This is a genomic window from Longispora albida DSM 44784, from assembly GCF_000379825.1.
Classification (GTDB): Bacteria; Actinomycetota; Actinomycetes; order Mycobacteriales; family Micromonosporaceae; genus Longispora; species Longispora albida.
On the sequence record NZ_KB903833.1, the window covers coordinates 568,312 to 611,029 of the forward strand.

Genomic DNA, 42,718 nt, shown 5'->3' on the forward strand with positions numbered 1-42,718 from the left:
TCGCCCTCGGCCTCTACGACCTGGCCGACGGCAAGCTGCACCGCCGCGAGCGGATCGAGCTGGACATCGCCGGGGCGTCCACTGTGGTCGAGGCGCTCGCCGGGGTACGCCAGCCCGACGTGCTGCTGCTCAACGAGGACGACCTGACCTACGCGAAGATCCGGTTCGACGAGCGGTCGGCGGGATGCGTCCGCGAGCACATCGCCGGGTTCACCGAGTCGCTCCCCCGCGGCCTGGCCTGGGCCTCGGCCTGGGACGCGCTCCGCGACGGCGAGCTGGCCGCCCGCGACTACGTCGCACTGGTCGCCAACGGCCTCCCGGCCGAGGACGACATCAACCTGGTCACCGTGACGGCCAAGCAGGCGCAGCTGGCCCTCAGCCAGTACGCCGACCCGGCCTGGTCGCCGGCCGGCTGGGAGCTGCTCAGCGGCGCGGCCCGTGGTGCGGTGGAGAACGCGGAGCCCGGCTCCGGCCTCCAGCTCGCCTGGGCGCGTACCTTCTCCTCCACCGCACGCTCCGAGGCCGACCTGGCCGTGCTCCAGGGCTGGCTGGAGGGCAAGGACGTGCCGGCAGGCCTGTCGATCGACACCGGCTTCCGCTGGCACCTCGTGCAGAACCTCACCGCGCAGGGCAAGGCAGGCCAGGCGGAGATCGACGCCCAGCTCGCCACCGACCCGACAGCGACCGGCAAGCAGGAGGCGCTGCTCGCACAGGCCCTGATCCCGACCGCCGAGGCCAAGGCCGCGGCGTGGGAGCGGATCACCGGCGAGGGCGACCTGACGAACATGCAGGCCCGGTACCTGCTGCTCGGCTTCCAGCACCCCTCGCAGGTGGAGCTGACCAAGCCGTACGTCGCCGCGTTCTTCGACAAGGCGACGCCGGTGTGGGAGCTGCGCGACGGTGACATCGGCCAGATGTACGCCGTCTGGGGCTTCCCGAAGCTCCAGGTCTCCGAGGACACCATCGCCGCGACCGACGCGTGGCTGGCGCAGGACAGCCACCCGGCTCCGCTGCGCCGGCTGATCGCCGAGGGCCGCGACGACGTGCTGCGTGCCATCAAGGCCCGGGCGGCCGACGCCCGGTAGTGACACGCGAAAGCGGCGGGAGGTGGTCAGCTCCCGCCGCTCTTTCGTACTCGTGGAACGAGAGAACGCCCGGGCCGCTACGGTGCGGCCCGGGCGTTTTCCGTGGTCTGCGAGGGGTGGGTATCGCTGGGGTATGTGCGGTTACTTCGCGGCGTGCGAGGCGAGCTGGCTCAGGCCGGCCACGATGCCGCCCGCCAGGTCGCCGCCCGTGAAGGCCGCGGTCATCGAGAACGCCGCGAGGGCGCAGTCCCGGTCCGGGAGGCGGCGGCGGGCGGCCTCGCCCGTCACGATCTCCAGGATCCGCTGGTTGGGCGACACGGCGATCAGCACGCTGTTGTCCGGGTCGGCGAGCTCGCTGTGCAGCTTCTCGGCCGCGCCGCGTACCGGGGCGTGCAGGTCACCCACGTAGATGCTGAACGTCAGCCGGCTCTCCTGGTCGGCCAGGCGCAGGGCCTCGTCGATCCGGATCAGCTGCCGCGAGGTGAACGGCCCGTCGACGACCTCCGGGTACCACGGGGGGCCCGGGTCCTCGACACGGTCGATGACGGCTACCGCTTTACCACTTGCCACTGGCCCCACCCTTCGTTCCGGCGGCGGCCACGTGCGCCGCGTCAGGTACGGCAGGCAACGCTGCGTGTGCCGCGTGGTGCCCGGCCACCTTCAGCTCCGGGTGCGCCATGAACCACACCGGGGCGAACTCGAAGGCACGGCCCGGCCGGTACCGCTTCGCGCGGCGAGCGCCAACCCCATAGACGACGGCGTATAGGAACAGCACGACGCCGAGGGTGGTGCCGACGACGAACAGCACTGTGTTCATCGGGTATCCAAACATGAGCATCACGGTAGCGGAGCAGGTGCCCGCTCCACTGCCAGGGGCCTACTATTCGTGACGTGACGAACCGCGCTGACGTCGAGAAACTCGACGCATCCGACCCCTTGGCGCCCTTCAGGGAACGTTTCGCGCTCGGGAGTGACGAAAACCTCATCTACCTGGACGGCAATTCGCTCGGCCGCCCGCCGAAGTCGACCTTGGCCCGGCTGCGTGCCGCGGCGGAGGAGGAGTGGGCCGGGCAGCTCATCCGGGGCTGGTCGCACTGGATCGAGCTGGCCCGCAAGGCCGGCGACGTGCTGGCCGGCGGGGTGGTCGGCGCACGGCCCGGCGAGGTCGTGGTGTCCGACTCGACCAGCGTGAACCTGTACAAGCTGGCGGCTGCGGCGCTCGACGCCCGGCCGGGCCGGCGGGTGATCGTCACCGACGACGACAACTTCCCGACCGACCAGTACATCCTCGCGGGGCTCGCCGAGGCGCGCGGGCTGGAACTGCGCCGGATCCCCACCGACATCGACACCGGCGTGACCCTCGCCGGGGTACGCGAGGCCCTCAGCGACGACGTCGCGCTGGTCTCCCTCTCCCACGTCGCGTACCGGTCCGGCGCGATCGCCGACATGCACGGCATCACGGCGGCCGCGCACGAGGCCGGCGCGCTGATGCTCTGGGACCTGTGCCACTCCGCCGGCTCGGTGCCCGTCCCGCTCACCGCCGCGAACGTGGACCTGGCCGTCGGGTGCACGTACAAGCACCTCAACGCCGGCCCGGGCGCTCCGGCGTTCCTGTACGTCCGGTCCGACCTCCAGCCGCAGCTCCGGCAGCCGATCTGGGGCTGGTTCGGGCAGCGCGACCAGTTCGGCATGGCCGGGGACTACGACCCGGTCGACACGATCGAGCGGTTCCTGGTCGGCACCCCGCCGGTCCCCGGCCTGTACGGAGTCCTCGAAGGAGCCTCGCTGTCCGCCGAGGCCGGCATCGACGCGATCTACGCCAAGGCGCAGGGCCTGACCGACCTGATGGTCTCGCTGCACGACGAGTGGCTGGCCCCGCTCGGCTTCACCCTCGCCAGCCCGCGCGACGCCGCCCAGCGCGGCGCGCACGTCACGCTGCACCACCCGCAGGCGTGGCAGATCTGCCAGGCGTGGCAGGCCGAGGGCGTGATCCCGGACTTCCGCACCCCGGAACGGCTCAGGATCGGCCCGGCCCCGCTCTACACCCGTTACGCGGACGTCTTCGAGGCCTTCGAACGCCTCCGCGACCTCGTCCAGGAAGGACGCCACAACGCCTTCCCCGCGGAACGCTCCAGGGTCACGTGATCGGTTCTCATTCAAGAACCATTCCCTGGTACCTGTAAAAATCACCACAATTGCTGGCATGATCCCCTTAGGCCCACCGAAGGGGGAGGCATGCGACGGCTACTGTCCACCCTGTCCGCCGGGACCGTCCTGTTGCTCGGGACGGGTGTGCTGCTCGGGACGAGCGCACCGGCACTGGCGGCAGGGGACAACATCGCGCTCGTGGTCGAGCCACAGCTCGTCCAGACCGGCGGCGTGGTCAAGCTGACCGCGAACAACTGCAAGAACACGACGGCCAGCGCGGTGTTCAGCCCGACGAACCTCGGCTCGGTCACGCTGGCCCAGTCGATCGGCAACAACTCGGTCTGGGGCAACGTGACCATCCCGGCCGGCACGCCCACCGGCGTGTACACGATCACGGCCAACTGCGTGGGCAGCGACGTCAAGGCCTCACAGAGCCTCTACGTGTACCAGGCGCAGCCCACCCCGACCCGCGCGCCCAACACGGGTGGCGTGGCGCTCGGCGGTAGCTCCGGTGCCGCGATGACGGCGGCGGGCGTGGGCCTGGCCGGGCTGGGCGGCCTGGTCGGCGTCCTCGCGTGGCGGCGCCGCCGTGCGTCCCTGGTGGACTAGGGCCTTTCTTCCGGATGCTCGCCGAGGCGCGGCGAGGTCCAGAGGGCGAGATGCAAGCCGGCGGCTCGTCCGGATACCGGTGTTGTATCCGGACGAGCCCCCGGCGCCGCAGGTCGTTCTCTGGACCCGGCGCGGTCGGCGATGATCCGGAAGAGAGGCCCTCACTCCTACCTGCTCGCGGGGCTCGCGGGGCTGCTGGTCCTCGCCGGGGCCGCCGTCGCGGGGATCGGTCTCGGTTCCTGGGCGGCTCCGGCTCCGGCGTCCCCGGCCGCGAGCAGCGCCGTGCGGCCGGCCGCTCCCGTGTTCCGCGTGCCGCCGATCAAGCGGGCCACGCCGACCCGGGTACGGATCCCGTCGATCGGGGTCAACGCGAAGCTGATCCAGGTCGGGCTGGACAAGGGTGACGTGGCGTTGCCGCCGCTGGAGAAGCCCTCGCTGGCCGGCTGGTACAAGCCCGGGCCGGCCCCGGGTGAACTCGGGCCGTCCATCCTGGTCGGTCACGTGTCCGGCAAGAAGGGGCCCGCCGTCTTCTACAAGCTCGGCGAGGTCAAGCCGGGGGCGACGATCGAGGTGACGCGGGCCGACAAGTTGACGGCACTGTTCCGGGTGGACGGCGTGGAACGCTTCCCGAAGGCGAAGTTCCCCACGGCACGGGTGTTCGGCGAGTACACCGGGCCGCACCTGCGGTTGATCACGTGCGGCGGAGCGTATGTCGGCGGAGCGCTGGGCTACGCCGACAACGTCGTGGTGTTCGCTTCTCTGGTAGGGACCCGCTGAGCTTCAGATCAAGAACAAAGATCAAACCCGTTGAGGTGTACCTAGGCGGCTTGGGCTTCTGGGGCTGCGGTGGCCACACCGAGCCAGGGGCTCCAGCGGGGGTCCGGGGAGCGGTGGCCGAGGATGCGCCAGGCCGGGCCGCGCGGGGCCGCTGGTGCCGGGTGCAGGCGCCAGCCGAGCTCGGCGAGCGTGCGGGCGGCCTTGCGGTGGTTGCACCTGGCGCAGGACGCGACCACGTTCTCCCAGGCGTGCGGGCCGCCACGGCTGCGGGGCAGGACGTGGTCGATGGTCTCGGCAGGCCCCCGGCAGTACTGGCAGCGCCAGCCGTCGCGGGCGAACACCGCGCGGCGGCTGAGGCCGACGTGGGCGCGGTAGGGAACCCGGACATGGCGGGTCAGCCGGATCACGGAGGGGACGGCCAGCTCCTGGCGCTCCGAGTGCATCAGGCCGTCGCCGTCGGTGACGCAGACGGCCTTTCCGGTGAGGAGGAGGATCACGGCTCTTCGGATGGAGATGACGCACAGGGGCTCGTATGTCGCGTTGAGCAGTAACGCGACAGAGCGTTGAGCTGGTGGACCGTCTCCCATCTGGCACCTCCGGATTTGAACTGTGTCTATCCTCCCCGACGACGGGGCTGATTGCACGTGTCTTTTCCCCGAACTTGCAGGAAACCCCGCCGCGCCAGCCCGCCGGAGCATGCGGTACGAAAGGGGGATGATCGCCGCCGATGCCGCCACGAAGCCCGAGTGCGCCAAGGACACCTTCTGTTATTGGCTGTACGAGACGACCGGCTGGCCGGCCTGGGTGGCAGAGAGCAGCAACTGGCTGCTGGTCAAGCCGTTCCGGGTGATCGGCATCCTGCTGGGCGCCGTGGTGCTCCGCTGGCTGATCGGCCGGGTGATCAAGCGGGTCACGACCGGCAGCATGCCCGCCATCCTCAAGCCGCTGCGGGAGAAGGCCCCCGGGGCCCTGGTCGAGGCCGGGCTGCTGTCGGAACGCCGTCAGCAGCGCGCGGAGACGATCGGCTCCCTGCTCCGTTCCGCCAGCGGCGCGCTGATCTTCGCGATCGCGTTCATGATGGTGCTGTCCGAGTTCGGGCTGAACCTCGCGCCGGTGCTGGCCAGCGTCAGCATCGTCGGTGTCGCGCTCGGTTTCGGGGCGCAGAGCCTGGTGAAGGACATCCTCTCCGGCGTGTTCATGCTGCTGGAGGACCAGTACGGGGTCGGGGACACCGTCGACGTCGGCGAGGCGAACGGCACCGTCGAGGCGGTCGGCCTGCGGGTCACCACGGTCCGGGATGTGCGTGGTGTGGTGTGGTACGTCCGCAACGGGGAGATTGTCCGGGTCGGCAACAAGAGCCAGGGCTGGGCGGCGATCGTGCTCGACGTGCCGATCGGGTACGCGAACGCCGACGAAGCAATCGACGTGATCAGAACCGCCGTGCACGCCTACTCCACGGCGGAGGAGAACGCCGAGGAGTTCCTGGAGGAGCCGAAGGTACTCGGAGTCGAGCAGCTCACGATCGATGGCGCGGTACTGCGGATCACCGCGAAGACCTCTTCCGACGCCCAGTGGCGGATCGGCCGGGACCTGCGCGGCGTGGTCACCGGGGCCCTGAACGACGCCGGGATCTCCTCTCAGATCAGCGCAAGCCGGACCCGGCCCGCGCCTCCCGCGCAGCCGCAGTGAGCGCTAACATCTGTAGTCGATCAGATATCCCCCTTTCGGGCTACCGTAAACTCGGCCAATCAGGCAAACTCAGGGGCAAGCCAAGCGTGTGAGCGCTTGATAGCCGCCGACGACGCCGCCAGGAAGGACCACACCGCCCGTGTCCGACCAGCCGCGCAGCACCACCTCCGACCAGGAGGAATCGGTCGCGGCCCCGGCGCCAGCCCCGCCACCACCACGACCCGCGACGTACCGGGACGTTTTCAGCAGCCGCGAGTACCGCGGCTTGTTCATGGCCAGCGGGCTGTCCTGGTTCGGTGACTACGCCGCACGGGCCGCCATCACGGCTCTCGTGTACGCGAAGACCGGCTCGGTGCCCGCCTCCGCCGCCGCGTTCGCCCTGTCGTATCTGCCGTGGCTGCTCGGCGGGCCGGTGCTGGCGGCGCTGGCCGACCGGTACCCGTACCGGAAGGTCATGATCATTTGCGACCTGGCCAGGATGGGCCTGGTCGCGGTCGTCGCGGTGCCCGACATGCCGGTGCCGGTGATGTTCGCGCTGCTGATGGCGACGGCGATGCTGAATCCGCCGTTCGAGGCTGCCCGTTCGGCCCTGCTGCCCAAGATGGTCGCCCCCGATCGGTATGTGCTCAGTGTCGGCGCGCTCGGCTCGCTGGGCCAGGCCGCGCAGATCGCCGGTTACGTGGGCGGGGCGGCGCTCAGCCTGGCCAGCCCGCATCTGACCCTCGCGTTCAACGCGGTGACCTTCGGGATCTCGGCGCTGCTGCTCGCGGTGTTCGTGGTGCCGCGCCCGGCCGCGCTGGCCTCGGAGCAGCGGCGGACGATCCTGCGGGAGACCGGCGAGGGCATCTCGATCGTGTTCTCCCGGCCTGTGACCCGCGCGGTCGCGACCATCGTTTTCACCGCGCTGACCTTCGTCGCGGTGCCGGAGGGCCTGGCGGCGGGCTGGGCAGCGGCGCTGAACCGCGGCGAGCTGGCCCAGGGCCTGATCATGGCGGCGGCACCTGCCGGGCTGATCGCCGGCGGCCTGCTGATCCCCCGGCTGGTGCCCCCGGCCGCCCGGCAGAAGCTGATCCGGCCGCTCGTGATCATTGCCCCGGTGGTGCTGGTGCCGGCCCTGCTCGAGCCGCCGCTGCCGGTCGTGCTCGTGATGGTGTTCGTGGTGGGCTTCGCCTTCGGCGCGTTCACCCCGATCCTGAACGGCATGTTCGTCCAGGTGCTGCCGTCCAGCCACCGGGCCAGGGCGTTCGGCGTGATGAACACGGGGACGCAGTTGTCGCAGGGTCTGGGGCTGCTGGCCGCCGCAGGGCTCACCCAGTACTTCCGGGTGCCGTTCGTGATCGGCGGCTGGTGCGCGGCCGGCGCGGTGGCGATGGTCGTCGCGAGTGCCGTCTGGCCCTCGGCCGAGGTGATCGATGCGGAGATCGCCCAGACCCAGGCCGCGAACGATGCGGCGGCCAAGCTGGCAGGATAGCCGGGTGACGTCTTTCTACGAAGCGATCGGCGGCGAGCCGGCCTTCCGGCAGCTGGTGGACGAGTTCTATGCCGGGGTCGCCCAGGACGAGCTGATCCGCCCGATGTATCCGGAGGAGGACCTCGGCCCGGCCGCCGACCGGCTGCGGATGTTCCTCGAGCAGTACTGGGGCGGGCCGCGCACCTACTCCGAGGAGCGCGGGCACCCCCGGCTCCGGATGCGGCACGTGCCCTTCACGATCGGCCCGGCCGAGCGGGACGCCTGGCTCAAGCACATGCGCGCGGCCCTCGACACCCTCGCGCTCCCCGCCGAGCAGGACCACGAGCTCTGGGACTACCTCGTGAAGGCCGCGTACTTCATGGTGAACTCCTTCGACGAGCAGCCGGGCTGAGGCAGCCGCTCAGTCACGAAAGCACGCTCTGTTCGTTATGCCCGGCATGCGACGGCGTCTGCTCACACTCGGCATCATCCTGCTCGCCGGGCTGGTCAGCATCTCACCGGCCAGCGCCGACCGCGCCCACGGCGGCCTGGTCAGCGAGGACCCGGCCGACTGGACCCCGCACGTCCTCGACGGCACCGTGTACGCCTTCGCCGTGCACGGTGACACCGTCGTGGCCGCCGGGGACTTCTCCACTGTGGAGGACTCGCGGGGGCAGCGGTACGGGCGGAGCAACGTGTTCGCCTTCCAGCTCGGTACCGGGAAGGTGCTGCCGGGCTTCGCGCCCAGCGTCGCCGGGCCGGTGCGGGCGGTGGCGATGACGGGGCCGGGCGAGGTCGTGATCGGCGGCGAGTTCACCGAGGTCAACGGGGCCCGCCGCCGGGGGCTGGCGAAGCTGCGCCTGGACGGCACCACCGACCAGGGCTTCAAGGCCACGGTGGACGGCTACGGCATGGTCCGCAGCCTCGCCGCGCGGGGGGCCAGCGTGTACGCGGGCGGGGAGTTCACGAGCATCAGCGGCGTGGACCGCCCGGCTCTGGCCAGGCTCGACAGCCGGACGGGGGTTGTCGATCCCGGATTCGACCTGGAGCTGGAGCGCCGGGAGGGCGGGCGGCTGTGGGTGCAGTCGCTCGCGCTGAGCCAGGACGGCTCGGTGCTCGCCTTCGACGGCACGTTCAGCCGGGTCCAGGGCGCCAGGCGCCCGCAGGTCGCCGTCGCGTACACGGATGGCGGCGGCACGGTCGCCGACTGGTCGACCGGGGCGTACGCCGAATCGGAGTGCGACCCCCGGTACGAGACGTACCTGCGGGGCATCGACCTCTCCCCCGACGGCTCGTACCTGGTGGTGGTGAGCAGCGGGCACCAGTCCGGGCCGGGCGTGATGTGCAACAGCGCCGCCCGGTTCGACGTCGCCGACGGCGAGGACGCGCTCCCGGCCTGGGTCAACCACACCGGCGGCAACACGCTGCTGTCGGTGGCCATCACCGGGGCCGCCGTGTACGTCGGCGGGCACCAGCAGTGGCTCGACAACCCGTACGGCGACAAGTCGGCCGGGCCGGGTGCGGTGAGCCGCCCGGGTATCGGGGCCATCGATCCCGCCTCAGGCCTCGCCCTCGACTGGAACCCGGGCAAGGGCCGTGGCGTCGGCACGGAAGCCCTGGTCGCCTACCCGGGCGGGCTGCTGGTCGGCAGCGACACGGAGCGGCTCGGCGGCGAGTACCACGCCAGGCTCGGAGCGTTCCCGCTGCGGTGACGGTGCCGTGATCTGAGCGCGATGTGGCCGTCGTACGGTCTGGGCATGCGCCGCTCAGCATCCATCGCCATCGTTGCACTGCTCGCCGGGTGCACCGCCACGCAGCCTGCGGCCAGTCCAGCGCCCAGCGCCCCGGTGATCGCCCCGCCGCAGGCCGGCTACCCGGCCGGGAAGTCGGCCCCGGTCGCCGACCCGGTATACCCGGGCTTCGGCAACCCGGCCATCGACGTTCTCCACTATGGATTGTCGCTGGCCTGGGCCCCGGAGACAGGCACGCTGTCGGGCACGGCGACGGTGACGATGCGGGCCGTCAGCGAGCAGCCGCAGATCCGGCTCGACTTCTCCTCCGCGTACCGGATCGAGAACGTGACCGTGGACGGCGCGGTGCACAGCGGCACGGTCGACGGCACCAAGCTCACGGTCCCGTCCAGCCTGACGGCGGGGAAACAGACCGTCCTGGTGGTGAAATACGCCGGCAAACCCCAGCCGGTGACGATGCCCTCTCACCGTCCCGACGGGGGCACGCTAGGGCTTCATCCTGTACCGGGCGGGGCACTGTGGACCATGCAGGAGCCGTACGGCGCGTTCACCTGGTACCCGGTCAACGACCAGCCCTCCGACAAGGCCCTCTACGACATCACGATCTCCGTGCCGGAAGGCTGGTCGGCTGTCGCGAGCGGGACTCCGGTACCAGGTAAGGGATTCACCTACCACTCGGCCGACCCGGTGGCGAGTTACCTGACGACGCTCGCGGTCGGCAAGTACCAGCACGAGGTGGTGGCCGGGCCACGCGGCCTCCCGGTGCACCTGTGGACGCGGGCGAAGGACGGTCACCACCTGCCGGGCCTGCGCCGCTCCCCCGCCCTGCTCACGTGGCTGGAGGAACGGCTCGGCCCGTACCCGTTCCCGACGGCCGGAGTCGTGCTCGTCGACGGCACGTCCGGCATGGAGACGCAGCAGATGGTCACGCTGAGCGGCGGCATCTCCCAGGCCCAGCTCGAACCGGTGCTGCTCCACGAGTACGCCCACCACTGGTTCGGCAACACGGTCACCCCGTCGACATGGAAGGACGTGTGGCTGAACGAGGGCTGGGCCACCTACACCCAGTGGCTGTACCAGGGCGGGCTCAGCGAGCGGATCAAGGAAGCCCGCGCCCAGGACGGCGCGCTCCGGGCCCAGGCCGGCCCGCCCGGCAACCCGAACCCCGGCAACTTCGCCGAGCGGAACGTCTACTACTGCACCGCGCTCCTGCTCCACGAGATCCACCAGGCACTCGGCGACGAGAAGTTCTTCGGGCTCGCGAAGGCCTGGGTACAGGAGCACCGGAACTCGGTGCAGGACCGCGCGGCGTTCACGGCCTTCGTGAACAGGCACACGGGCCGGGACTTCAAGCCACTCATCGACAAGTGGCTGGACTCGCCGACGACGCCCTAGGCTCGTGCCGGTGTCCACACCTGCTGTGTTTCTCGCGGAGTTCCATCGTGCCTTCGGGCTCCGGCACGCCGAGTCACCCGGGCTGCCGCCGGCCGAGCACGTGACCGTGCACCGGCGGCTGGTCGAGGAGGAAGCCGCCGAGGCCGTCGAGGCGATGGCCGGCGAGGACCTGGCGCACATCGCCCAGGAACTCGCCGACGTGGTCTACGTGGCCTACAGCGCGGCCCTGGCCTACGGCATCGACCTCGACGCCGTCCTCGCCGAGATCCACCGGGCCAACATGACGAAACTCGGGCCGGACGGGCTGCCGGTGCGACGCGAGGACGGCAAGGTCCTCAAAGGACCCGATTTTGAACCTGCGGACGTGGCTGCGGTGCTACAGCGCCAGGCAGCGGGTACAAAATGATGGGTTTGATCTAGGGTTTGATCTTCGCTTTTGATCTAACGCGAAGTGGCCCGCTGAGAGTGAATCTGGCAAGCGTTTTGGGTCCCTCGTACCGGTGTTGTATGTGGGACCCGAAAAGGCGCAGTCCAGATTCGCTCTCAGCGGGTCCTCACAAGACCCCAGCGTCGGAGTGGAGCCAGTCTACGTAGGTGGCGGCTACTGCTGTGGCGCAGTCGATGAGCTCGTCGACGAGTTCGTCGTGGGCGCCGGCCAGGAAAGGGACCTGCATCTCGGCGTAGAACGGGAGGCCGCCGTGCTCGGTGGGGTCGCCGACGTAGGCCTTCATGAAGCGGCGGGCGTGGTTCCACTCGTTGGCGGCGGCGTAGGCGCGCTCGGCCCATTCGAGCGGGGCCGTGGCGTGTGCCCTGGCGCGCACGACGAGGATCTCGTCGTCGGGGCCTTCGAGGGTGAACAGGACGGCGTGCCGCTCCCAGAGGGCCAGCAGTGCGCCGTCGGCGTCGGTCAGGTGCCGGATCTCCTGCCGGGTCAGTGAGGCGGCGACCCGCTCCATCGTGACCGGGGTGATGGCACCAGCGCCCCGCCGCTGCCGGGGAAGCTGGAGCCGCAGGCCGCCGTCGGGCTCGGGGTCCTCGTGCCCCCTGCGCCACCACGCCATCGTGCGCTCCTCACCTGGGATGAGATGTGCAGGCCCGGGCCGTGACCCTGGGCCACGCCTGCCGCCTTGCTGCGCGGCTCTGGCGCGACTCGACGTTACCCAGGCAAACCTGCCGCTGTCAGCCCCCGAATCAGCACGAGTTCCTGGCCGATCGGGGGAATCCGGGCATACCACCAGGCCGATCGGGCCCCATCCGGTCATCTTTTCGGATGGTGAACGACTCGGCCGGACAGTGGATCTTGTGTGACCGCGAGTTACCGGGTGAGCAGGGGCAGCGACGGCCGGTACCAGGCTGTGCCGTGCTCGCCGCGCAGGCCCGTCCACGGACCCGAGCGGAGGACGAGGACGGCACCCTCGCCGGCGAAGCCCATCCGGGCCAGGCCGAGCACGAGGCGCAGCGGCACCTCGGCAGCCTCGCCGTCGGCGGCCGTCACCGAGATCGCCACGTGCTCCAGCAGCGCGTCGCGGACCCGGCGCTCGCCGATCGCGGGATTGGCCGAGCGCATGGTGCTCGCCGCGGCCTCCGCGATGCCGCGCAGCTCGGCGGCCGGGATGCTCTCGAGTACGCGGCCGGGACCGCCGGGGAGCGCGCCCCGCCAGTCGTGGTCGCGGCTGGGCGGGAGGGGGGTGCCGTCCAGGCTGGCGAGGAGCTCGCCAGCCTGGTACACGCCGGGGGTGGTCTCGATCTTCCTGGTGACCAGGACGTCGATCGGCAGCCGGGCCCAGGCGTCGCCGCCGGTGAGCCGGACGAGCGTGCCGGGGCCGAAGCGGGCCACCCGGGAGCAGAAGGCACCCAGCTCCGTCAGGATGACTCCTCCAGCCACTTCGACAGCCAGCCCCGCTCCTCCTCCGTGACCCGGCGCGGGCGCTGGGTACCGAGGTTGAACGGGACCAGCACCGTCTTCGCCCTGCTCGCCAGCTTGTCGTTGGCGAACAGCTCGTAGGCGACGACGAAGGAGCTGTTGCGGATCTCCTCGATCCACGTCTCGATCCGCACGGCGTCGTCGTGGCCGACCGGCAGGAGATAGTCGATCTCGTGCCGGGCGACGACCACCCCGTCCTTCAGCTCCGGCAGCGGCACGTCGATGAACATCATCGCCACGCGCGCCTCCTCGTACAGGGTGAGGAAGCGCGCGTTGTTGACATGCCCGTACGCGTCCATGTCGGACCAGCGCAGCGGGCATTCGTACAGGTGCCTGGCCACTAGTCGCGGGTCAGCTTCCGGTGGGTGACGCGGTGCGGGCGGGCAGCCTCGACGCCGAGCCGGTCGACCTTGTTCTTCTCGTAGGCCTCGAAGTTGCCCTCGAACCAGAACCACTTGGCCTCGTTCTCGTCGTCACCCTCCCACGCGAGCATGTGGGTGGCGACCCGGTCGAGGAACATCCGGTCGTGGGAGATGACCACGGCGCAGCCCGGGAAGTCGAGCAGCGCGTTCTCCAGGGAGGACAGGGTCTCGACGTCGAGGTCGTTGGTCGGCTCGTCGAGCAGCAGCACGTTGCCGCCGATCTTCAGGGTCAGTGCCAGGTTCAGCCGGTTGCGCTCACCGCCGGAGAGGACCTTGACCGGCTTCTGCTGGTCCGGGCCCTTGAAGCCGAAGGCCGCGACGTAGGCGCGCGAGGGCATCTCGACCTTGCCGACCATCAGGTGGTCGAGGCCGTCGGAGACGACCTCCCACACCGTCTGGGAGCCGTCGAGGCCCGAGCGGTTCTGGTCGACGTAGGAGATCGAGACGGTCTCGCCGACCTTCACCGAGCCGCTGGTCGGCTCCTCCAGGCCCACGATCGTCTTGAACAGCGTGGTCTTACCGACACCGTTCGGGCCGATGATGCCGACGATGCCGTTACGCGGCAGCGAGAAGCTGAGCCCCTCGATGAGCGTGCGGTCGTCGAAGCCCTTGACCAGGTCCTTGACCTCGATCACCGTGTTGCCCAGGCGCGGGCCCGGCGGGATCTGGATCTCCTCGAAGTCCAGCTTGCGGGTCTTCTCGGCCTCGGTGGCCATCTCCTCGTACCGGTCGAGCCGGGCCTTGGACTTGGTCTGGCGCGCCTTCGCGTTGGAGCGGACCCACTCCAGCTCCTCGGCGAGCCGCTTCTTCATCTTGGCGTCCTTGCGGCCCTCGACGGACAGGCGCAGCGCCTTCTTCTCCAGGTACGTGGAGTAGTTGCCCTCGTAGGGGTAGGTGCGGCCCCGGTCGAGCTCGAGGATCCACTCGGCGACGTGGTCGAGGAAGTACCGGTCGTGGGTGATCGCGATGACCGTGCCCGGGTACTTGGCGAGGTGCTGCTCCAGCCACAGCACGCTCTCGGCGTCGAGGTGGTTGGTGGGCTCGTCGAGCAGCAGCAGGTCCGGCTGCTCGAGCAGCAGCTTGCACAGCGCGACCCGGCGGCGCTCACCACCGGACAGCGGGCCGACCTCGGCCTCCGGCGGCGGGCAGCGCAGCGCGTCCATCGCCTGGTCGAGCTTCGAGTCGATGTCCCAGGCGTCGGCGTGGTCGAGCTCCTCCTGGAGCACGCCCATCTCCGCCATCAGCTCGTCGGAGTAGTCGGTCGCCATCAGCTCGGCGATCTCGTTGAACCGAGCGAGCTTGGCCTTGGTGTCGGCGACCGCCAGCTCGATGTTCTCCAGGACGGTCAGGCTCTCGTCGAGCTTCGGCTCCTGGGCCAGCATGCCGACGGTGTAGCCGGGCATCAGCCGGGCCTCGCCGTTGCTGACGGTCTCCGTCCCAGCCATGATCTTGAGCAGGGTGGACTTACCGGCGCCGTTCGGGCCAACGACACCGATCTTGGCGCCGGGGAGGAAATTGAGCGTCACGTTGTCGAGGACAACCTTGTCGCCGTGCGCCTTGCGCGCCTTCTCCAGCGAGTAGATGAACTGCGCCACGGTGTCAGTAGCCTTCCGGGTCCGATGGGTATCAGGTCAATCTTTCCAGACGCGCGAAGCTCCGCCCGCCCTGGTCCGCCCCGGGCGGCACCCGATGGGGTGACCCTGGTTACCCAGGTTGCGAAAGGGTGACAATGTGATAGATATGTCCGCTTACGTCCTGGACCCAGAGCTACCGTTGCTTGCCATTCACTAGCACAATGGTGGCCGTGGCCACCCCGATGATCCCGGCGCTTCCCGGCTATACCGACCTCCAGCTCATCGCGAATGGCAGCACGGCGCTCGTGTTCCGTGCCACCCAGGAGCGGCTGAACCGGCAGGTCGCGGTCAAAGTGCTGCTCATCGACGACCTGATGACCACGGAAGCCACCGTCGCCCAGGAGCTGGAGACGACGGTCGCGCTGTCCAGCCAGCCACACATCGTGAGCATCATCGACACCGGCAACACGGCCGACGGCAACCCGTACATCGTCATGGAGTACTGCGAGGGCGGGTCCTACGCGCAGATCCTCAAGCAGCGCGGGCCGCTGACGCTGCCGGAGGTGCTGGAGGTCGGTACCAAGATCGGTGAGGCGCTGCACGCCGCGCACCAGGCGGGCATCGTGCACCGGGACGTGAAGCCGCCGAACATCCTGCGGTCACGGTTCGGCCCGGCGCTGGCCGACTTCGGCATCGCCCGTGCGCCCGACCAGCTGGCCGGCACCATGACGATGGGCAAGCTCACCCCGCACCACGCCTCCCCGGAGGCGTTCATGCTGGGTGCCCAGAATGGACTGTCCGATCTCTACAGCCTGGCCTCCACGATGTGGAACCTGCTGGCCGGCCGCCCGCCGTTCGCCGACCCGAACGCCAGCAACGACCCGATGGCCTTCCGCGACCGGGTGCTGAACCAGCCCGTGCCCCGGGTGCCACGCGAGGACGTGCCGGAATGGCTCCAGGAGGAACTGGCCCGGGCGATGGCGAAGCGGCCGGAGGAACGGCACTCGTCCGCGATGGCGTTCGCCGAGGCGCTGCGCCGGCACTCCTACGCGATGAACGCGCTGTCGCCGACCAGTACCAACTCGACGGCTGTCGCCAACCACGCCGCGGCCACCGGGTTCGCACAGCAGCCCTCGCCGTTCGCGCCGCCTTCGCCGTTCACGCAGCCGCAGCACACCGGGTCCCCGCACACCGCCGGGCCCCAGACCGCCTCACCCCACACCGGGTCGCCGCACACGGGCACGCCACAGACCGTGACGCCGCCGATGCCAGGTCCGATCCAGACCGGCGGGGCCACGGAGTGGCCGATGTGGCCCAGCCCGGCGGAGAAGGCCCCTGAGCTGCCCCGCAAGAGCTGGGATCCGGTACCGGAGTGGCAGCAGCAGAACACAGCCCTGGCCGGTGGCGACCTGATCGAGGCGGCCAAGGCACCAGCTCCGGCCGAGCAGCAGCAGCCCGAGACCGAGGGCAAGAAGACCAGCGGCCCGACCGGCTTCACCGCCGCCCCGCTGAACCCGCTGACCCCCGTCCCGCCCGTGTCCGGCGCCCCGATGCCGTTCTCGGCCCCGCCGGCCCCGTACTCCGCACCGCCGGTGTCGGCCGCCCCGTACTCCGCTCCCCCGGCGCCGTTCTCGGCCCCTCCGGCTCCGTTCTCCGCTCCCCCGGCACCGTTCTCCGCACCGCCCGCGCCGTTCTCGGCTCCGCCCGCGCCGTTCTCCGCGCCGCCGGTCCAGTCGGCTCCGCCCGTGCAGTCAGCCCCGCCGGTGCCGGTGAGCCCGATGGTGCTGCCCGCCCACCCCGAGTGGCAGCCGAAGCCGCCGGGCGGGGGCAGCGGCAACGGCAAGACGGTCGTCCTGCTCAGCGTCATCGCGATCCTGCTGGTCGCGGTGATCACCGGCGGCGTGCTGTACCTGGTGAACGGCAAGGGCAGCGAGGACGATCCGCAGGCTGACCGGACCAGCGAGCCCGTCCAGCAGGTGACGAAGAGCGCCGAGGGCGCCCCGACGAACATCACCGTCAAGGACAGCACGGACGGCACCTCGGTCACGCTGACGTGGAAGAACAACCACAACGGCAAGGCCGACTCGAACTTCATCACCATCAACCGCCAGGGCGAGGTCCGGCCGGCCCAGAACCACGGGCAGACCAAGCCCAACGAGACCACCTGGACCTTCAACGGGCTCAGGAAGGACACCAACTACTGCTTCGTGGTCGGCGCTGCGTACCCCGGCCCGTCGATCGCGTACGCCCAGCCGGTCTGCACCACCCGGACCGTGCCCAGCCCGGTCAAGAGCTGAGAGCCTGACCGTGGGTAACCGTCTTCGCGTGTGGTGCCTGCGGCATGGTGAGGCGGAGAGCAACCTCGCCGCCGCGATGGGTACCCAGGACGCGGCTCCCGGGTCGCACTGGCCGGCCACGTCGCCAGCCTGACAGCCGCGCTGGCCGGGCTCTGCGGGCTGCGGCAGCAGGTCTGGGGCAGGCCACTGCCGCACGCCACCCCGTTCCTTGTCGAGCACGACGGCCAGGGCTGGGCCTGCCACGCCTGGCCAGCGCCAGCGCAGGCCTAGCTGGCCGGCTGGCGGTGGCGGGGGGCTGCCTGTTCCGCGGACACCGGCAGGGTGGTCTTCCAGAACAGCGGGCGCGGGTCCAGCGTCCACACCAGACGGCGCCACAGCGGACGGCGGGCGCGCAGTGCCTTGATGTACGCCCGGGCCTCACCCGTCGCCAGGCCGGCGTCGTCAGCCGTGGCCATGCCCGGCGCGAACGCGACCAGGTTCACCATGCTGGCCGCCTGGTCGAGCGATGGCAGTTCCACCCACGCCGCGTACCGGCCACGGCCGTAGACCAGCCCGGCCCACTGCGCCACCTCGCTCGCGGTGAGGTGGGCCGGTGGCGGGTACCCGGCGAGGCGCAGCGCGTCACGGATCTCGACCCACGAGCCGCCGATCCGCTCGGCCGGGCTACCGGAACCGAGGCGGCTGCGGTGGCGTGACCTGCGGAGCAGTACGACGGAGAGCAGCGCGCACAGCACCAGGATCGCCCCGGCGATGGCCAGTGTCCGGCCCAGGTGCGGGTCCTCGGCCGCCTTGCCGATCGGGGTGACCGCGCCCGGCAGCGCGCCGGAGCTGGACGGGATCGGCGAGGAGGTCACAGTGGACGGTGTCACCGAGGGCTTGGTCGTCGGGGGCGGCGTGTAGTCCTCTTCGAGGGGACGGGCCTTCGCGTTCACCGGCATCGGGTCGAAGGAGACCCAGCCGTGGCCGTCGAACCACACCTCCGGCCAGGCCATCGCCTGCCCGGCCAGCACCGGGTGCGCCCCGGCCTTGCCCTTGAAGCCGACGACCACGCGGGTCGGCAGGCCCATCATCCGGCCGAGCAGCGCGAACGACGCGGCGAACTGCTCCGACGTGCCCCGCCTGCCGCCCATCTTCGGCTCGTCGAGCAGGAAGAACTTCAGGTGTACCTGGGAGTGGCCCGTCGGAGCGTCCGTCGCGAACGTGTAGTGCTCGGCGAGGAACGCCTGGAGGGTCAGCGCCTTCGAGTGCGGGCTGATCGCGTCCTTGCCGATCGAGTTGGCTAGGTCGACGAGTTCCTTCTGGATCGACGGGGCGACCGTCAGGTACTTCTCGGCTTCCGGGCCGGTCGGCACGCTCGCCAGGGTCAGCGTGTTCACGTCTGGCTGGGTGCGGAGCGACTCGACCTGGTACTTCTGGCTGGCCGGGAGCCCGCCCGACTTGAAGAGCGTGCCGGTGTTCGTGTCGAAGGCGACCCGGAGGTTGTCGACACGGCGCGGCACGCCGACCGCCGGTACGAGGCTGCCGCCCAGCCCGCTCACCGTGTACGTCTGCTTGACTGTGGTCTGCTTGCCCGTGGCCACCGGGCCCTCGGCGCTGGGCAGCACCCGGCCGGCGTTGCGGTAGTCGGCGGACAGCTTCCACGTCACCCCGTCGTACTCGTTGAGCACGGCCAGCCGGATCGGCGCGTCAGCGGACAGGTCCGCGTCGAACAGGTGCTGCTTCGGGTTCGCGGCCCAGCCGGAGAGCCGGATCAGCGGATTCTCGTCGAGGACGTCCTTACGCGGCGGGGTGACCTCGCTGCGCGGGTCCTTCGGAGTCCGGCCGACGTGGTCGAACACGATCGGACCGGCCGCCACGGCCACCGCCACCATCGCAGCCAGCCCGGCCGCCGCACCGCCGAAGGCGCGCAGCTGGAAAGCACGGTCCCGGGGTTGCGGTGGTGCCTCCACAGTGGATGCGGCACCCTGTCGGGCGCTCAGTGCGAGGCCGACCGCGCACACCGCGGCGAACGTCATCGACAGCCACAGGGCCGGGCGGGCGTTCGGGCCGGCCAGGACGAGGGCTCCGGCGTAGGCCAGGGTCGGCGGGAGCGCGCCGAACAGCAGCCTGCCGCCCCGGCCACCGATCTCCGCGCCGGCCAGGCCAGCCACCCAGATCGCCACGATCGGGGCGAAGATGGTGTCCGGGGTCGCCTCGACCGGTACCGCTGCGGTGAGCAGGCGGGGCAGGGCGTTGCGCGCCGCGTCCGCGTACACCTGGAAGAGCGTGCCCTCGTTCTCGGCGGTGAGGGTCATGTTGACCGCGAGCACCGTGTATCCGGTCAGGCCGAGGACCGAGACGGGTCCGGCGAGCCAGCCCGGCAGCGGCCGGAGCAGCGTGCTGAGCAGCACCGAGCCGGCGGCCGCGCCCATCAGCAGCATCAGCGTCTTGCCCTGGTCGTAGATCCGCGTGTACGCGAAGGCCGCCAGCGCGGTCAGCGTCAGCAGGACGAGCACGCCACCAGCGCCGCGGAGAAAACGCCCTACCACGTGCCCACCCCGTCCCACGCCGCCGCGAACTCGCCGGCGTCGGCGGCCGACAGGACCAGCAGGCCCGGAGCTGCGGTCGGCTGGGCGTCGGCGTCGCCGAGCACACCGGCCACGATCACCGGATAGGCACCCTTGAGCGTGGCGACCTGGCGGATGTCCTCAGCGCCACCCGGGCCGGTCAGGTAGATCAGCGTGTCGCCGAGGCGGCCGATCCGCAGGCCGTCGACCGTCGGCTGCACACCGCCCGGCTGGTCCGGCTGGAGCGACGCCTCGGAGAGCAGGTCGAGGAAGGCGTTACGGCTGTCCTTGCCCGACACCTCCTTGCCGCTGCTCAGCCGGAGCCGGACATACAGCCCGTCGGTCAGCGAGGCGATCACCACAGAGGCCGCGGCCTCACACGCCTCCTCGAAACTCTGCTCGGTGTGGACGGACGACCGGTCGTCGAGGACGACCACCATCACCGGGAGGCTCGTGTCGGTGTGCTCCTTCACCATCAGCTCGCCAATCCGGGCCGACGTGCGCCAGTGCACCCGGCGCAGGTCGTCGCCGACCACGTACTCGCGGAGGGTCTCGAAGCTGACGTGGCCGTGCGGGATCTGGTCGGTGCGGCCGTCGAGGCTGCGGGCGATGCCAGCCGGTACGGCGCGGATCGGGTGGGCGACCGGGTGCACCCAGACCCGGCCGGACTCACCGTAGGACCTGGGTACGGTCGCGAGGCCCAGCGGGTCGGTGCGGGTGATCCGGAGCGGGCCGACCTCGATCACGCCACGGCGGCTGGTCGGCACCGGGTACACCGTGCGGGTCTGCGTGCCCCGGCGCAGCTTCAGGAGCGGCACCGGCACCGTCGTCTCCCCGCAGCGGTCGGAGGCGACCACCGTCATGTTCCGGAACTTGTTGTCGTTGCGGATGCTCAGGTACACCGTGGACGGCTCACCGCGCGTCACCCGGTCGGGGTCGAGGATGCGCTGGACGTCGAGCCGGGCCCGCAGGCTCACGATCGCCACGGCCACGACGAACGCCGCCAGTGCCACCGCGCCGAGCACGGCCAGCTCCGGGTACCCGTAGAGGAAACCGGGGACGAGCAGGGCCGGACCGGCCGCGAGCAGAGCCCAGCCGCGGGCTGTCACCCGCACCGGGAACGCCCCCTCCTAGCCAGCTGACCGCCGGTCATCCCGCGACACCGGCCGGCTGCGGCACCGGCACGGACTCGAGGATCTCCGCGAGCACCGCCGGGGCGGTCGCGCCCTTGAGCTGGGCGTCCGGGCTGAGCAGCAGCCGGTGGGCGAACACGGACTCGGCGAGAGCCTTGATGTCCTCGGGCAGCAGGTACGCGCGGCCGTCGGACAGCGCGTATGCCTGGGCGGCGCGGACCAGGGCGATCACACCACGGGGGCTGACGCCGACCCGGACCTGACCGTGGTTACGGGAGGCCGAGGCGAGCTGGACGGCGTAGGCGTACAGGGCGTCGGCGACGTACACCCGCTGGGCGAGCCGGGCGAGCTGCGCGACGGTGTCGGTGTCGGTGACCGGCTGGAGGTAGTCGGGCGAGCGGCCAGCGGCGCCGCCCCTGACCACCTCAAGCTCGACCTCCGGGCTCGGGTACCCCACGGAGAGCTTCATCAGGAACCGGTCGAGCTGGGCCTCCGGCAGCCGGTACGTGCCGTCCATCTCGACCGGGTTCTGCGTGGCGACCACGAGGAACGGGCGCGGGACGGGATGCCGGACGCCGTCGACCGTGACGTACCGCTCCTCCATCACCTCGAGCAGCGCGGACTGCGTCTTCGGCGAGGCGCGGTTGATCTCGTCGGCGATCACGATGTTCGCGAAGACCGGGCCCGGGTGGAACTCGAACTCCCGGCTGGCCTGGTTGAAAATGGTCACACCGGACACATCGGAGGGCAGCAGGTCCGGAGTGAACTGGATCCGCCGCCACTTACCGCGCACCGAGGCGGCGATCGCCCGGGCCAGCGTCGTCTTCCCTACTCCGGGCACGTCCTCCAGCAGGACGTGGCCCTCGGCGAACAGCGCGGTGAGCGCCAGCCGGACCACCTCGGGCTTGCCGAGCACGACGGAACCGACGTTGTCGGCCAGCCGGGCGAAGACAGTGGCGTAGCCCTGCGTCTCGGCAGGAGTGAGGGGGTGCGGCGCGGTCACTGCGGAACTCCTCGCGGCGGTGCGTTGAACCTAGCTGAACCTGGGTACTTCGAACCTAACGGTGCTGCTCAGCGCCGTAAAGCGCGGCAGCGGGTGATGCTGGTCTGACATGGTCCATCGTGGGGCGCGACATGCGCACCCCACGATGGGTTCCCGCTCGGTAGTGACACAGGTCACCAGGCGCTGGGCCCTCCGGTCAGCAGTTCGGCAGGAGGTTGAGGCCGCCGGTCGAGCCGTCCCCGGTGCCCTCGCCGTTGACCTCGACCCACGACCACGGCACGAAGCCGTTCTTGCCACCCGGCCAGGAGCCCTTCACCCACATGGGGCTGCGGCGGTTGAGGGTCTTGGTCTTCGAGCTGATCGTCCAGCCGCTCTGCTTGCAGGTGAGCTGGCCGGTGTCGCCGCCACGGACGTCACCGATCCACGGGCCCTGCTTGCAGTTCGAGTCGTAGTTGTCGTAGCAGGGGTGGCTGCTGACCTCGATCGGGCACATGTCGTCGCAGATCACCTTGCCGCTGACCGTCTTGGTCGAGACCGACACGGTCACCTCACGCTGCCCCGCCGGGTTCTTCGCGAGGATCTTGTACGTGTGCGAACTGCCCAGCGCCAGGCCGGTGATGTTGTGCTCGAACCGGCCGTTGCAGGCAGCCGGGCCGGTGCGGCCCTCCACCCAGCACTCGGTCGGGCCGCCGTTGTTCTGGACGTTCACCCAGATCTTGGCGGTCGTGTACTGGCCGTCGCCGCCCTGGCCGTTCATCGTCGGGGCGGTCAGCGTCTTCGCGGCGGCCGTGGTGGGCTTGCTCTGCCCGGCCTCGTTCTCGGCGATCACGGTGACGTTGATCTGCTCGCCCTCGCCGAAGCCGCCGATCTCCATGCTCGTGCCCGTCTGGTCCGGCTGCTTCTTGCCGTTGGCCGTGACCACGTACCGCTTGATCGCGCGGCCGTTGGGCACAGCTGCCGTCCACGCCGCCTTGACCGTGCCGGCCTTGCTGGTCACGGTGGTGACGGTGAGGCCGGTGACCGGCTCGGGCGTGAAGAACGGCACGACGGTGTTACTCACCGGCGAGGACTTGCTCTCGACAGCCTTCTCGTTCACGGCCTTGACCGTGAAGGTGTACTGGGTGCCGTAGTCCAGCTTCGTCCCCGGGTCGCCCTTCTTGCCGGCCTTGACGGTCAGCTCGGTGCCCGTGGACTCGCCGACCAGCTCCGGCGCGCCGCCACCGGCACCGCCGGGAGCCGTGCCGCCGCTGCTCGCGTACACCAGGTACTTGGCGATCTTGAGGCCCTGGCCGTTCGCGGCGTCCCACGTGACCTTGACCGTGGCGTCCTTCGCCTCGGCCGCGGTGACCTTGGCCGGGGCGTCGGGGACCTCGCTGGTCGGGACGACCGGGTTCGAGGCCTTCTTCGGGCCTGCCCCCTTCGCGTTCACCGCGTGCACGTTGAACGTGTAGGCAGTGCCGTTGACCAGGTTCGGAATGGTCAGGGTGCGCTGGTTCGCGCCGACCTCGACCGGAGCCGGGCCACCCTCGACCACGTACTTGGTGATCGGCGCCAGGTTGTCCTTCGCCGGGGTCCAGTTGACCGTGGCGGAGGCGTTGCCGGCGATGGCGGTCACCGTGGCCGGGGCGCTCGGCGGAGTGGGCTCCGGCGGCTTCGGCGGCTCCGGCGGCTTGGGCGGGGTCGGGGGCGTCGGCGGCACCGGCGGCGGGTCGCCACCGGGGATGCCGTTCGGGAACTTGTTGACGTCCTTGGTCTTGTGCTTGTCGTCCACCACCCGGGCGTCCTTGCCGGACGGGGCGTTGATGAACAGGTGGTTCTCGCGGACGTCCAGCTCCAGCGCGCCGCCCTCGTTGGCGATCTTGATGCGCTCGACGAAGCTGCCGTTGCCGTCGATCACGTAGACCGAGCCGGCCACGGTGTCGGCGACGTAGAACCAGCCGGCCCACGCGACGGCAGGCTGAAGGCCGCCACCCTGACCCGGGTTGAGCCCCTCGCGGGACACCTCGAAGTCACGGACGGGCTTGTCCGGCTGCACGACGTACACGTGCCGGTCGTCGGCGACCGTAACCGGCACACCGGTGCCGGAGGTGCGGTCGGGGAGCGCGCCGGGCTTGCGGATCGGCAGCGGGATCTTCTTGACCACGTCGTCCCGGATCGTCACCAGCGCGGCGGCGGTCTGGTCAAGCACGGCGATGCCCTTGTCCAGGATGGACAGCGAGATGTCGTGCTGCGGGTCGGTGGCGGGGACGGTCTTCGCCACGGTCGGGTCGACCGTCTTGGAGCCGGCCTTGACCGCGACGACGGTGCCCTCGCTCGGCACGGCGAGCCAGAGCCGGTCCTCGTTGTCGAAGCCGCCGCTGCGCAGGCCGGACGGGAAGCGCAGCGGCTGCCCGGCCGGGCTCAGGTTCAGCGGGTGGATCTGCTGGACGGTGCCCTGCGGGCTGTCGATCAGATACGCCAGGTCGTCCTTGAGCGCGATGGTGATGCCGAAGCCCGGCGTGGTCTCCATCGTGGCCGACACCTGGAGGGTGGTCAGATCGAGCGAGCTGATCTTCCCGGTCACCAGGTCGCGGACGATGAGGAACCTGTCACTCTGCGTGATGACGACGTCGTGGTCCTTGGAGCCGGGCAGCTTCTGCCGGGTGTCGACGGAGCCCTTGACCCCGTTGACCCGGCCCAGCTCGCCGGACTTCTTGCTCCACACCCAGGAGCTGGCGTCGAAGACGGCCACCGCCTTGTCGGCGATGCCCAGGCCCAGCACCGTCAGCGCCACGGCCGCCAGCATGGCCACCGTGACGGTCAGGGTGACCACCACTCCGGATTTGCGCGACTTGCCCGCTATGCGTGTCATCGCCCCCGCGGCCCTCCGTCACTTTCCCTACCCCGAACCGAGGCCATCATATGGCTCCCGTCAAGGCCATCGAACATTCTCGCTGTGCCGGGTTCATACCCGCGCTCCAAATCAGACGTCCGGCGGCTGAGCAGCCAGAACATGTACGGCATTCCCGTCAGGGCGCCGGAAAACTCCTGCGGCCGCCCCCGGGCCGGCCGCTGTGTCGCGGCTCACGCCCCCGGTGAGCCATCCCCCCGGCTGAGCCAGCGCTCGCCTCCGCAGGGCACGGGCGAGCGTAGACGGGCGGGCGTTAACCGAGCGTGAAGCGCCGTGATGATCGTGAGAGCTACCGGTCCCAGACCCAGAGGCCGCCGATCCTGCTGGGTTCACCGTACAGCGCGGAGGCGGTTCTCAGGAGAGCGTCCTCTTTGTCCTCACGGTCGACGACGTTGCTGTGCAGCGGGGCCATCACGACGGCTCCGGCGCGCCAGTACGCGAGGTCGGCGGCGGCGGCTTCGCGGTCGGCGTCAGAGACGTCCGGAGCCTCACCGGTCTTGTACGCGACGGCGAAGAGCTTCGTGCTCGGGCGGGGTGGCGGCCCGAAGAGCGAACGGCCGTCCCCGCCGCCGGGTCCGAGGAAGTAGCCACCGGCGAGGCGGAACTCCAGCCCGGTCGCCGCGCCCCAGCGCATCCCGTCGGCGTAGGCAGAGCCCGCGACGGGGATGGTGACGAGCGATTCGCCACTGTGGACGTACGCGCGCCACGTGCCGTCAGCGATGAATCCGGGGATCGGGCGCTTGGCGACGCGCAGGGGTACGGGGGTGAGCGGGACGAGCGCGATGGCGATGGCGGTGCACGCGAGGCGGCGGGCCGTGGTGCCGGGAGTGGTCCGGGTGAGGGCGAGCTGGACGCCGAGGGCGGTGAGGATGCCGGCTATGGGGAGGACGAAGAGGGCGACGCGGACGGGTACGACGGTGTCGAAGAGCGGGAGCTTGTGGAGGGCTCGCCAGGGGCCGGGGACGCTGGTGTTCTGCCCGTAGGCCATCACCTTCGGCCCGAGGGACAGTGCCGCCAGGGTCAGGCCGGTCACGGTGAGGGCTTTGACCAGAGTGGAGCGCCAGAGGACCACTCCCGTGACCAGGAGCGCCACGAGCAGCGGCCAGCCGTAGAACGTGTTCTCCTCTGCGGGGTTGGCCGACAGCCGGTTCGCTGCGACCGGGTCGCCGAGGAACGAGCCCCGGCCGAAGGCCGGGAAGGAGGCGATGTCGGCCCCGTAGTGCTCGATGCCAGCCGGGACGCCACGGTAGTGGTAGGGGCCGAAGAACTGGTACCACAGTGGATAGGCGAGGACACCGAACGCCAGGGCCGCCGCGATGGCCAGGCCGGTGAGCATCGGCTTCCAGTACTGGCGGGCCTCGTCGCGGCGCAGCACGGCCCAGGTGAGGACGAAGACTCCGAGCCCGAGCGCCGTGAGGAACAGGACTTCCTCGTTGATGAACGCCTGGACGGTCACGAGCGCGCCGAGGATCAGGCCGCGCCGGAGCGGGCGGCCGTGCCGGAGCCGCAGCGCTTGCCACGCGATGAACGGCACGAGGAACTGGGCCACGAGATTCGGGTGGCCGTTGCCCTGCGAGAGCGCGCCGGGACCGAAGCCGCACAGGGCCGCGCCGAGGAAGGCCGCGGCCCGGCTGGCCACGACGTGCCGGGAGAGCAGCCAGTACCAGGCGGCTGCCGTGGCCGCGAAGCCGAGCGTCAGCGCTATTAGGTACGACACTCCGGGGCCTAGCCAGAGGGTGACCGGGGTAAGCGGGATCGCGAAGGCCAGCACGGAGGTGTTGGCCATCAGGTTCACGCCCTCCGGCGCGTTGAGGACCCGGTCGGCGAGCGGGTTCGTGCCCTCGGAGAGCGCCTTGGCCGCGTGGGCGAACGCCCAGTGGAAGAAGGCGTGGTCGCTCTCGTTGGTGGCGTGGACACGCCCGGCGGGATTCAGCCAGAGCAGCCCGGTGACGAAGAGAGCGAGAATGACATAAGAGGCGTATGCGAGCAGGTCACCTGTGCTAGGGCGGCTCCCCCGGCTGCCGCCGTCCCGGCTGGCCGCCGGGGCCGGAATCACCGGAACAGGCATACTTGTCACAGTAAAGGACGGTACCGCTGTCCTGTTTGTGGCGCTGGGTACACACACCGGGGACGGTGGATTCAGTACGCTCGTCTGCGTACGTCCACGTCCGCCTGTCGTGAGGAGGCGTACGCGCCGTGACTGGTAAAAGCTCCTTTGTCGTGGTCGCCAACCGGCTGCCCGTCGACGAGGTATCACCCGGCCAGTGGCGGCGGAGCCCCGGTGGCCTGGTGACGGCACTGCACCCGGTGCTCCAGGCTGCCCGTGGCGGCTGGATCGGCTGGCCGGGCAGCTCCGGGCCGGCCCCGGCCCCCTTCGAGCTGGACGGGATGCAGCTCTACCCGGTGCCGCTGTCCGCCGAGGAGATCGAGCGGTACTACGAGGGCTTCGCGAACAGCACGCTGTGGCCGCTCTACCACGACGCCGTCGAGCCGCCGCTGTTCCGCCGGGCGTGGTGGGCTTCCTACCTGCGGGTCAACGAGCGGTTCGCCCAGGCGGCCGCCGACCTGGCCGCGCCGGGTGGTGTCGTGTGGGTGCAGGACTACCAGCTCCAGCTCGTACCGAGCATCCTGCGTGAGCTGCGGCCGGACCTGAGGATCGGTTTCTTCCTCCACATCCCCTTCCCGCCGGTCGAGCTGTTCATGCAGCTGCCGAGGCGGGTCGAGCTGCTGCGCGGCCTGCTCGGCGCCGACCTGGTGGGATTCCAGCGCCCGCTGGCCGCGCAGAACTTCCTCCGGCTCGCCCGGCACCTGCTGGGGCTGCGGCCCCGGGGCAGCGTCGTGGAGGTCGACGGGCGGCTGGTGCAGGCCGGCGCGTTCCCGATCTCGATCGACACCCCGGCCATCGAGGCCGTGGCGGCGAGCGCCGAGGTGCAGGCCAGGGCGAAGGAGATCCGCCAGGAGCTGGGCGACCCGAAGACGCTGATCCTCGGGGTGGACCGGCTCGACTACACGAAGGGCATCGAGCACCGGCTCAAGGCGTTCCGTGAGCTGCTGGCCGACGGCAGGCTGGCGGTGCCGGAGACGGTGATGGTGCAGGTCGCCACGCCGAGCCGGGAGCGGGTGGAGCACTACCACGAGCTGCGGGTGAAGGTGGAGCGCGAGGTGGGCTGGATCAACGGCGACTTCGGCCGGGTCGGTCTGCCCGCTGTGCACTATTTGCACCAGTCATACTCACTCACGGAACTCGCCGCGCTGTACCGGGCGGCGGATGTGATGATGGTTACACCTCTGCGAGACGGGATGAACCTGGTGGCGAAGGAGTACGTCGCGGCCCGTGTGGACCACGGCGGCGCTCTCGTGCTCTCCGAGTTCGCCGGGGCCGCCGCCGACCTGCGGCAGGCGTACCTGGTGAACCCGCACGACCTCGACGGGCTGAAGGAGGCCGTGCTCAACGCCGCGCACGCCTCGCCAGCCGAGCTGTCCCGCCGGATGCGCGCGCTGCGCCGGCAGGTCCGCACGCACGATGTCCAGCACTGGGCCAGGTCCTTTCTCGCCGCCCTGGGGCTGGACACCCGGCAGCCCCTCTCGTCAGGAGACAGCACCGGCCACGAACATGGCGGCGGTGAACCGGCCGCCAGGGAGCACACCGCATGACTCTGCCCGACACCGCCGCGTCGCTCGGCGCGGAACTCCGTGCCGCACTCGTCCACCTCGCGCGGGTACCGAAGCTGCTGGTCGCCTGCGACTACGACGGCACACTCGCCCCGATCGTCACGGATCCGTCCGCCGCCGTACCGCTGCCTGAGGCTGTCGCCGGGCTGCGGACGCTGGCCACTCTGCCCGACACCAAGGTGGCGGTGATCTCCGGCCGGGCACTGCGTGACCTGGCGGCGCTGTCGCGGCTGCCGAACGAGATACACCTGGTCGGCAGCCACGGTTCCGAGTTCGACGTCGGGTTCGTGCACGCGCTGCCCGCCGAGGCGCTCGACCTGCACACCCGGCTGCACACCAAGCTGGCCGAGCTGACCCGTGGCCGGCCGGGGGTCCGGCTGGAGGTCAAGCCCGCCAGCATCGCCGTGCACACCCGGGCCGCCGACCGCGCGGTCGCCGGTGAGGTGCTCAGCGCGGTGCGCCTGGACCCCTGTACCTGGGACGGCGTGCACGCCACCGAGGGCAAGGAGGTCATCGAGCTGGCGGTGATCCCGACCAGTAAGGGCACTGCCCTCGACCGGCTCCGCGCGCAGCTCGGCGCGACGGCCGTGCTGTTCGTCGGCGACGACGTGACGGACGAGAAGGCCTTCGCGCACCTCCAGGGGCCGGACCTCGGGATCAAGGTCGGGCCTGGCGAGTCGGGCGCGAAGTACAGAGTGGACAGTCCGGAGCAGGTCGCGCTGCTGCTGGCCACCCTCGTGGACATCCGGAAGAACTGGCTGCTCGGCGAGCGCTCCGTGCCGATCGAGCGGCACACCATGCTCGGCAACGGGCGGAACGTGGCACTCCTGACGCCCGACGCCCGCGTGACGTGGCTGTGCCACCCGCGCTCCGACTCGGCGGCGCTGTTCGCCGACCTGCTGGGTGGCGAGCCTGCCGGGCACTGCACGATCGCTCCCGAGCGGCCGGGCAGGCCGCTGCTCGGCCAGCGGTACCGGCCGGCGTCGATGACGGTCGAGACGCGCTGGTCGGGGCTGACCGTGACCGACTGGCTCGACGCGCCGGAGGACGGCTCGGACACGACAGTGCTGGTCCGGCTGCTCACCGGGCACGAGAAGGCGCAGATCACCTTCGCGCCCCGCCCCGAATTCGGGCAGGTGCCGATCAGGCTCCAGCCGATCGGCGACGGCGGGCTGCACGTCCTGGGCTCCAACGAACCCATTTCCCTGTACGCGCCGGGGCTCGACTGGGACATCGTCGACGACGCCGGCCACGACACCGCGCGGGCAGTGGTGGACCTGGCGGCGCACGGAGGCACGTACACCCTCGAAGTGCGGTGCGGGACGGCTGACCTGGAGCCGCCGACGGTCGTCGCGGAGGAACGGCGCGACGCGATCGACGCCGGGCACCGGTCGTGGCTGGCCACCCTGAAGCCCCCGGTGCTGGCCAGGGACGAGGTGCTGCGGTCGGCGCTGACGCTGAAGATGCTGTGCGACGCGCCGACCGGCGCGATCCTGGCGGCGGCGACGACCTCGCTGCCGGAGACGATCGGCGGCATCCGCAACTGGGACTACCGCTACTGCTGGCTGCGCGACGCGGCGATGACGGCCCGCGCGCTGGTCGACCTGGGTTCCGTGCACGAGGCCGAGGCCTACCTGGGCTGGGTGGCCGGCTGTGTCGAGCGGACCGGCGGCCACCCGGAACGCCTGCACCCGCTGTACACACTGGACGGTCTCGACCTCGGCGCCGAGGCGGTGATCGAGAGCCTGCCGGGATATGCGGGTTCCCGGCCGGTGCGCGTCGGGAACGCTGCGAACCGGCAGGTCCAGCTCGACGTGTTCGGGCCGGTCGCTGATCTGGTGGCTGCGGTGGCCGACCACCGGGGCAAGATCACCGAGTACGAGTGGGGCATCGTCGAGGCGATGGTGTCCGCTGTGGAACGCCGCTGGCACGAGCCGGACCACGGGCTCTGGGAGGCCCGCCTGCCACCCCGGCACCACGTCTACTCGAAGGTCATGTGCTGGCAGACGGTCGACCGGGCGCTCGCGACGGCCGAGCGGCACGGCATGCCGCGCGGCGAGGGCTGGCACGAGCTGCGCGACCAGATCGCGGCGAACGTGATCGAGCACGGCTGGAACGAGGACCTCAAGGCGTACCCGGCGGCGTACGGCTCCACGGATCTCGACGCGGCCTCGCTGTGGATCGGGCTGGCCGGGCTGCTGCCCGCCGACGACCCGCGTTTCCTGTCCACGGTGCTGGCCATCGAGGCCGAGCTGCGCAACGGGCCGGCCGTGTACCGCTACAACTCCGACGACGGGCTGCCGGGCGTCGAGGGCGGCTTCATCATCTGCGCGACGTGGATGATCGAGGCGTACCTGCTGACAGGCCGGCGGCACGACGCCCACGAGCTCTTCCAGCAGGTACTCGACTGCGCGGGGCCGACGGGGCTGCTGCCGGAACAGTACGACCCGGTCAGCGAGCGGACCCTGGGGAACCACCCGCAGGCGTACAGCCACCTGGGGCTGATCCGGGCGGCGATGTTGCTGGACCAGTGAGCAACCGGGCAGGGGTGCCCCCGTGGCACCCCTGCCCGGCGCGCCCCATGCGCAGCCGAAGTCAGCGGACGGCGACCGCGATGGCCATCCAGCCCCGGGGCTGGACCCAGTTGTCGGGCAGCGGGGCGAGCAGGTTCTCTGAGTGCACCAGCCGGAGGCTGATCCGTACCGGCTTGCCGACCTCGAGCGCGAACGGGGGATTGGCTGTCTCGTCGATCAGCCGGTATCTCTGCACGTCGCCGATGGTGTGGGGCTGGTGCACGTTGCGGCTGCCACGGGCCGGTTCGTACTCCCCCGGCATCCGCATAGTCGAAGGCGAGTGGAGTCTGCCGTTCACGGTGACCACGCAGAAGAGCGGCCGGGTCACCTCTTCCTGAAGCTCGCAGTACGGGTAGATCTCCGCGTCGAGTGTGGCCGGAGTCCAGGTGAATCCGATCTCGCGTGCGGCGAACGAGTCACTTTCCGATTTCAGGAGCCGGTATCCGTTCCTGACCGCCGGAAAGCCGACGTCGGCGGGCGGGTATTCGTCGGCCGGTGGGAGGCTGACCGAGCGGGTGCCGGGGATGAGCAGGTACGCCGTGATGAGGAGCAGGATCGCCAGGCAGGCGGCGCCGGCCGTGACGAGGCGTGTGGTGCGGCGGCGGCGTACTCGGGACTGGACTCCGGCCAGGCGTTGCGTGCCGGGAGGTGCGTCGGGGATCTCGGGGAGGTCCGGGCGCAGGGTGGGGTCGAGGCGGAGTTTGGCGAGGGCTTTTGAGGCGTAGTTTTTCACCGCGCCGGGTGAGATGCCGAGTGTCTCGGCGATCTGGGCTTCGGTGAGGTCTTCGAGGTAGCGGAGCGCGAGGACGGCGCGCTGCTGGCGGGGTAGCCGGGCGAGCGCGCGCCAGACCTCGTCACGGTCGTCCACTGTGGCCTGCTGGGCCGGGGTGGCCGTGTCCGGGAGTTCGCTGGCTGGCTGTTCACCGTTCCAGCGGCGGCGCCACCAGGTCGTGAACGTGTTGGCCATGACCTTGCGGACGTACGGCTCCGGGTCGGCGGAGATCTTCTGCCAGACGGGCCAGGACTTGGCGAGTGAGGTCTGGAGCAGGTCCTCTGCCAGGGCGTGGTCCCTCGTGAGGACATAACCGAGGCGGAGCAGCCGCGGCGAGCACGCCCCGACGAACTCCTCGAACTGCACGTTGCCCGACATCCCCGTTCCCCCTTCCGCTCTCGCCTGCTACTAGGAATACGACTCGGGCAGGCGGGCCGGTTGTACGGAGGGACAGTTCACTATGACGGACCCGGGACATCGGACAGCGATTCGCCGATCGCGATGGCCATCCAGCCAGGAGGCGGGGACCACGAGCTGGGCGGCGGCTGCATCGTGCCCGCCCGGTCAGGGAACCGGACGCGGATGGTGACACGGACCGGCTTGCCTGGCTTCAGTTTGTGCGGGAGGTTCGCCTGGACCACATGGATACCGTTCACCGACCAGAGCGGGCTGCCGGGACCTGTTGACGGCGTACCGGGTTCCGGGTCAGCACCCAGGCGCCGCGGTATGGCTTCACTGTGGTGAACGTCGTCGATGTAAACGGCGCAGACGAACGGCTCGCGCCACGCTCCGCTGATCTCGCAGTAAGGGAAGACCTTGGCGTTCAGGGTGCGGGGTGTCCAAGTGAACCCGACATCCCTGGCTCCGAGCGGGCCGCGTTCGGCCTTGACCATCACGTAGCCGTCGCGGCCATCGGAGAAGCCCACCTCGGCTGGCGGGCGGCCGTCCTCAGCCGGGGGCAGGCTGATGGGGCGGAAGCCGGGGATGAGCAGGTAGGCGGTGATGAGGAGGAGGACCGCGACGCAGGCGGCGCCGGCCGTGACGAGGCGGGTCGTGCGGCGGCGCCGGATCCGGGCCTGGACCTCGGAGAGACGGCCCGGGCCGGGGGGCGTGTCGGGGAGTTCCGGGAGGCCGGGGCGGAGAGTGGGGTCTAGGCGGAGTTTTGCGAGGGCTTTGGAGGCGTAGTTCTTCACCGAGCCAGGTGAGATGCCGAGGGCTTCGGCGATCTGGGACTCGGTGAGGTCTTCGAGGTAGCGGAGCGCGAGGACTGCGCGTTGCTGGCGGGGTAGGCGGGCGAGGGCGCGCCAGATCTCGTCGCGGTCGTCCACTGTGGTGTGTGGCGTGGCGGTGGCTGGTTCGGGGAGTTCGGCTGCCGGGCGTTCGCCGTTCCAGCGGCGGCGCCACCACGTCGTGAACGTGTTGGCCATGACCTTGCGGACGTAAGGTTCGGGATCGGCCGAGATGCGCGGCCAGACCGGCCAGGACTTGGCCAGCGCGGTCTGGAGCAGGTCCTCCGCGAGAGCATGGTCCCGTGTGAGGACGTACCCGAGACGGAGCAGCCGGGGCGAGCACGCCCCGACGAACTCCTCGAACCGCACGTTGTCTGTCATCCCCGTCGCCCTTCCGTCTCGCTCGGCTAGCAGGAGTACGACTTGGCCGAGCGAGCCGGTTGTACGGGTGACGGATTCTTTCTCAGTGCGACAGGACGTCGACCACGTCGCCGATGACGACGATGGCCGGCGGGCGGGCGCCGAGGGTGGCGACCGTGGACAGCGTGCCCCGGAAGATCTGCTGCCGGGAGGTGGTGCCCTCCTGGATGACCGCGGCCGGGGTGTCCGGGTCGCGGCCGGCGTCGACCAGCGTCTCCGTGATGGCCGCCAGGTTCTCCACGGCCATGAGCAGGACGAGGGTGCCGCGCAGCCTGCCGAGCGCCCCCCAGTCGATCAGCGAGTCGGGGTGCAGGGGCGGGATGTGCCCGGAGACCACGGTGAACTCGTGGGTGACGCCCCGGTGGGTGACCGGGATGCCGGCCAGCTCGGGGACGGAGATGGCGCTGGTCACGCCGGGTACGACCTCGACGGTGATCCCGGCGGCGGCGCAGTGCAGGAGTTCCTCACCGCCACGGCCGAAGACGTAGGGGTCGCCGCCCTTGAGCCGGACGACGAACTTGCCGGCCAGCGCCCGGTCGACCAGGATCTCGTTGATCTTCTCCTGGACGAGCTGGCGGCCGTACGGGATCTTCGCGGCGTCGATGATCTCGACGTCGGGCCGGAGCCCTTCGAGGAACATGCCGGAGGCGAGCCGGTCGGCGACCACGACGTCGGCCTCGGCGAGCAGCCGGCGGCCCCGGACGGTGATCAGTTCCGGGTCGCCGGGGCCGGCGCCGACCAGGGCCACGCCCGGCTTGTGGTTCGCGTCGGGGACGCTGAGGGTCCCGGAGTCGAGGCCGGCGTGGATGGCGTCGCGGAGTGCCATCGAGCGCAGCGGGTCGCCGCCGCTGAGCACGGCGACCGTGGTCTGCCCGTGGCGGGTGACGGCCGGCGTCCACGCGGTCGCGGCGTGCCGGTCGTCGGCCCGGACGCAGAACACGCGGCGCTCGTCGGCGGCCAGCGAGACGGCGGCGTTGACCTCCGGGTCGCTGGTCGCCACGTGCACCAGCCACGCGCCATCCACATCGGACGGTTCGAAGCCGCGCTTGATCCAGCTGACCGGGAGGCCTTCGAGGGTCGGGGTGAGGGACGGCGACACGACCGTGACCAGGGCTCCCGCTTCGAGGAGGGCTGGCACGCGCCGTTGTGCGACCGCGCCGCCGCCGACCACCAGGACCTTCTTCCCCGCGAGGATCAAACCAATGGGGTACTGGCTGCTCATCGTCACCTACTTCTCGCTCACGCCGGCGCTGTCGAAGGTGGCCACCTCGTGGAGTACGCGGACGGCGCTGGCCGCGATCGGGAGGGCCAGGAGTGCCCCGGTGCCCTCGCCGAGGCGGAGCCCGAGGTCGACGAGGGGTTCGAGGCCGAGGTGCGCGAGGGCGATCGTCGCACCCGGCTCGGCGGAACGGTGCCCGGCGACGCAGGCGTGCACGGCGGCGGGCGCGATGGCCACGGCCGCCAGGGCCGCGGAGGCCGCGATGACGCCGTCGAGGATCACGGGGATCTGCCGGGAGGCCCCGCCGAGGATGTACCCGGCGATGGCGGCGTGTTCGAGCCCGCCGACCTTGGCCAGCACGTCGATCCCGTCGGACGGGTCGGGGCTGTGCTTCGCGAGGGCCGCGGCGATCACGGCCGTCTTGTGGTCGAGCATCTCGTCGTCGATGCCGGTACCCCGGCCGGTGACCGCTTCGGCCGGCCGGCCGGTGAACGCCGCGATGAGGGCCGCGGCCGGGGTCGTGTTCGCGATGCCCATGTCGCCGGTCAGGAGGACGCGCGCTCCGCCGTCGGCGAGCTGGGCGGCGATGGCGATGCCGGTTTCGAGGGCCGCGATCACCTCGGCGCGAGTGAGGGCCGGTTCCTGGGAGAAGTCACGGGTACCGGGGCGGACCTTGTGCTCGCTCTCGCCGGACGCGACGCCGACGTCGACGACCGTCACCGACGCACCGGCCTGGCGGGCGAAGGCGTTGACGACAGCGCCGCCCGCGCCGAAGTTCGCGAGCATCTGCGCGGTGACCTCCTGCGGCCACGGCGTGACGCCCTGCGCGTGGATGCCGTGGTCCCCGGCGAAGATGGCGAGGGCTGCCGGTTCGAGGAGCGGCGGCGGGCAGGTACCCGCGAGGCCGGCCAGGCGGCTGGCGAGGGGTTCGAGCGCGCCCAGGGAACCCGGTGGCTTGGTCAGCAGCAGCTGCCGTTCCTCCGCCTCGGCCACGGCGACCACGTCGAGTGGCCGGATCCGCTCCAGCGCGGACATCAGCAGCTCCATCAGTGCACCTCGTCTTTCAGTACTTCCAGAAATGCTCGGGAGACGGCCGGCTCCCGTACGGCGATCCGCAGCCAGTCTGGTCCCAGACCGGGGAACGTGTCAGCACGGCGTACCACATAACCGCGTTTTCTTAACCGATCGCGCAACTGCAAGCCGCCGACGGTCTTGACCAGGACAAAAGAACTCGCGTGGTTTGGCAGGACTTCTATCCCTCCGACGGCTGACAGGCCATCTGCGAGGAACTGGCGGTCGGCGGCGAGGGCCGTGGCGATCTCGCGCTCGGCGGCGAGGGCCTCGGGTGAGGCGCAGGCGATCGCGGCGGCGAGGGCCGGCGTGGAGACGGGCCAGAGCGGGAGCCGGTCCGCGAGCCGCCGGACGAGGTCAGGCTCGGCCAGCAGGTAACCGATGCGCAGGCCGGCCAGGCCCCAGGTCTTGGTGAGGCTGCGGATGACGACCAGGCCGGGGACGCGCTCGCCGGCCAGGGACTCCGGCTCGCCGGGGATGGTGTCGGCGAAGGCCTCGTCGACGATCAGCGTCCGGCCGGGACGGGCGAGGGCGCGCAGGTCGGCTGCCGGGTGCAGTACCGACGTCGGGTTGGTGGGATTGCCGATGACGATGAGGTCCGCGCGGCCAGGGATTGCTGACGGGTCGAGAGTGAACGGTGGTTCGAGAACGACCCGGTGGACGTGGTGGCCGGCGGAGCGGAAAGCGGCCTCTGGTTCCGTGAACTGGGGGTGGATGACGGTGGGGTGCGCAGGCGTCAGGGTTTGGGCGAGGACCGTGAAGGCCTGGGCCGCACCGGCCGTGAGGAGGACCTCGGAGGGGTCCCTTCCATGCCGGGCGGCTATCGCCGCCGTGGCGGCCGTGGCGTTGGGATAGAGGTGCAGCTCCCGCATGGCCCCGGCGATCGGGCCGGCCAGCCACGGCGGGTGCGGGGCCCGGCGGACGTTGACCGCCAGGTCCACCAGCCCGGGGGCCAGCTCGGCGTCGCCGTGGTGCCGGAGGGGATCCATGCGGTGGATCATGCCCGACCGCAACTCGGCGCGCGACTTCTCCCTGAAATGCCGCAACCTCATAGAGAATCTGACATACCGTGAGCTAGTGAGGATTCCCGCCGTACTCCATGCCCTCGGTCGGCTCGGTCCACTCCTCCGCTGCGGGCTGGCGGGCGGGGTCCTGGTCGCCGCAGTGACGCTCCCGGTCGTGGCCACCGCAGGCTTCGGCGCGAAAACCGGCGCGGAAGCGATCGGCAAGATCGACTCTCTGCTGCCCAACGGCCAGCCGCCGCAGACGTCCTATGTGTACGCCGCGGACGGAAAGACACTCATCACGGCCTTCTACGACGAGGCCCGCAAGTGGGTGCCCCTCGAGCAGATCTCCCCCGCCGCCCAGCAGGCGATGATCGCGGCGGAGGACTCCCGCTTCTTCGAGCACAACGGGGTCGACGCGAAAGGCGTCATCCGCGCCTTCGTCGCCAACCAGGTGACCGGCGAGGTGCACCAGGGCGCGTCGACGCTCACGATGCAGTACGTCCGGAACATGCTGCTGACCACCGCGGAGAACCCGGACGACGCCCGGGCCGCCACCGAGCAGACCAGCTCCCGCAAGGTCCGCGAGATGCGGATGGCCGTCGAGCTGGAGAAGAAGGTACCGAAGACGAAGATCCTCGAGGGGTACCTCAACATCGCGTACTTCGGGCACCGGGCCTACGGCATGCACGCCGCGGCGCAGGTGTACTTCTCGAAGCTGCCGAAGGACCTCACGGTCGCCGAGGGCGCGATGCTCGCCGGGCTGGTGCAGGCACCGTCCACATACGACCCGGCGAGTACCGACAAGAAGACGGCCACGGAGCGCCGCGACTGGGTGGTCGACCGGATGGTGCAGATCAAGTACCTGTCCCCGGAGGCCGGAGCCGAGATCAAGTCGAAGCCGATCGCCCTCAACGTCGGCACCATCCCCAACGACTGCGCCGGCGTGAGCGCCGAGCACAACGACTGGGGGTTCTTCTGCGACTTCATGCACTCGTGGTGGCTCCAGCAGCCCCAGTTCGGCGCGACGCGGGCCGAGCGGGAGAACGCGCTGCGCCGCGGCGGGTACACGATCATCAGCACGCTCGACCCCGGCGTGCAGAACATGGCGAACACGAGCGTCCGGTCGAAGGAGGACGCCAGCAGCTCCTTCGCGCACGGGATCGTGATGATGGAGCCCGGTACCGGCAAGGTACGGGCGATGGCCGTCAACCGGAACTACGCCCTCGACCAGAGCGCGAACGGGCCGAACACGAACAGCGCGAAGCGGGCGGCAGGCATCCCCGGCAGCTACCCGAACACCGTGGTGCCGCTGCTGGGCGGCGGGGACATGTCCGGGTACCAGGCCGGGTCGACGTTCAAGATGTTCACGATGCTGGCAGCGCTGGAGCAGCAGCTCCCGCTGTCGACGACGCTCTACGCGCCGGGCAAGGTGACGACGAAGTACATCGTGGAACCCGGCGGGCCAGCGTCCTGCGGTGACAAGTGGTGCCCGTCCAACGCCTCGGCAGGCATGACCGGCGCGCAGACGATGTGGTCGGGCTTCGGCAAGTCGGTCAACACGTACTTCGCCCAGCTCATCCAGTCCGTCGGCGCCGAGAACGTGGTCCGCATGGCCGAACGCACCGGGCTGCGCTGGCACAACGACGTCGACCGGGAGATGGCGCAGCCGGGCCGGGCCGACGGCTGGGGCGCGTTCACCCTGGGCGTCGCCGACACGACACCGCTGGAGATGGCCGGCGCCTACGCGACCGTCGCGGCGAACGGCGTCTACTGCGCGCCGATGGCCGTCCACAGCGTGAAGGACCCGAGCGGCAAGCCGGTCAACATCACGCCGCAGTGCAACCAGGCCGTCCGGCCCGACATCGCCCAGGCCGCCGCTGACGCGGCGCGGTGTGTGACGGGCTCCGGGGCCGCGAAGGGCTCGTGCGGCGGCTGGAGCACGGCACCGGCGGTGGCCGGGATCGTGGGGCGGCCGGTGGCGGGGAAGACCGGTACGACCGACAACAACCGGGCGGCGTGGTTCGTCGGCTTCACGCCGGAGCTGTGCGCGGCGAGCTTCTTCGCCGACCCGGACAACCCGTTCCACTCGGTCGGCGACTGGAACTCGCAGAAACCCATCCACGCGGTCGCCGAGCTGCTGAGGGACACGCTCCAGGGGCAGGAGGTCCGGCAGTTCAACGCGCCGCCGGATCTGATCAGCTACGGGCCGAACGGCAACCGGGGTGGCGTACTGCCGGGAGCGCCAGCGAAGCCTGCGGCTCCGGCGCGGAGGTAGGCAGAGGATTCGAGAGGATGTCCCGCTTTCCCGGGGTCGGGGAAGCGGGACATTTTCCGCGTACCGGGTGAAGGCGCGGGCCGGAAGCGCGGAAGTTGTGACGGAGTGATGACGGTGGGACGCGGGACGGGCCGGCGTGCGGAAGGATCGGTGTCAGTGAGCCCGCGAGTGCGCACGGGGGTGCTCGCGGGCTCAGGTACCAGATGAAGCTGGGGTGTGGGGTTTCGCGGGGGTGGCGGGGTTCGCTTCCTTGCGGGCGAACCAGACGTAGCCGAAGACCACCATGCCGGCGAAGAGCCACCACTGGATGACGTAGGCGATGTTCATCCAGGTGGGCTGGCTGCCGGGCTCGGCCCCGATCGGCTGGAAGCCTTCGGCGGGCGGGTCGGCGGAGACCCAGCCGTTCCGGATGGGGTACGGGAGCTTCCCGGCGATCCGGTCAGGATGGATCCGCCGGACCTCGAGATCGCCGGACGGGCTGCGATCCACCGGGCCCGGGCTGCTCTCCGGCAGCCGGATCCGGCCGGCGACCGTCACCTGGCCCTGGGGAATGTTCGGGATTGATGGGCGTTCCGACAGGCCGGACGGGCCTGGGGGTACCCAGCCGAGATCGATGATCACCGCTGGACCGGTGGGCACTCTCAGCGGAACGAGCACCTCGAAACCCACCTTGGTGCCCGACGTGCGGCCCCGGACCAGGATGAGGTTCGCCGGGTCGTACTCACCGGTGACCGTCACCCGCCGCCACTCGTCCGTCGTGGCCGGTGAGCTGGGAAAATCCGCGAGCGGAGCCGGCGGCGCCGCGACGGCGGCAGCCACCCGGTCATTGATCTCGCCGCGCGTGTGGAACCGCTCCAGCTGCCAGAAACCGAGCAGGCCCATGCCTGCGGCCGCGGCGAGCGCCAGGGCCGCGATGCCCAGCCAGCGCGGCGAGAGGAGGAAGCGGTACACGCCGGTCACGGTACCCCGCGCCGAAATGTGACCTGGCTCCTGGCAGCCGCGGTCCGATAGGGTCCCGAGGCGTGAGGACAGGGATCAACACGCCGGTACGCCGCTTCCCGCCGCTGACCGTGCAAACGCCCCGGCTGCTGGTCCGCGCGCTGACCCTGGCCGACGCGCCCGCCGTCACCGCCGTCTTCGACGACCGGCAGACCCGCAGATGGCTGCCGTTCCCCGACCCGTTCACCCCGGACGACGCGCAGCAGTGGTGCACCGACCTGGCCGCAGACCGCCGGGACAGCGGCGACGGGGACCACTACGCCGTCGAACGGCGCGAGGACGGCAAGCTCATCGGGTGCCTGTGGGCGAAACGTACCGACTGGGCCGCTCAGGTCACCCAGGTCACGTACGCGATGTCGCCCGAGGTGCGCGGCATGGGCGTGGCGTGCGAGGCGCTGGACGCGCTGTCAGTCGCGCTCGTGCTGGAACACGGATTCCACCGGGTCGAGCTGCGGATCGCACCGGGGAACCTCGCTTCGCGGCGGGTGGCGGAGAAGGCCGGGTTCACGTACGAGGGACTGCTGCGGAACGCCGGCTATGTCCACGGTGGACGGGTGGACCTGGAGGTCTGGTCGCTGGTGGCGGCCGATCTCAAGGGGTAGTGCGACAGCGTTACGTGGTGATGAGGGTGCCGTGGGCCTCGATGTAGGCGCGGGTGCCTTCGGTCGTGAAGTGTTCCTCCTCGGCCGCCGCCCAGCGGAGCAGCTCGGGACGCAGGTGCTCGCCGTCGCGGGCCACCGCCCTGGCCAGGCGCACGTCGGCGGGGGCGTCCACGAAGACCGCCGCCGTGAGGAACGGGCGGGCTGCGCGGCGGGCGCTGGAGACGCCTTCCAGGATGAGGACGCCGCCGGGTGGTACCTCGTGCCAGGTGGGCGCGAAGCGGGCGTTGAGCCAGTCGTAGGACTGGTAGCGGCCTGGCTCGCCTCTGGCGATCGGATCCAGGAGCCAGGTGGTCACACGCGGCCACATCGTGGGCAGGTCGTCCCAGCCGTCCAGCAGGTCGTCCAGGTGGATAGTGGTTACTGGCGCTGTGGCCGGCCGGAGTGTCGCCGCGAGGCGCGCGGCGAACGTGGACTTGCCGGAGCCCGAAGGTCCGTCGATCGCGACGAGGCGCGTCCGGCCCAGGGCCGGTGGACCAGCCAGGATCGACGTGACGAGTTCTGGCGAGGCTCTCATCGCGAACTGTCCAGGATGGACTGGAGGAGGTCGGTGTCGAGGTACTCGGCCACCAGATCGCCCAGCAGATCCAGCTGGCGCAGCCGGAGGGCCGCGAAGTCGGTGTCCGGAGCCGGGACGAAGGCGCGGCCGGCCGTCGCGGCCACCTCGGCGAGGAAGGCACGGCGGAAGGCGTTGTTCTCCAGCAGGCCGTGCCAGTGCGTACCCCAGATCGAGCCGTGGCGCAGGCCTTCCGGTGTCCCGTCGGCGAGCGTGATCAGCGGGTCACCCGTGGTCTCCGCCTGGCCGTAGTGGATCTCGTACCCGGTGACGGGGTGGCCCAGCGCCGTGCCGGTGGGCCGGGACAGCGTCTTCGTCTCAGCGAACGTGATGCGGGACGGGAGCAGGCCCAGCCCCGGTACCTGACCGGAAGCCGACTCGACGTGGTCGGTGATGGACCCGGCGAGCATCTGGTACCCCCCGCAGATGGCGAGGATGGGGCGGCCTTCCGCCGCCCGGGCGGCCAGAGGGGCAGCCAGGCCCATGTCGCGGAGCCAGGCGAGGTCGGCGACTGTTGCTTTGCTGCCGGGAAGTACGACCAGGTCAGCCGCTGCCACGTCAGCCGGGTTCGACGTGAGGCGCACCGTCACACCCGGCTCGGCGGCGAGCGCCTCGGCATCCGTCGCGTTCGAGATACGCGGAAGGCGGATCACGGCGACGGAAAGGCCGTCGGGGCCGAGAGGTGGCGTAGGGCGGCCGAGAACCGCACCGTCCCGGTAGGACAGTGAGTCCTCCCCGTCGAGCCAGAGATCCTGGCTGAACGGGAGCACACCGAGGACGGGGCGGCCGGTACGCGCCGAGATCATGTCCAGGCCGGGATCGAGCAGCGACCGGGAACCCCGGAACTTGTTGATGACGAAGCCACGGATCAGCGCCTGGTCCTCGGGATCGAGAAGAGCCAGCGTGCCGTACAGGGCTGCGAACACCCCGCCACGGTCGATGTCGCCGACGACGATGGCCGGGATGTTCGCGGCCCTGGCCAGCCCCATGTTGACGAAGTCGCCCTCCCGGAGATTGATCTCCGCCGGGCTGCCAGCCCCCTCACAGACCACGACGTCGTACTCCGCGCGAAGCGAGTCGAGCGTCGAGAACACCGTGCCGGACAGCTCGGCCTTCAGCGAGCGGTAGTTGCCAGCGGTGACCTGGCCGGTCGGCTGGCCGAGAACGACGACCTGGCTGCTGTGCTCGCTACCCGGCTTGAGCAGCACCGGATTGAACCGGACGCTCGGCTCCAGGCCGCAGGCTGCCGCCTGGAGGACCTGGGCGCGGCCGATCTCGCCGCCGTCGGGAGTGACGGCCGAGTTGTTCGACATGTTCTGGGCTTTGAACGGGGCGACCTTGACGCCCTGGCGGTACAGCCAGCGGCAGATGCCGGCGGTGAGGATGCTCTTGCCGGCGTCTGAGGTGGTGCCGGCTACTAGGAGGGCTGCGCCTGGGGGGCGGGTGGGGTGGGGTGCTGGGTGGGTGGTGCTTTGTGCTGCGTGTCGCTCGCCGGATTCGGTGCGGGGGGAGGGGGCCCTCCCCCCTCCCCCCACCCCGCCCGCCCCGCCCAGGTGCTGTGCTTTCCCCGCCC

At 70.7% G+C, this 42,718-nt stretch carries 36 protein-coding genes (1 of these 36 cut by a window edge); 16 read left to right on the top strand and 20 right to left on the bottom strand.

Annotation, left to right across the window (positions count from 1 at the left end):
• A protein-coding gene (gene pepN / locus A3G1_RS0120310) for an aminopeptidase N (RefSeq protein ID WP_018351320.1) crosses the window boundary here: on the top strand, positions 1 to 1,085 show its end. Its footprint begins 1,468 nt before the window's first position; 1,085 of the gene's 2,553 nt are visible here — the last part of the coding sequence; its start codon lies off the left edge, out of view; the stop codon is at positions 1,083 to 1,085.
• A 141-nt stretch (positions 1,086 to 1,226) separates the two neighbouring features.
• Here the strand turns inward: pepN and A3G1_RS0120315 are convergent, their stop codons facing one another.
• Together A3G1_RS0120315 and ctaJ are read right to left on the bottom strand one after the other, a co-directional pair.
• Positions 1,227 to 1,628: a DUF5130 family protein gene (locus A3G1_RS0120315; RefSeq protein ID WP_051110603.1), complete on the bottom strand. Its 402-nt coding sequence runs from the start codon at positions 1,626 to 1,628 to the stop codon at positions 1,227 to 1,229.
• A gap of 13 nt (positions 1,629 to 1,641) precedes the next feature.
• A complete protein-coding gene (gene ctaJ / locus A3G1_RS35800; protein ID WP_083937014.1) occupies positions 1,642 to 1,917 on the bottom strand; it encodes an aa3-type cytochrome oxidase subunit CtaJ in 276 nt (91 codons plus the stop codon).
• 59 nt (positions 1,918 to 1,976) lie between these two features.
• Between ctaJ and kynU the strand changes: the two genes are divergently transcribed.
• The 3 genes from kynU (at position 1,977) to A3G1_RS35805 (ending at position 4,619) form a co-directional block, all read left to right on the top strand.
• Positions 1,977 to 3,230: a kynureninase gene (kynU, locus tag A3G1_RS0120330; RefSeq protein WP_018351323.1), complete on the top strand. Its 1,254-nt coding sequence runs from the start codon at positions 1,977 to 1,979 to the stop codon at positions 3,228 to 3,230.
• A gap of 90 nt (positions 3,231 to 3,320) precedes the next feature.
• Complete coding sequence (locus A3G1_RS0120335; RefSeq protein ID WP_018351324.1) at positions 3,321 to 3,842, top strand: hypothetical protein; 522 nt, start codon at positions 3,321 to 3,323, stop codon at positions 3,840 to 3,842.
• Positions 3,843 to 3,983: 141 nt separating this feature from the next.
• Entirely contained in the window at positions 3,984 to 4,619 is a 636-nt protein-coding gene (locus tag A3G1_RS35805) for a class F sortase (RefSeq protein WP_018351325.1), read from the top strand.
• A 41-nt stretch (positions 4,620 to 4,660) separates the two neighbouring features.
• Here A3G1_RS35805 and A3G1_RS0120345 read toward each other — a convergent pair whose 3' ends face one another.
• Positions 4,661 to 5,206 (bottom strand): HNH endonuclease, encoded by a 546-nt coding sequence (locus A3G1_RS0120345; protein ID WP_026212324.1) that lies wholly within the window; start codon positions 5,204 to 5,206, stop codon positions 4,661 to 4,663.
• Between the two features lie 127 nt (positions 5,207 to 5,333).
• Between A3G1_RS0120345 and A3G1_RS35810 the strand changes: the two genes are divergently transcribed.
• From A3G1_RS35810 to A3G1_RS35815, 6 genes are all read left to right on the top strand, one after another.
• A complete protein-coding gene (locus tag A3G1_RS35810) occupies positions 5,334 to 6,308 on the top strand; it encodes a mechanosensitive ion channel family protein (RefSeq protein ID WP_157641236.1) in 975 nt (324 codons plus the stop codon).
• Positions 6,309 to 6,447: 139 nt separating this feature from the next.
• On the top strand, positions 6,448 to 7,779 hold the full coding sequence (locus A3G1_RS0120355) for an MFS transporter (RefSeq protein ID WP_018351328.1): 1,332 nt from the start codon (positions 6,448 to 6,450) through the stop codon (positions 7,777 to 7,779).
• The gene (locus A3G1_RS0120360; RefSeq protein WP_026212325.1) at positions 7,754 to 8,170 is read left to right on the top strand and encodes a globin; all 417 of its coding nucleotides are present in this window, start codon (positions 7,754 to 7,756) and stop codon (positions 8,168 to 8,170) included. Before A3G1_RS0120355 ends, A3G1_RS0120360 begins: the two co-directional genes overlap by 26 nt.
• A 46-nt stretch (positions 8,171 to 8,216) precedes the next feature.
• The gene (locus tag A3G1_RS0120365; RefSeq protein WP_026212326.1) at positions 8,217 to 9,470 is read left to right on the top strand and encodes a delta-60 repeat domain-containing protein; all 1,254 of its coding nucleotides are present in this window, start codon (positions 8,217 to 8,219) and stop codon (positions 9,468 to 9,470) included.
• 45 nt (positions 9,471 to 9,515) lie between these two features.
• Complete coding sequence (locus tag A3G1_RS0120370; protein ID WP_026212327.1) at positions 9,516 to 10,904, top strand: M1 family metallopeptidase; 1,389 nt, start codon at positions 9,516 to 9,518, stop codon at positions 10,902 to 10,904.
• 10 nt (positions 10,905 to 10,914) lie between these two features.
• On the top strand, positions 10,915 to 11,310 hold the full coding sequence (locus A3G1_RS35815; protein WP_040479033.1) for a pyrophosphohydrolase domain-containing protein: 396 nt from the start codon (positions 10,915 to 10,917) through the stop codon (positions 11,308 to 11,310).
• A gap of 148 nt (positions 11,311 to 11,458) precedes the next feature.
• On the opposite strand, the gene A3G1_RS35820 is transcribed toward A3G1_RS35815, so the two are convergent.
• The 4 genes from A3G1_RS35820 to ettA all read right to left on the bottom strand — a co-directional run bounded on the left by A3G1_RS35820 (position 11,459) and on the right by ettA (position 14,845).
• On the bottom strand, positions 11,459 to 11,965 hold the full coding sequence (locus A3G1_RS35820; RefSeq protein WP_018351333.1) for a type III secretion system chaperone family protein: 507 nt from the start codon (positions 11,963 to 11,965) through the stop codon (positions 11,459 to 11,461).
• Positions 11,966 to 12,219: 254 nt separating this feature from the next.
• Positions 12,220 to 12,789 (bottom strand): DUF8185 domain-containing protein, encoded by a 570-nt coding sequence (locus A3G1_RS0120385; protein WP_018351334.1) that lies wholly within the window; start codon positions 12,787 to 12,789, stop codon positions 12,220 to 12,222.
• The gene (locus tag A3G1_RS0120390; protein WP_018351335.1) at positions 12,768 to 13,169 is read right to left on the bottom strand and encodes a thioesterase family protein; all 402 of its coding nucleotides are present in this window, start codon (positions 13,167 to 13,169) and stop codon (positions 12,768 to 12,770) included. The genes A3G1_RS0120385 and A3G1_RS0120390 overlap by 22 nt, the downstream gene beginning before the upstream one ends.
• Complete coding sequence (gene ettA, locus A3G1_RS0120395; RefSeq protein WP_018351336.1) at positions 13,169 to 14,845, bottom strand: energy-dependent translational throttle protein EttA; 1,677 nt, start codon at positions 14,843 to 14,845, stop codon at positions 13,169 to 13,171. The genes A3G1_RS0120390 and ettA overlap by 1 nt, the downstream gene beginning before the upstream one ends.
• Positions 14,846 to 15,054: 209 nt before the next feature.
• On the opposite strand from ettA, the gene A3G1_RS38790 reads away from it, so the two are divergent.
• Positions 15,055 to 17,121 carry a protein kinase domain-containing protein gene (locus A3G1_RS38790; RefSeq protein WP_169437591.1) on the top strand — a complete coding sequence of 689 codons (2,067 nt, stop codon included), beginning with the start codon at positions 15,055 to 15,057 and terminating at the stop codon, positions 17,119 to 17,121.
• 10 nt (positions 17,122 to 17,131) lie between these two features.
• Complete coding sequence (locus tag A3G1_RS42125) at positions 17,132 to 17,254, top strand: hypothetical protein (protein ID WP_281167850.1); 123 nt, start codon at positions 17,132 to 17,134, stop codon at positions 17,252 to 17,254.
• A gap of 133 nt (positions 17,255 to 17,387) precedes the next feature.
• On the opposite strand, the gene A3G1_RS35830 is transcribed toward A3G1_RS42125, so the two are convergent.
• From A3G1_RS35830 to A3G1_RS0120425, 5 genes are all read right to left on the bottom strand, one after another.
• Entirely contained in the window at positions 17,388 to 19,649 is a 2,262-nt protein-coding gene (locus tag A3G1_RS35830; RefSeq protein ID WP_157641237.1) for a transglutaminase TgpA family protein, read from the bottom strand.
• Positions 19,643 to 20,782: a DUF58 domain-containing protein gene (locus A3G1_RS0120410; protein ID WP_018351339.1), complete on the bottom strand. Its 1,140-nt coding sequence runs from the start codon at positions 20,780 to 20,782 to the stop codon at positions 19,643 to 19,645. Before A3G1_RS0120410 ends, A3G1_RS35830 begins: the two co-directional genes overlap by 7 nt.
• A 34-nt stretch (positions 20,783 to 20,816) precedes the next feature.
• Positions 20,817 to 21,803: an AAA family ATPase gene (locus A3G1_RS0120415; protein ID WP_018351340.1), complete on the bottom strand. Its 987-nt coding sequence runs from the start codon at positions 21,801 to 21,803 to the stop codon at positions 20,817 to 20,819.
• Positions 21,804 to 21,999: 196 nt separating this feature from the next.
• Positions 22,000 to 24,654: a fibronectin type III domain-containing protein gene (locus tag A3G1_RS0120420; RefSeq protein WP_026212328.1), complete on the bottom strand. Its 2,655-nt coding sequence runs from the start codon at positions 24,652 to 24,654 to the stop codon at positions 22,000 to 22,002.
• A gap of 328 nt (positions 24,655 to 24,982) precedes the next feature.
• Positions 24,983 to 26,761: a DUF6311 domain-containing protein gene (locus A3G1_RS0120425; protein ID WP_018351342.1), complete on the bottom strand. Its 1,779-nt coding sequence runs from the start codon at positions 26,759 to 26,761 to the stop codon at positions 24,983 to 24,985.
• A gap of 128 nt (positions 26,762 to 26,889) precedes the next feature.
• On the opposite strand from A3G1_RS0120425, the gene A3G1_RS35835 reads away from it, so the two are divergent.
• Together A3G1_RS35835 and otsB are read left to right on the top strand one after the other, a co-directional pair.
• Positions 26,890 to 28,347, top strand: a complete 1,458-nt coding sequence (locus A3G1_RS35835; protein WP_083937003.1) for an alpha,alpha-trehalose-phosphate synthase (UDP-forming) — start codon at positions 26,890 to 26,892, stop codon at positions 28,345 to 28,347.
• Positions 28,344 to 30,899 (top strand): trehalose-phosphatase, encoded by a 2,556-nt coding sequence (gene otsB, locus A3G1_RS0120435; protein ID WP_018351344.1) that lies wholly within the window; start codon positions 28,344 to 28,346, stop codon positions 30,897 to 30,899. Before A3G1_RS35835 ends, otsB begins: the two co-directional genes overlap by 4 nt.
• 61 nt (positions 30,900 to 30,960) lie before the next feature.
• On the opposite strand, the gene A3G1_RS39720 is transcribed toward otsB, so the two are convergent.
• The 5 genes from A3G1_RS39720 to cobC all read right to left on the bottom strand — a co-directional run bounded on the left by A3G1_RS39720 (position 30,961) and on the right by cobC (position 36,638).
• Entirely contained in the window at positions 30,961 to 32,088 is a 1,128-nt protein-coding gene (locus A3G1_RS39720) for a SigE family RNA polymerase sigma factor (protein ID WP_018351345.1), read from the bottom strand.
• 80 nt (positions 32,089 to 32,168) lie between these two features.
• Positions 32,169 to 33,320: a SigE family RNA polymerase sigma factor gene (locus A3G1_RS39725; RefSeq protein WP_018351346.1), complete on the bottom strand. Its 1,152-nt coding sequence runs from the start codon at positions 33,318 to 33,320 to the stop codon at positions 32,169 to 32,171.
• 82 nt (positions 33,321 to 33,402) lie between these two features.
• Positions 33,403 to 34,581, bottom strand: coding sequence for a uroporphyrinogen-III C-methyltransferase (cobA, locus tag A3G1_RS0120450; protein WP_026212330.1), 1,179 nt, complete (start codon positions 34,579 to 34,581; stop codon positions 33,403 to 33,405).
• 6 nt (positions 34,582 to 34,587) lie between these two features.
• The gene (cobT, locus tag A3G1_RS0120455; protein ID WP_026212331.1) at positions 34,588 to 35,619 is read right to left on the bottom strand and encodes a nicotinate-nucleotide--dimethylbenzimidazole phosphoribosyltransferase; all 1,032 of its coding nucleotides are present in this window, start codon (positions 35,617 to 35,619) and stop codon (positions 34,588 to 34,590) included.
• 5 nt (positions 35,620 to 35,624) lie between these two features.
• Positions 35,625 to 36,638, bottom strand: a complete 1,014-nt coding sequence (gene cobC, locus A3G1_RS0120460; RefSeq protein ID WP_018351349.1) for an Rv2231c family histidinol phosphate aminotransferase CobC — start codon at positions 36,636 to 36,638, stop codon at positions 35,625 to 35,627.
• Between cobC and A3G1_RS0120465 the strand changes: the two genes are divergently transcribed.
• Positions 36,637 to 38,931 (top strand): transglycosylase domain-containing protein, encoded by a 2,295-nt coding sequence (locus A3G1_RS0120465; protein WP_018351350.1) that lies wholly within the window; start codon positions 36,637 to 36,639, stop codon positions 38,929 to 38,931. The two genes, cobC and A3G1_RS0120465, sit on opposite strands and share 2 nt — an antisense overlap.
• Before the next feature lie 192 nt (positions 38,932 to 39,123).
• On the opposite strand, the gene A3G1_RS35850 is transcribed toward A3G1_RS0120465, so the two are convergent.
• The gene (locus A3G1_RS35850; RefSeq protein ID WP_157641239.1) at positions 39,124 to 39,882 is read right to left on the bottom strand and encodes an SURF1 family cytochrome oxidase biogenesis protein; all 759 of its coding nucleotides are present in this window, start codon (positions 39,880 to 39,882) and stop codon (positions 39,124 to 39,126) included.
• 71 nt (positions 39,883 to 39,953) lie between these two features.
• On the opposite strand from A3G1_RS35850, the gene A3G1_RS0120475 reads away from it, so the two are divergent.
• Entirely contained in the window at positions 39,954 to 40,532 is a 579-nt protein-coding gene (locus A3G1_RS0120475; protein WP_018351352.1) for a GNAT family N-acetyltransferase, read from the top strand.
• A gap of 10 nt (positions 40,533 to 40,542) precedes the next feature.
• Here the strand turns inward: A3G1_RS0120475 and A3G1_RS35855 are convergent, their stop codons facing one another.
• The gene (locus A3G1_RS35855; RefSeq protein ID WP_018351353.1) at positions 40,543 to 41,106 is read right to left on the bottom strand and encodes a (d)CMP kinase; all 564 of its coding nucleotides are present in this window, start codon (positions 41,104 to 41,106) and stop codon (positions 40,543 to 40,545) included.
• A complete protein-coding gene (locus A3G1_RS0120485) occupies positions 41,103 to 42,530 on the bottom strand; it encodes a cobyric acid synthase (protein WP_245563547.1) in 1,428 nt (475 codons plus the stop codon). The genes A3G1_RS35855 and A3G1_RS0120485 overlap by 4 nt, the downstream gene beginning before the upstream one ends.
• Positions 42,531 to 42,718: the final 188 nt, after the last annotated feature.

Bases quoted from the DNA above. Each gene is read 5' to 3' on its own strand.
- A3G1_RS39720 (WP_018351345.1), bottom strand. From the start codon at position 32,088: ATGTCGGGCAACGTGCAGTTCGAGGAGTTCGTCGGGGCGTGCTCGCCG.
- A3G1_RS0120360 (WP_026212325.1), top strand. From the start codon at position 7,754: ATGCGGCGGCCAAGCTGGCAGGATAGCCGGGTGACGTCTTTCTACGAA.
- cobA (WP_026212330.1), bottom strand. From the start codon at position 34,581: ATGAGCAGCCAGTACCCCATTGGTTTGATCCTCGCGGGGAAGAAGGTC.
- A3G1_RS0120345 (WP_026212324.1), bottom strand. From the start codon at position 5,206: ATGGGAGACGGTCCACCAGCTCAACGCTCTGTCGCGTTACTGCTCAAC.
- A3G1_RS0120420 (WP_026212328.1), bottom strand. From the start codon at position 24,654: ATGACACGCATAGCGGGCAAGTCGCGCAAATCCGGAGTGGTGGTCACC.
- A3G1_RS35810 (WP_157641236.1), top strand. From the start codon at position 5,334: ATGATCGCCGCCGATGCCGCCACGAAGCCCGAGTGCGCCAAGGACACC.
- A3G1_RS0120370 (WP_026212327.1), top strand. From the start codon at position 9,516: ATGCGCCGCTCAGCATCCATCGCCATCGTTGCACTGCTCGCCGGGTGC.
- A3G1_RS0120465 (WP_018351350.1), top strand. From the start codon at position 36,637: ATGCGGTGGATCATGCCCGACCGCAACTCGGCGCGCGACTTCTCCCTG.
- A3G1_RS39725 (WP_018351346.1), bottom strand. From the start codon at position 33,320: ATGACAGACAACGTGCGGTTCGAGGAGTTCGTCGGGGCGTGCTCGCCC.
- A3G1_RS0120335 (WP_018351324.1), top strand. From the start codon at position 3,321: ATGCGACGGCTACTGTCCACCCTGTCCGCCGGGACCGTCCTGTTGCTC.
- A3G1_RS35855 (WP_018351353.1), bottom strand. From the start codon at position 41,106: ATGAGAGCCTCGCCAGAACTCGTCACGTCGATCCTGGCTGGTCCACCG.
- A3G1_RS35820 (WP_018351333.1), bottom strand. From the start codon at position 11,965: ATGGCGTGGTGGCGCAGGGGGCACGAGGACCCCGAGCCCGACGGCGGC.
- otsB (WP_018351344.1), top strand. From the start codon at position 28,344: ATGACTCTGCCCGACACCGCCGCGTCGCTCGGCGCGGAACTCCGTGCC.
- ctaJ (WP_083937014.1), bottom strand. From the start codon at position 1,917: ATGTTTGGATACCCGATGAACACAGTGCTGTTCGTCGTCGGCACCACC.
- A3G1_RS35805 (WP_018351325.1), top strand. From the start codon at position 3,984: ATGATCCGGAAGAGAGGCCCTCACTCCTACCTGCTCGCGGGGCTCGCG.
- cobC (WP_018351349.1), bottom strand. From the start codon at position 36,638: ATGGATCCCCTCCGGCACCACGGCGACGCCGAGCTGGCCCCCGGGCTG.
- A3G1_RS0120365 (WP_026212326.1), top strand. From the start codon at position 8,217: ATGCGACGGCGTCTGCTCACACTCGGCATCATCCTGCTCGCCGGGCTG.
- A3G1_RS0120425 (WP_018351342.1), bottom strand. From the start codon at position 26,761: ATGCCTGTTCCGGTGATTCCGGCCCCGGCGGCCAGCCGGGACGGCGGC.